At 67.5% G+C, this 51,001-nt stretch carries 45 protein-coding genes (1 of these 45 running past the window's edge); 22 read left to right on the top strand and 23 right to left on the bottom strand.

Translation table 11 applies throughout. The features are described 5' to 3' along the window. Positions 1–284: transposase (locus tag D573_RS0106755; RefSeq protein ID WP_018939182.1), on the top strand; the 284-nt coding region annotated here is incomplete at its 5' end. 248 nt (positions 285–532) lie between these two features. On the opposite strand, the gene D573_RS0106750 is transcribed toward D573_RS0106755, so the two are convergent. Continuing rightward, positions 533–973, bottom strand: coding sequence for a hypothetical protein (locus D573_RS0106750; protein ID WP_018938033.1), 441 nt, complete (start codon positions 971–973; stop codon positions 533–535). A gap of 284 nt (positions 974–1,257) precedes the next feature. Here D573_RS0106750 and D573_RS0106745 point away from each other — a divergent pair, with 284 nt between their 5' ends. The 3 genes from D573_RS0106745 to D573_RS0106735 all read left to right on the top strand — a co-directional run bounded on the left by D573_RS0106745 (position 1,258) and on the right by D573_RS0106735 (position 5,017). Then, positions 1,258–1,626 (top strand): nucleotide pyrophosphohydrolase, encoded by a 369-nt coding sequence (locus tag D573_RS0106745; protein WP_018938032.1) that lies wholly within the window; start codon positions 1,258–1,260, stop codon positions 1,624–1,626. 21 nt (positions 1,627–1,647) lie between these two features. Continuing rightward, on the top strand, positions 1,648–4,056 hold the full coding sequence (locus D573_RS0106740; protein WP_018938031.1) for a DNA/RNA helicase domain-containing protein: 2,409 nt from the start codon (positions 1,648–1,650) through the stop codon (positions 4,054–4,056). 625 nt (positions 4,057–4,681) lie between these two features. Further along, positions 4,682–5,017, top strand: coding sequence for a hypothetical protein (locus D573_RS0106735; RefSeq protein ID WP_018168017.1), 336 nt, complete (start codon positions 4,682–4,684; stop codon positions 5,015–5,017). 365 nt (positions 5,018–5,382) lie between these two features. Here D573_RS0106735 and corA read toward each other — a convergent pair whose 3' ends face one another. Continuing rightward, on the bottom strand, positions 5,383–6,465 hold the full coding sequence (gene corA, locus D573_RS0106730; RefSeq protein WP_018938030.1) for a magnesium/cobalt transporter CorA: 1,083 nt from the start codon (positions 6,463–6,465) through the stop codon (positions 5,383–5,385). Between the two features lie 141 nt (positions 6,466–6,606). Between corA and D573_RS0106725 the strand changes: the two genes are divergently transcribed. Then, positions 6,607–7,092 carry a universal stress protein gene (locus tag D573_RS0106725; RefSeq protein ID WP_018146349.1) on the top strand — a complete coding sequence of 162 codons (486 nt, stop codon included), beginning with the start codon at positions 6,607–6,609 and terminating at the stop codon, positions 7,090–7,092. A gap of 22 nt (positions 7,093–7,114) precedes the next feature. Continuing rightward, positions 7,115–7,369 (top strand): Smr/MutS family protein, encoded by a 255-nt coding sequence (locus D573_RS0106720; RefSeq protein WP_018146348.1) that lies wholly within the window; start codon positions 7,115–7,117, stop codon positions 7,367–7,369. A gap of 644 nt (positions 7,370–8,013) precedes the next feature. Here the strand turns inward: D573_RS0106720 and D573_RS0106710 are convergent. The 3 genes from D573_RS0106710 to D573_RS0106695 all read right to left on the bottom strand — a co-directional run bounded on the left by D573_RS0106710 (position 8,014) and on the right by D573_RS0106695 (position 10,944). Beyond that, positions 8,014–8,955 carry an IS110 family transposase gene (locus tag D573_RS0106710; protein ID WP_018938028.1) on the bottom strand — a complete coding sequence of 314 codons (942 nt, stop codon included), beginning with the start codon at positions 8,953–8,955 and terminating at the stop codon, positions 8,014–8,016. 310 nt (positions 8,956–9,265) lie between these two features. Beyond that, complete coding sequence (locus tag D573_RS0106700; protein ID WP_018938026.1) at positions 9,266–10,225, bottom strand: patatin-like phospholipase family protein; 960 nt, start codon at positions 10,223–10,225, stop codon at positions 9,266–9,268. A 281-nt stretch (positions 10,226–10,506) separates the two neighbouring features. After that, positions 10,507–10,944, bottom strand: a complete 438-nt coding sequence (locus tag D573_RS0106695) for a hypothetical protein (RefSeq protein WP_018938025.1) — start codon at positions 10,942–10,944, stop codon at positions 10,507–10,509. 115 nt (positions 10,945–11,059) lie between these two features. Here D573_RS0106695 and D573_RS0106690 point away from each other — a divergent pair, with 115 nt between their 5' ends. The 3 genes from D573_RS0106690 (at position 11,060) to D573_RS0106675 (ending at position 12,483) form a co-directional block, all read left to right on the top strand. Then, positions 11,060–11,536, top strand: a complete 477-nt coding sequence (locus tag D573_RS0106690; protein ID WP_018168012.1) for a YbhB/YbcL family Raf kinase inhibitor-like protein — start codon at positions 11,060–11,062, stop codon at positions 11,534–11,536. 435 nt (positions 11,537–11,971) lie between these two features. Next, positions 11,972–12,232, top strand: a complete 261-nt coding sequence (locus D573_RS0106680) for a type II toxin-antitoxin system Phd/YefM family antitoxin (RefSeq protein ID WP_018146344.1) — start codon at positions 11,972–11,974, stop codon at positions 12,230–12,232. Continuing rightward, positions 12,229–12,483: a type II toxin-antitoxin system mRNA interferase toxin, RelE/StbE family gene (locus tag D573_RS0106675; protein WP_017940358.1), complete on the top strand. Its 255-nt coding sequence runs from the start codon at positions 12,229–12,231 to the stop codon at positions 12,481–12,483. The genes D573_RS0106680 and D573_RS0106675 overlap by 4 nt, the downstream gene beginning before the upstream one ends. 440 nt (positions 12,484–12,923) lie before the next feature. Here D573_RS0106675 and D573_RS0106670 read toward each other — a convergent pair whose 3' ends face one another. Further along, positions 12,924–13,856, bottom strand: coding sequence for a carbohydrate kinase family protein (locus D573_RS0106670; protein WP_018146342.1), 933 nt, complete (start codon positions 13,854–13,856; stop codon positions 12,924–12,926). Between the two features lie 853 nt (positions 13,857–14,709). Between D573_RS0106670 and D573_RS14675 the strand changes: the two genes are divergently transcribed. The 6 genes from D573_RS14675 (at position 14,710) to D573_RS0106640 (ending at position 22,726) form a co-directional block, all read left to right on the top strand. Then, positions 14,710–14,886: a hypothetical protein gene (locus D573_RS14675; RefSeq protein WP_018938023.1), complete on the top strand. Its 177-nt coding sequence runs from the start codon at positions 14,710–14,712 to the stop codon at positions 14,884–14,886. Then, the gene (locus tag D573_RS0106660; RefSeq protein WP_018938022.1) at positions 14,883–15,632 is read left to right on the top strand and encodes an ABC transporter ATP-binding protein; all 750 of its coding nucleotides are present in this window, start codon (positions 14,883–14,885) and stop codon (positions 15,630–15,632) included. Before D573_RS14675 ends, D573_RS0106660 begins: the two co-directional genes overlap by 4 nt. 18 nt (positions 15,633–15,650) lie before the next feature. Beyond that, complete coding sequence (locus tag D573_RS0106655; protein WP_018938021.1) at positions 15,651–18,011, top strand: FtsX-like permease family protein; 2,361 nt, start codon at positions 15,651–15,653, stop codon at positions 18,009–18,011. Positions 18,012–18,480: 469 nt separating this feature from the next. Continuing rightward, entirely contained in the window at positions 18,481–19,674 is a 1,194-nt protein-coding gene (locus D573_RS0106650; RefSeq protein ID WP_026287930.1) for an efflux RND transporter periplasmic adaptor subunit, read from the top strand. A gap of 7 nt (positions 19,675–19,681) precedes the next feature. Further along, a complete protein-coding gene (gene hrpB, locus D573_RS0106645; protein ID WP_018938019.1) occupies positions 19,682–22,189 on the top strand; it encodes an ATP-dependent helicase HrpB in 2,508 nt (835 codons plus the stop codon). Between the two features lie 315 nt (positions 22,190–22,504). Further along, the gene (locus D573_RS0106640) at positions 22,505–22,726 is read left to right on the top strand and encodes a hypothetical protein (RefSeq protein ID WP_018938018.1); all 222 of its coding nucleotides are present in this window, start codon (positions 22,505–22,507) and stop codon (positions 22,724–22,726) included. A gap of 22 nt (positions 22,727–22,748) precedes the next feature. Here D573_RS0106640 and D573_RS0106635 read toward each other — a convergent pair whose 3' ends face one another. The 5 genes from D573_RS0106635 to glgA form a co-directional block, all read right to left on the bottom strand. After that, positions 22,749–24,146 (bottom strand): sigma-54 dependent transcriptional regulator, encoded by a 1,398-nt coding sequence (locus tag D573_RS0106635; protein WP_018938017.1) that lies wholly within the window; start codon positions 24,144–24,146, stop codon positions 22,749–22,751. After that, the gene (locus D573_RS0106630; protein WP_018938016.1) at positions 24,143–25,780 is read right to left on the bottom strand and encodes a PAS domain-containing sensor histidine kinase; all 1,638 of its coding nucleotides are present in this window, start codon (positions 25,778–25,780) and stop codon (positions 24,143–24,145) included. Before D573_RS0106630 ends, D573_RS0106635 begins: the two co-directional genes overlap by 4 nt. 9 nt (positions 25,781–25,789) lie before the next feature. After that, complete coding sequence (locus D573_RS0106625; RefSeq protein ID WP_018168003.1) at positions 25,790–26,062, bottom strand: PP0621 family protein; 273 nt, start codon at positions 26,060–26,062, stop codon at positions 25,790–25,792. 114 nt (positions 26,063–26,176) lie between these two features. Next, positions 26,177–29,020: a phosphoenolpyruvate carboxylase gene (gene ppc / locus D573_RS0106620; protein WP_018938015.1), complete on the bottom strand. Its 2,844-nt coding sequence runs from the start codon at positions 29,018–29,020 to the stop codon at positions 26,177–26,179. Between the two features lie 82 nt (positions 29,021–29,102). Next, a complete protein-coding gene (gene glgA / locus D573_RS0106615) occupies positions 29,103–30,590 on the bottom strand; it encodes a glycogen synthase GlgA (RefSeq protein WP_018938014.1) in 1,488 nt (495 codons plus the stop codon). 130 nt (positions 30,591–30,720) lie between these two features. Between glgA and pgi the strand changes: the two genes are divergently transcribed. Next, positions 30,721–32,364 carry a glucose-6-phosphate isomerase gene (gene pgi, locus D573_RS0106610; protein WP_018938013.1) on the top strand — a complete coding sequence of 548 codons (1,644 nt, stop codon included), beginning with the start codon at positions 30,721–30,723 and terminating at the stop codon, positions 32,362–32,364. 22 nt (positions 32,365–32,386) lie between these two features. On the opposite strand, the gene D573_RS0106605 is transcribed toward pgi, so the two are convergent. Beyond that, positions 32,387–33,235: a bifunctional nuclease domain-containing protein gene (locus D573_RS0106605; RefSeq protein WP_018938012.1), complete on the bottom strand. Its 849-nt coding sequence runs from the start codon at positions 33,233–33,235 to the stop codon at positions 32,387–32,389. A gap of 95 nt (positions 33,236–33,330) precedes the next feature. Between D573_RS0106605 and D573_RS0106600 the strand changes: the two genes are divergently transcribed. Then, positions 33,331–33,930, top strand: coding sequence for a DUF938 domain-containing protein (locus tag D573_RS0106600; RefSeq protein WP_018938011.1), 600 nt, complete (start codon positions 33,331–33,333; stop codon positions 33,928–33,930). Between the two features lie 126 nt (positions 33,931–34,056). On the opposite strand, the gene D573_RS0106595 is transcribed toward D573_RS0106600, so the two are convergent. Then, positions 34,057–34,482 (bottom strand): DUF3617 family protein, encoded by a 426-nt coding sequence (locus D573_RS0106595; RefSeq protein WP_018938010.1) that lies wholly within the window; start codon positions 34,480–34,482, stop codon positions 34,057–34,059. 123 nt (positions 34,483–34,605) lie between these two features. Between D573_RS0106595 and D573_RS0106590 the strand changes: the two genes are divergently transcribed. Next, positions 34,606–35,562 carry a matrixin family metalloprotease gene (locus tag D573_RS0106590; RefSeq protein WP_018938009.1) on the top strand — a complete coding sequence of 319 codons (957 nt, stop codon included), beginning with the start codon at positions 34,606–34,608 and terminating at the stop codon, positions 35,560–35,562. Positions 35,563–35,601: 39 nt separating this feature from the next. Here D573_RS0106590 and D573_RS0106585 read toward each other — a convergent pair whose 3' ends face one another. The 3 genes from D573_RS0106585 to D573_RS0106575 form a co-directional block, all read right to left on the bottom strand. Next, positions 35,602–36,873: an OmpP1/FadL family transporter gene (locus tag D573_RS0106585; RefSeq protein ID WP_018938008.1), complete on the bottom strand. Its 1,272-nt coding sequence runs from the start codon at positions 36,871–36,873 to the stop codon at positions 35,602–35,604. Positions 36,874–36,988: 115 nt separating this feature from the next. After that, positions 36,989–37,186 (bottom strand): DUF3185 family protein, encoded by a 198-nt coding sequence (locus D573_RS0106580; RefSeq protein WP_018146324.1) that lies wholly within the window; start codon positions 37,184–37,186, stop codon positions 36,989–36,991. Between the two features lie 23 nt (positions 37,187–37,209). Further along, positions 37,210–37,461, bottom strand: coding sequence for a GlsB/YeaQ/YmgE family stress response membrane protein (locus D573_RS0106575; RefSeq protein ID WP_018938007.1), 252 nt, complete (start codon positions 37,459–37,461; stop codon positions 37,210–37,212). Between the two features lie 411 nt (positions 37,462–37,872). Between D573_RS0106575 and mltF the strand changes: the two genes are divergently transcribed. Beyond that, the gene (gene mltF, locus D573_RS0106570) at positions 37,873–39,339 is read left to right on the top strand and encodes a membrane-bound lytic murein transglycosylase MltF (RefSeq protein ID WP_018938006.1); all 1,467 of its coding nucleotides are present in this window, start codon (positions 37,873–37,875) and stop codon (positions 39,337–39,339) included. Here mltF and D573_RS0106565 read toward each other — a convergent pair. From D573_RS0106565 to D573_RS0106550, 4 genes are read right to left on the bottom strand one after another with little or no spacing between them, the layout of a single operon-like run. Next, positions 39,326–40,420 (bottom strand): DUF3524 domain-containing protein, encoded by a 1,095-nt coding sequence (locus D573_RS0106565; RefSeq protein WP_018938005.1) that lies wholly within the window; start codon positions 40,418–40,420, stop codon positions 39,326–39,328. The two genes, mltF and D573_RS0106565, sit on opposite strands and share 14 nt — an antisense overlap. Before the next feature lie 53 nt (positions 40,421–40,473). Then, positions 40,474–40,851 (bottom strand): DsrE family protein, encoded by a 378-nt coding sequence (locus D573_RS0106560; RefSeq protein WP_018176524.1) that lies wholly within the window; start codon positions 40,849–40,851, stop codon positions 40,474–40,476. Between the two features lie 36 nt (positions 40,852–40,887). Beyond that, positions 40,888–41,448, bottom strand: a complete 561-nt coding sequence (locus D573_RS0106555) for a carboxymuconolactone decarboxylase family protein (RefSeq protein ID WP_018938004.1) — start codon at positions 41,446–41,448, stop codon at positions 40,888–40,890. Continuing rightward, positions 41,438–42,079, bottom strand: coding sequence for a TetR/AcrR family transcriptional regulator (locus D573_RS0106550; protein WP_018938003.1), 642 nt, complete (start codon positions 42,077–42,079; stop codon positions 41,438–41,440). The genes D573_RS0106555 and D573_RS0106550 overlap by 11 nt, the downstream gene beginning before the upstream one ends. A 65-nt stretch (positions 42,080–42,144) precedes the next feature. Here D573_RS0106550 and D573_RS0106545 point away from each other — a divergent pair, with 65 nt between their 5' ends. Further along, a complete protein-coding gene (locus D573_RS0106545; RefSeq protein WP_018938002.1) occupies positions 42,145–42,870 on the top strand; it encodes a hypothetical protein in 726 nt (241 codons plus the stop codon). 27 nt (positions 42,871–42,897) lie between these two features. On the opposite strand, the gene D573_RS0106540 is transcribed toward D573_RS0106545, so the two are convergent. Beyond that, positions 42,898–46,128, bottom strand: coding sequence for an EAL domain-containing protein (locus tag D573_RS0106540; RefSeq protein WP_018938001.1), 3,231 nt, complete (start codon positions 46,126–46,128; stop codon positions 42,898–42,900). Positions 46,129–46,365: 237 nt separating this feature from the next. Further along, positions 46,366–46,686: a high-potential iron-sulfur protein gene (locus D573_RS0106535; RefSeq protein ID WP_018938000.1), complete on the bottom strand. Its 321-nt coding sequence runs from the start codon at positions 46,684–46,686 to the stop codon at positions 46,366–46,368. Positions 46,687–46,979: 293 nt separating this feature from the next. Between D573_RS0106535 and D573_RS0106530 the strand changes: the two genes are divergently transcribed. Both D573_RS0106530 and D573_RS0106525 read left to right on the top strand, forming a co-directional pair. Then, on the top strand, positions 46,980–47,522 hold the full coding sequence (locus D573_RS0106530) for a hypothetical protein (RefSeq protein WP_018937999.1): 543 nt from the start codon (positions 46,980–46,982) through the stop codon (positions 47,520–47,522). Between the two features lie 121 nt (positions 47,523–47,643). Next, entirely contained in the window at positions 47,644–50,403 is a 2,760-nt protein-coding gene (locus tag D573_RS0106525; protein WP_018937998.1) for a cation-transporting P-type ATPase, read from the top strand. Positions 50,404–50,448: 45 nt separating this feature from the next. Here D573_RS0106525 and D573_RS0106520 read toward each other — a convergent pair whose 3' ends face one another. Beyond that, positions 50,449–51,001: the final stretch of a bifunctional diguanylate cyclase/phosphodiesterase gene (locus tag D573_RS0106520; RefSeq protein ID WP_018937997.1), read on the bottom strand. It continues 1,523 nt past the right edge of the window; 553 of the gene's 2,076 nt are visible here — the last part of the coding sequence; its start codon lies off the right edge, out of view; it ends in the stop codon at positions 50,449–50,451.

Below are 51,001 nucleotides of genomic sequence, written 5' to 3'. Positions count from 1 at the left end.
AGAGACTGTGGTTCCAGCGCAGCCCCGAGCGGACGCACCAGGCGTGGCGGCAATGGGTGCAGCAAGCGCACGAGAGCGGAATCCAGGCCCTGCAGCGCTTCGCACGCCTGCTGGAGCCCTACCTGCCCGGCATCGTCTCGCGCTGCCGCCACCGGCTGAACACCAGCGTCGTCGAGGGCATTAACAACACGATCAAGGTCATCAAGCGTCGGGCCTATGGCTATCGCGACCAGGAATACTTCTTCCTCAAAATCCGCGCAGCCTTCCCCGGTAATGCTCGATGAACCTAACGTATGCCACCACAGCCTGATGTGGAGTCTCCCGAGGTTGTCCCCAGGTAGGCCGAGGACAACCTTGGGAGACTCCGCAACTAGGACTTCCTTCACGACCTGGCTCACGGCGCTCACCTTCGTGGCTTGAGTACGTTTCTGCAGAAAAAGATTTCCTTCCATCCGGACTTCGGGGTCAGACCTTGCCTCTTGCCCCGGAGCAGGGTCCGGGAAGGTTGCAGAATCGGGAAGGGTCTTCGGCGTCATCGCGGAGTGTCCTCCAGCAGCATCTGGGCCGGTGCCGGTTCGCGGAAGAATTCGCTGCGGAATTCGCGGCGCGCGCGGATGCGCTGGTTCGTGCACTCGACCATCTGGGCTTGGGAGTCCCAGCTGTCGCAGCCGTCCGGCACCTCGTACTGGGCGATGAATGCGCGTTCGAACTCGCGCTCCCGGCGCGCTTGCGCGGCTTGGCGCTGACGGATCGCCTCTTCACGCTGACGGGCCGCGTCTTGACGCCGGTGTTGCTGTTGCAGGCGTTCCTGTTGACTGCGCAGACCGTCGAGCGCCGGTTCGACGAGCTGTTCGGCTGCTTCTGTCTGAACGACTCCCAGCCGCTCCAGCATGTTGTTCACGGCCCGGATCTGCATGTGGTAGTGGAGCAGATAGGCAAGGGCGAGGACGAGCGCCAGGATCAGCACGACCATGAGGAGTTGTTTGGTGCTTCGGTCCAGCGCTGGTTCTTCTGGGGCGGCAGGCTTGCGCCCCCGCTTACGACGGGGTGGCCCGTCGCGGTCGTAATCTCGGTCTGATAGCCCCATCCGTGCAGCCTTTGCGTTGCTTGTCCTGGTAGTGCGTCGGGCACTTCGCGGAAACCATACCAACATTGAGCTAAAGGCGCGTGTGCATGTCCGCGTGGCCGCGATTACTGGAGCAGGGTCGAGTTCGGTACGATGCCGGCAAGCAAAGGCATCGATGCCACGGGGGAAGGATGAACGCAGATTCGGGCAGTGCGCAGGGACTGGAGGAGTTGGCCTCGCGACTGGAGGCGTTCGTCGAGGAACGGGACTGGGCGCAGTTCCATTCGCCGAAGAACCTGTCGATGGCGCTGGCGGGCGAGGTTGGCGAGCTGATCGAGCACTTCCAGTGGCTGACCGAGGAGCAGTCCCGCGAGTTGTCCGGCGAGGCCCGTGAGGCGGTGCGGGAGGAGATCGCGGATGTGCAGATCTACCTGCTGCTCCTGGCGCACAAGCTGGATGTGAACCTGGTGCAGGCGGCGAGCGACAAGCTGGAGGCGAACGCGCGGAAGTATCCGGCGGACAAGGCGCGGGGCAGTGCGCGCAAGTACACCGATCTGTAGGCCGGACCAGGGAGTGTCGCGATGCTGATCTACACGGCCGACAAGCGCCAGTTCGTCGAGCACGTCCAGGGCAACGAGATCGAGGAGCGCATCCTGGCCAGGATGCTAGGGAGTGGGAAGGGCAAGCCCTCGCGGAACGAGATCACGTCCTGGCGCAACTCGATGCAGTACATGGAGAACGTCCTGAGCGCATCCGGCATCCCCGATGATGCCGGCGTGGCGATCGAGTACATGATCCCGCAGACCTCGAAGCGGGTGGATTTCATCCTGACCGGCCGCAACAGCGACGGGCATGACACCGCGGTGATCGTGGAGCTGAAGCAGTGGGAGCACGTGGAGGCGACGGAGAAGGATGCGATCGTGCGTACCTTCGTCGGCGGCCGGGAACGCGAGGTCACGCATCCGTCCTACCAGGCGTGGTCCTACGCGGCGCTGCTGGAGGACTACAACGAGACGGTGCAGACCGACAACATTGGTTTGCACCCCTGTGCCTACCTGCACAACAGCGTGTCGCCGGCGATCGGGGATGCGCGATACAGCGACCACCTCGAGCGCGCCCCGGCCTTCCTGAAGCCGGACGCCGAAAAGCTCGCGCGCTTCCTGAGTCAGCACGTGCGCAAGGGGGATGCGAACGACATCCTCTATCGCGTCGAGCACGGGCGGATTCGCCCGTCGAAGTCGCTGGCGGATCATCTAGCGTCGCTGCTGGAGGGCAATGCCGAGTTCTTGATGATCGACGATCAGAAGCTGGTCTACGAGAGCGCGCTCGATCTCTCCGCGATCGCCGAAGAGCACGGCAAACAAGTGTTCATCGTGCAGGGCGGGCCGGGGACCGGAAAGTCGGTCGTCGCCGTGAACCTGCTCGGGGCGCTGACCCGGCAGGGCAAGGTGGCGCAGTACGTGACGCGCAATGCGGCGCCGAGGGCGGTCTACGAGGCCCGGCTGACCGGTACGATGAAGAAGAGCCGCATCAGCAACCTGTTCCGGGGCTCCGGTTCCTACCACGAGGCGGAGGCGGACACCTTCGATACCCTGATCGTGGACGAGGCCCACCGGCTGAACGAGAAGTCGGGCATGTATCAGAACCTGGGCGAGAACCAGGCCAAGGAGATCATCCACGCGGCGCGCACGGCGGTCTTCTTTCTGGACGAGGAGCAGCGGATCCACTGGAAGGACATCGGCTCGCGCGAGGAGATCGAACGCTGGGCGAAGGCCGCGGGCGCGACCATTCACTACGCCGAGCTGCGCTCGCAGTTTCGCTGTTCCGGTTCCGATGGCTACCTGGCCTGGCTGGATCAGGCCTTGCAGATCCGGGACACCGCGAATGAGAACCTGGACGAGCTGGCCTACTCGGTCGAGGTGGTCGATTCGCCCACCGAACTGCGCGATCGCATCTTTGCGCTGAACGTGCAGGCCAACCGGGCGCGGCTGCTGGCCGGCTACTGCTGGGACTGGGACAGCAAGAAGGACGCGGAGGCGATGGATATCCGCTTCGCGGAGCACAACTTCGCGATGCAATGGAACCTGGACAAGGACGGTTCCACCTGGATGATCCAGCCGGATTCGGTGCACCAGATTGGATGCATCCATACCAGCCAGGGGCTGGAGCTGGATTATGTGGGCGTGATCATCGGGCCCGACCTTGTCGTGCGCGATGGCGAGGTGATCACGGTGCCGGAGGCGCGTTCGAAGAACGACGCCTCGATCAAGGGCTACAAGAAGGCGCTGAAGGAAAACCCGGACCCGGCGCGAAAGAAGGCCGACCAGATCATCAAGAATACCTACCGCACGCTGATGAGCCGCGGGATGAAGGGCTGCCTGATCTGGTCGGCGGATCCGGAGACCAACGAGTACTTCCGCGCGCTCGTGCATCAGCATGGCGGGACGCCGGATGCGGCGGGTGAGCAAGAAGCCCAAGCGGATGTCCTGCCGTTCCCCAAGCTTGCACCGGAGGAGGTCGAGCCGTTCGTGAATGCCCTGCCGGTGGTTTCGTTCAAGGCGGCTGCGGGCGGTTTCAGCGAACTGCAGAACGTGGAGCAGAGTCCGGAGGCCTTCGACTGGGTAGCGCCGCCCGAATTTATCGCGCTGAAGCCCGGTATGTTCATTGCGCAGGTTGTCGGGGCGTCGATGAATCGCCGAATCCCGGATGGGGCGTGGTGTCTGTTCGCCCCGCCCGGCGGCGGTACGCGCGAGGGCAAGATCGTGCTGGTGCAGCACCGCGACATCGACGACCCGGATACCGGCGCCAGTTTCACCATCAAGCGCTACCACAGCGAAAAAACGAGCGATCCGGACACGGAGTGGCGCCACGCACGGATCATCCTCAAGCCGGAATCCAGTCTGCCCGGCTATCAGCCGATCGTGCTGGAGGACGATGCGTTGTCCGAGCTCGTGGTCGTGGGCGAATACGTCGCCCAGCTGGATAGCTGACGGGTATTCCTCCAGGTCGTTGAGACTTGCCAGTCGATCGCCGCGGCCGCGTTGCGGGCTCGCGATGACGGGGTTTGTGGGGTTTAGATGGTGCGGGTGGGGTGGCTTGCGTGGGAGATCCCGGCTCTTCGCTGCGCTGCGGCCGGGATGACAGGGTGGGGCGCCGCGGCCGGGGTTTCGGGTTTGGCGTTGGTGCCTGCCAAATGTGGGGCATCTGTCCCGTCATCGTGAGGCGCGAAGCGCCGTGGCGTCCGGTCCGGTGCCCTGGGCACTCGCCGATCCTGAACCTTCCGGTCTGCGTGTCTTCCTGTGAAAGCATTCTGGTTCTGGCACGAAGCTCGGGCGCGCGGTTCGCCCTGGCGGGCGCATGATCTTGTTTTCCGCGTGGGCGGTGTGGCGTTCTGACCCGGTCGCGATAACTCATGTGTCGTTTTGCATCATTCCGGAGTGGAGTGTTGCGGTGTGAGCCAGCGGAATCGATCACACTTTGTTTCGATGATGAGATCTTCGTCAGCAGGGGTCATGTTTGGCATCCCCCTTGCTCCTTCTCTGGCGCAGTCAATTGAAAGCCTGACTGGCCCGATTCGGTTGGCTGTGACTCGATTCCAACTTGAAGGAGAGAACCATGATGTCGACTTTCCAGAAAACTGCGATCGCGATGGTGCTGGGTTCCATGTTTGCGCTGGGCGGTCTTGGCGCGGCGCACGCTCAGGCGGGCGGCGACGCCGGCGCAGATACCGGTGCCCCGGAGGCCGGTGCCGGTGCTGAAGGAGGCGCTGGCGCTCCCGAAGGCGCTGCCGGTGGCGGCGCGGGTGCTCCGGAAGGGGGTGCTGGTGGCGCCGGTGGCGGCGGCACCATGGGCGGCGGTGGTGCCGAAGGTGGTGCGGCTGGCGGCTCCATGGGTGACCACGACGAAGAAGACGACGACGATGACGATGACGAAGGGGCCCCTGACTGGTAACAAGCCCCAGTCCCCTCAACAAGCCGGGCTCCCCGCCCGGCTTTTTTGATTGTCTCCCATCGCCCCGGTGCTTCCTCCCTGTAGCCCGGACGGGCGAGGCCTCTAACCCGTTATCGCGGTCCGACCCTGCCGTTGTTCCCGGTCGGTCGTTGGCTTTGTTGCTCCGGAAGCCGCGCTTTGTCCCAGTGTCGTCATCCCGGAAACCGCGAAGCGGTTATCCGGGATCTCGGGCGTCGGGGAGGGTCTTGGCGGTGGAGATCCCGGCTCGTGGTGGCGCTGCGGCCGGGATGACGAGGTGGGGCGCAGCGGGCGGGATCATCGCGGGTTTTATATGCAGGAGCCTGCAGTGAGGGGGAGATGGCTGGTTACAGCCAGCCGCGGCGGCGGAAGAGGTAGAGCATGACGGCGACGACGGCGAGCATGATGCCGAGCAGGATGGGGTAGCCGTAGTAGGTGTAGAGCTCGGGCATGGACCAGGGGCTGTCGGGGTTTTCGAAGTTCATGCCGTAGATGCCGACGATGAAGGTGAGCGGGATGAAGATGGTGGCGATGATGGTGAGCACGCGCATGACGTCGTTGGAGCGCTGGTTGATGGCGGACATGTAGGCCTCGATCAGGGTGGCCGCCATCTCGCGGTAGGACTCCAGCAGATCCATGATTTGGATGGTGTGGTCGTAGGCGTCGCGCAGGTACGGGAACAGCTCCGGGGTAAAGGGTTCGAGGTCGTCGCGCATGAGGCGGGCGATCACGTCACGCGTGGGCCAGAGCTGGCGGCGCAGGACGAGGAGCTCGCGCCGCAGGATATGGATCTCGTTGAGGGTGTGGCGGTCGGGCTGTTCGAGGACGGTCTCTTCCAGTGTCTCCAGGCGTTCGCTGATGTGTTCCAGCACCGGGAAGGCCTGGTCGATCACGCTGTCCATCAGGGCGTAGGCGAGGTACGCGGCGCCTAGGCGGTTGAAGTTGCGGTTGGCGTTGCGCATCCGTTCGCGGACCGGCCCGAAGGGATCGGCCGCGCCGCTATGGACGCTGATGACGAGGTGGGTGCCCACCACGAACAGGTTGAGCTGGTCGAGTTCGATGTTGCCGTTGTGATGGCGCGGCTGACGCAGGATGGCGACCATTTGCGCGTCGAAGAAGTCGACCTTGGGACGCTGGCCCTGGTGGCGCACGTCTTCCAGCGCCAGCGGGTGCAGGTCGAAAGCCTCGCCCAGGTCGTGCAATTGGCGCGGGCTGGGGGCCCCCTGCAGGTGCAGCCAGACGAATCCGCCGTCGACGGTCTGCACGCCTTCGCGCAGGGTGCGTTGCGGGTCGAGCTCGACGAGCTGTTCGCGATGGTAGTGCCAGGCGGAGACGGTGGCGTCGGCGGCGTGCGGGTGTTCGGTGGCGTGGGCGCCGTGTCCGGGGGCGGCGCCGGGCTTGAGATAGGTCTTTTCGAACAGGCGGGTCATCGCGGTTCCTGTGCCGATTTTCTGCCCAGTATAGGGTGCTGAAAAGTGCTGCGCGCGGGGGGCAACTCTGGCAGTCTGGGCGGCGACTGAACGGCCGCGGAAGCGGGCGAGTCCCACGGGGTGAGAAACAAGGAGCGCGGTATGGAACTGAAGACCATGTTGGTGCCGGTGGATGGTTCCGCCAACGCCTGGCGGGCGGTGGAAGTGGCCGCGGATCTGGCGTCCAAGTATCACGCCCGGGTAGTGCTGGTCAGCGTTCTGCTGCAAGGCGAGGTGCCGCCGCATATCCGCCAACTCTCGGACCTGCCGGACCCGAACGATCCGCCGCTGGCAGCGGGCGGTGCGGCCGTGGGCGCCGCGGTGCCGCCGAAGGTGCTGCGGGATATCGCGAAGAAGCTGATCGAGCAGGCCCACGGATACTTCACCGATCTGGGCGTGACCGACATCGAGCACCATGTGGAAGACGGCTCTCCGGCCAAGGTGATCCTGCAACAGGCGGAGTATCACGACGTGGACATGGTGGTGATGGGCTCGCGCGGCCTTGGGGGCCTGCAGGGGCTGCTCTCCGGGAGTGTCTCGCACAAGGTGCAGCAGCTGGCGCGCTGTATCGTGGTGACGGTGAACTGAGCCTCTACTCGCGGGGTTCGCGATGTCGCGGTTGTCGATCGATCTGCACGAGTGCTTCCGCAATGGCCGCCGGATCGACGCCGAGTTGAACGGCGCGATCGAGCAGGCCTGTGACAAGCGCATCAAGACGGTGGAGATCATCCACGGCAAGGGCAGCGGGCAGCTGAAGAAACGCGTGCTGCGCTTTCTGCAGCAGCCGGAGGTCAAGGCGCGCTATCACCGCCTGGAGAAGGATTCGAAGAACCACGGGCGGCTGTTCGTGCACTTCAAGCATTGATCCGAGGCCTCCTACAGTTCTTCGGGGTGCTGTCGGCGCGTGCCTGCATCCGACTTTGGCAGGGGCTTCGCGTGCAAGCACGTTCCCACAGTGATGTTCCCACCGGGGGTAACTAAGGCTTCTGGAGTCCCGGAAGAAGCTGTCATCCCGGAAACCGCAAAGCGGTTATCCGGGATCTCGGGCGTTGGGGGTGGGCTGGCGTTGGAGATCCCGGCTCTTCGCTTCGCTGCGGCCGGGATGACGGGGATAGGGGCGATGGCCGTGATGACCTGGTGGGGCGATGGCCGGGAGGATATGGGCTGGGGTTCTGTAGGAGCGTGCTTGCACGCGAAGCCCCTGCCCGCGTCCGACTCTGGCAGGGGCTTCGCGTGCAAGCACGCTCCTACAGTGATGTTCCCACCGGGGGGCAACTAAGGCTTCTGGCGGCCGGGAAGGGGCTGTCATCCCGGAAACCGCAAAGCGGTTATCCGGGATCTCGGGTGTTGGGGTTGGGCTGGCGTTGGAGATCCCGGCTCTTCGCTGCGCTACGGCCGGGATGACGGGGGTGGGGCGATGGCCGGGATGACGGGGTGTGGTGCGGCGGCCGGGATGACCTGGTGGGGGCGATGGCCGGGAGGATATGGGCTGGGGTTCTGTAGGAGATTCTATGTCTCTCCACAAGGGATCTTAGGTTGGTAATCGGTCTGATTTTTCATCAGGGCGAAGGCGACGCGGGCCAGCTTTCGAGCCAAGGCGTTCAGGGCCTGGGTCGTCGCCAGGCCACGGTCCAGGCAGCGCTGGTAGTAGTCGCTCCAGGCGGCTTTCGACTTGGCCTGCATCGCGGCCAGATAGAGCAGCCGTCGCAACTCTGGATCGCCCTGTTTGGTGAGTTTGCGCTGCCCCCGTTTCGTGCCGGAGTCGCGTATGCGGACATCCAACCCCAGGAAGGCAACGAACGCATCACCGCTGCGGAAGGCGCCTCGATGGAACGCCATCGTCAAGCCGGTGGCGGTGAGCGGGCCCACACCCTCGATCTGCTGGCAGCGTCGGGCGTGATCCGACCAGCCGGCGCGACCGACCGTCTCGCGCAGCACACGCTGGAGGACGGCATCCAGCCGACCGATCTCCTGAAGCAGCTGCTTCAGGTTGGACTGCAGTTCGGGTACGCCTCGCAGACTCTGCTCCAGCATGACCCGTGCCCGCACCAGCGTGGCACGCCGGCGCAGCAGCTTTTGCAGGGTCCGGTAGCCCTCGGGCGGCGGTGTCCAGGGGCGCAGTTCGTCCTGTTCGCGTTGCAGATAACGCACCAGAAGCCGAGCATCCCCGGCATCGGTCTTGGCCCGGCCACCGATGCTCTCGCGGTAGCGATTGAGGCGATAGCCATTGATCAGATACACCCGGTGGCCCTGATGATGAGCCTCCAGCGCCAGGGCCAGGTGATAGTCGTTGGTCGCCTCCAGGGCGAAGTCGGCCGGACCCTCCAAGCCACGGACCCACCGGCGGATCGCCGGGAGCTCGTTGGGACACGGCTGTGCGGTTTCACCGTCGATGCTGATCCACAACTCGGCCTTGCCGACATCGACCCCGATCCGATGCGTTGCCATCATTACACCTCCCGAGCTAGCTTGGAGTTGTCTGTCGGGGCCTCACCGAACGCTGGCTTGCCATCTATCGTCGGTCCCGAGCCGATCGATTCCTTATCGGCGTTTAAGGTGAGGGGTGGGACGAACTCTCCTACCGTCTGTGCCACAGGCCAGATGCGGGCCTCGTCCCTCCACCCCGACAGACCCTTTCTAGGCCTGCCGGGGTTAAACATACAAGCGTGCTTGCACGCGAAGCCCCCGCCCGCGTCCGACTCTGGCAGGGGCATTCGCGTGCAAGCACGCTCCTACAGTGATGTTCCCGCCGGGGGGGCAATTAAGGCTTCTGGTGGCCTAGTTTGCGGTCGGCGAGTTCGTAGCCGAGGTCGATCATCTCGGCGGCGCGGTGGAAGTCGAATATGCCGCAGGCGTTGACCGGGACTTCGATCAGGTGCTCCGGGTTGTAGGCGGCGATGCGAAAGCGCGCGATCGTGCCCTGCATGGCCTCGATGGAGTGGGAGACGATGTCGATCATGCCCAGCGCGTGGGCTTCCTGTTCCCGGCTCAGGCCGGGGTCGGTCTCGCCCAGGCCCAGCTTGTCCTGCCAGTCCAGCAGCCAGCTGCCGACGCGATCCGGCAGGGCATCTGTCAGGCGGTGGTTGAGGAACCCGCTGTCGGGTTCTTCCCGGTCCGGGTCGGGCGCCTTGGCGCGCTCGGGACGGATCAGCTCTTCGCCGACGCGGCCGTTCAGGCTGACGGCCAGGGTGATGTCGGTGTCGTCGGTCAGGGTCGGGGCGATCGGGACCGGGTTCAGCAGGCCGCCGTCCACCAGCAGCCGGCCCTTGAGGCGCACCGGGGTGAACACGGTGGGGATGGCGATGGAGGCGCGGATGGCGTCGAACAGCGAGCCGGAGTTCAGCCAGACCTCGCGTTCGCGTTCGATATCGGTGGCCACGGCGGTGAACGAGATCGGCAGGTCCTCGATGTCCATGTCCCCGAGCATGTCGCGCAGCTTCTCGATCAGGCGGTCGCCGCGGATCAGCCCGGCGCCGCGGAAGGAAAAGTCCAGCAGCCGCCAGACGTCCTGGCGCCGCAGGGACTTCACCCACGCCTCGTAGGCGTCCAGTTGCCCGGCGGCGTAGATGCCCCCGACGACCGCGCCCATGGAGGCCCCGGCAATGGAGCGGATGCGGTAGTCCGAGTGCTCCTCCAGCCAGCGGATCACGCCGATCTGTGCCAGACCGCGGGCGCCGCCGCTGCCGAGGACCAGGGAGATGGACTGGGGCTTTCGCGTCATGGTTGCCGGTGTGCCTGGGTGGAGTATTGGGAAATCGACGGGCGTGCGCTGCGGTTTTCCGTAGCGTGTCAATCGATTCGGGGAGCTGCCGGATTCGGTTGGCTTCAAGGATATGTTGGGGGTGTGATCGGGTTTTTCCAGCCTGAAGGCCCGGTTCCAGCGAATGGGTCTCACGGTAGGAGCGTGCTTGCACGCGAATGCCCCTGCCCGCGGCCAACTCTGGCAGGGGCTTCGCGTGCAAGCACGCTCCTACCGGGGCGGATGGTATGCGGCGATGCGTGCTATTCGGGGGAACGGTCCGGGTCGAGCAGGTGGTCGTGCAGGGCCTGGGCGGACTCGCCGGCCGGTTCTTCGACCCGCAGCTGCCAGACGGCGGCGGGGTGATCCGGCGACCATTCGCTGAAGACTACGAGGCCGGCGTACGGGCCGTGCCCGCGGATGGTGCCCAGCGTCAGGCGGCCGTCCGGGTCGCCGTACAAGTGCACTTCGAACTCGGGGGCGGGTGGCGGCAGCTTCCAGTAACCGTCGCGACCGGTCTCGCGGAAGGTGGCGTCGGAAGGCTCGGCGTCGTCGCCGAAGTGGCGGCGCAGCAGCGGCACCGACAGTCGGTGCGGCAGCCCCAGGACGGTCTCGATGCCCGTGCGGCCATGGTCAACGGCCTGGGCGGCGGACGCCAGCGGATCCCGCCGGCCCAGCCATTTCTTCAGTAGCTTGCGCATGCGCCGATCATCCGTGTGCTGTCCGCGGTCTGCAAGCGCCGGGCTTCACGTGCTGGCTTGGAGACCGGCGGTCGGCGGCGTTACCGTGCGGGTAGGTAAAGGAAAGGAGTACGTCATGGGTTTTGCACTGTCCGAGATGCAGCTGTCGAGTTCCGCCTTTGGCCCTGGTCAGCCTATCCCCAAACGCCACAGCGGCGAGGGTGAGGACACCTCCCCGGCATTGCGGTGGCGGGACGTGCCGCAGGGCGCCGGGTCCCTGGCGGTGATCTGCCATGACCCGGATGCGCCGTTGATCCAGCCGGGCACCTACGGCTTCGTGCACTGGGTGCTGTACAACCTGCCGCCGGATCTGGATGGCCTCCCCGAGGCAACCGATCTGGGCGCGACCGGCCAGACGGACTTCGGTCGCACCGGCTACGGCGGGCCGATGCCGCCCGAGGGCCACGGCAAGCACCACTACTTCTTCTGGTTGCTGGCGCTGGACGCCGACCTGCAGCTGCCACCCGGCCTGACCCTGTGGCAGTTCCTGGAGCACGCCGAGCCCCACGTGATCGGCATGAACCGCCTGGTGGGCACCTACCAGCGCGACTGAGGCCTTGGGGGCATGGGGCATTTCCTGTAGGAGCGTGCTTGCACGCGAATGCCCCTGCCCGCGTCCGACGCTGGCAGGGGCTTCGCCGCCAAGGCGGCTCCTACAGTGATGCCCCCACCGGTGGGGGCCAAGGCTTGTGGCGGCCTGGAAGAGGGCGTCATCCCGGAAACTGCAAAGCGGTTATCCGGGATCTCGGGTGCTGGGGGTGGGCCTGGCGTTGGAGATCCCGGCTCTTCGCTTCGCTACGGCCGGGATGACGGGGTATGGCGTTGCGGGCGGGATGACGGGGGCAGCGGTCGGTGCTGGCAGGGGCTTCGCGTGCAAGCACGCTCCTACAGGGGCCCCCTTTCCCCGCTTCGGGCCGTTTGGTCTTGACCGGGTTGTGCGGTGGGCGCACGATATGTACCACTTTATGTACGTTTCGGGTGACTGGCGATGACGACGCTGACGGCTACCGAGGCCCGCAAGGGTCTGTTCGATCTGATCAAGGGCGTGAACGAACAGCACGCGATCTACCATATCCGGCATCGCAACGGCGATGCGGTGCTGATGTCGGAAGACGAGTACGCCAGTCTGATCGAGACCCTGGAGCTGCTCTCCGAGCCCGGCTTCCGGCAGGAATTCGAGCAGGGCCGCCGCGAGGCGGATGAAGGCGATACGCTGGGATTCGAGGAGGTGTTCGGGGAGAAGCAGTGACCTGGACCATTCGGTTCACCCGTCAAGCCGAGAAGGACTTGCGGCGTCTGACGCCGAAGCTGCGTGACAAGGTGAAGCAGATCCTGCGCAACCGGGTGGCGGTTGACCCGTACTGCGGCAAGGCGCTGGTTGGTGATCTGCGCGGGTACTACTCCCTGCGGATCAGCTACAAGGACCGTCTGCTGTACACGATTCGGGACGAGCAGTTGCTGGTGATTGTGATCCGGGCGCGTACGCACTACGGCGAATAGCCTTGCAGGAATGTCTTGTGGGAGCCGGCTTGCCGGCGAAGCCCCTGCCAGAGTCGGACGCGGGCAGGGGCATTCGCGTGCAAGCACGCTCCCACAGTGATGCCCCCACCGGCGGGGGCCAAGGCTGGCGGCGGTCTGGAAGACGGCGTCATCCTGGAAACCGCAAAGCGGTTATCCGGGATCTCGGGCGTTGGGGGTGGGCCTGGCGTTGAAGATCCCGGCTCTTCGCTTCGCTACGGCCGGGATGACGGGGTATGGCGCTATGGCCGGGGTGACGGGGTATGGCGTTGCGGGCGGGATGATGGGGGGTGCGGTTGGTGCGGGCAGGGGGCGGCGGTGTTGTTGGCGCCATCCAGTCACAAAAAAGGCCCGGGCCGAGCGAACTCGGTCCGGGCCTTTTGCGTTCCCGGGCGGGTGCCCGGGGCGGCGGGGTCGCTTACTTAGTAGCGGTAGCCGAAGGCCTTTTCGAACTTGTCGGCGAACTCCTCGGCGGTGAAGTGGTGGTTCTGGGTGCCGGAGTGCGCGATCTTGATCGAGCCGATCAGCGAGGCGATACGGCCGGTGGTCTCCCAATCAAAGCCCTTTTCCAGGCCGAACAGGATGCCGGCGCGGTAGGAGTCGCCACAGCCGGTCGGGTCCTTGATCGCGGCCGGTTCGACCGACGGGATGGTGATCTTCTTGCCGCCGGTGTAGATGTCGGAGCCCTCGCCACCGCGCGTGACGATCATGGCGTCGACCATCTCGGCCAGCTGTTCCAGGCTCAGGCCAGTGCGGTCGGCGGTCAGCTGCGCTTCGTAGTCGTTGAACGCGGCGTAGGTGGCGTTCTCCATGAAGCGCTTCAGGTCGTCGCCGTCGAACATCGGCAGGCCCTGGCCCGGGTCGAACATGAACGGGATGCCGGCGTCGGCGAACTGCTGGGCGTGCTCGATCATGCCGTCACGGCCGTCCGGGGAGACGATGCCGACCTTGATGCCGTCGGCGTCGGTGACCTTCTGCTGGTGCGAGAAGCCCATCGCGCCCGGGTGGAAGGCGGTGATCTGGTTGTCGTCCTGGTCGGTGGTGATGAAGGCCTGACCGGTGTAGGTGTCCTTCAGCTCCTTGACGAACGTGCGCGAGATGGCGTGCTTGTCCATCCAGTCGGCGTACGGGGTGAAGTCGCCGCCCACGGTGGCCATGATGGTCGGGTCCGCGCCCAGCAGCTTCATGTTGTAGGCGATGTTGCCGGCGCAGCCGCCGAACTCGCGGCGCATGTCCGGGACCAGGAAGGACACATTCAGCATGTGCACCTTGTCCGGGAGGATGTGGTTCTTGAAGCGATCGGGGAACACCATGATGGTGTCGTAGGCCATGGACCCACAGATCAGTGCGGACATTGTTGCTCCTTAGCGTTGGCTGAAATCGTTGTCGTGCGCGCCTTTGAAGGCGGCACAGGACGTCCCGTGGCGCGCGCTGGAAGCCATGATTGCGCGCCGATGGCGGGTCGTGCGATGTGCATAGGGTAAGTATTTGGGCGCAAAACAACAAATCGGGGGGCGATGGAAGCAGGGGTCGCGCTGGTATTTCACCCCCTGTCATCCCGGCCGAAGCGAAGCGCAGAGCCGGGATCTGCGACGTCAGCGGTGCCACCGTGGGAGATCCCGGATCACCGCTGCGCGGTGTCCGGGATGACGGGGATGGGGCGCACCACATGACGCAGATCCCGGCTCTGCGCTTCGTTTCGGCCGGGATGACAGGAGGTTGGGGCGGGGTGTCCGGAAGCGCCTCGTTGCGGGGCGCCGCAGGTCGCCCCGAAGGGCGAGCGCAGCGAGTAACCTTCTGAAGCTGACACCGAAGGCGGATCTTGGAGGCACTGCCAGCGTTCGGAGGTTGCTTCGTCGCTGTGCTCCTCGCAATGACGGGGACAAAAGCACCGTCATTGCGAGGAGCCGCAGGCGACGTGGCAATCAGGTGAAGCTGGCGGTGCGGCGGGATTGGTTGGTTCTGGGTGGAGATCGCCACGGCGCTACGCGCCTCGCGATGACAGTGATTGATGCCCCGTCATCGCGAGGCGCCGAAGGCGACGTGGCGATCATCCGGAAGGAACCCCGACGTTTGCCCGGTTGGCGCCGGGACGGCCCCGAAGGTTGCGGCGGCGCTGCACGCCCCGCCATCACGCTGCGTGCGGTGCCGTTGTGCCGGGGGCTTTGTGGCAGCATGGGGTCATTCCCGCGAGCGAGGGCGTGACTGATGAATCCGCGCGTACTGATCCCGATCCTGATCATCCTGCTGTTGTTGCTGAGCCTGTGGTCCATGAGCCTGGACGGTGACGGGGGCATCCTGCCCGGCGTGCCCGATACGGGTGCGGCACCGGCGGCCGAGCGCTTGGCCGCTGGATCAGGATCGGTTGCGCCCCGGGCGGCATGAATACAGCCACGGCGCCCGCCCCGGATGCGCCGCACGCCGGGCGCGAAGTGATCTTCCGCGCGGCCGGGGTGACCAAGGTCTACCGCATGGGCGAGGTCACGATCCACGCCCTGCGCGGGGTGGACCTGGAGCTCTATACCGGCGAGCTGGTGGTGATGCTGGGGGCCTCGGGCTCCGGCAAGTCGACGCTGCTGAACATCATGGGCGGGCTGGATACCGCGTCCGAGGGCGAGGTGCGCTACCGCGACCAGGATCTGGCGCAGGCCTCAGAGCGCACGCTGACGGCCTTTCGCCGTGACCATGTCGGCTTCGTGTTCCAGTTCTACAACCTGATCGCCAGCCTGACCGCGCGCGAGAACGTGGCCATTGTCACCGAGATCTCGCGCGACCCGATGCCACCGGAGGAGGCGCTGGCGCTGGTCGGGCTGGAGGACCGCATGGACCACTTTCCCTCGCAGCTCTCCGGCGGCGAGCAGCAGCGGGTGGCCATCGCCCGCGCGATCGCCAAGCAGCCGGCGGTGCTGCTGTGCGACGAGCCGACCGGTGCGCTGGACTCGAAGACCGGCATCCGCGTGCTGGAGGTGCTGCAGCACATCAATGAGCGCCTGGATACGACGGTGGCGATCATTACCCACAATGCGGTGATCGGCGAGATGGCCGATCGCGTGATCCACCTGAGCGACGGCCGCGTGAGCGAGATCCACGAGAATGCCAGCCGGCAGTCTCCTTCCTCGTTGCACTGGTAGCGGCGCCGGTCCCGTCTCGTGCGCGCCCTGAACCGCAAGATCCTGCGCGATCTCGGCCACCTGAAGGGCCAGGCGGCGGCCATCGCGCTGGTGATCGCCAGCGGGGTGATGACGCTGGTGATCGCGGTGACCAGCCTCGACGCCCTGACCATCACCAAGGAGCGCTTCTACTCCGAATATCAGTTCGCCGACGTGTTCGCGGAGATCACGCGCGCGCCGGAGAGCGCGGTGGAGCGCTTCCGCGATGCGCCGGGCATCAACCAGATCGAGACCCGGGTGCAGGCCCCGGTGCGCCTGGAGGTCGCCGGCTTCGACGACCCGATCCGGGGCACCATGCTCTCCCTGCCGGACGGGGGCGAGCCGCTGCTGAACCGGCTCTACCTGCGCGAGGGCCGGCTGCCCGAGCCGGGCCGCGAGCGCGAGGTGGTGCTCAGCGAGGCCTTCGCCGAGGCGCACGGACTGGGCAGCGGGGATGCCCTGCGCGCGATCATCGACGGGCGCCTGACCGACCTGCAGATCAGCGGCATCGCGCTGTCGCCGGAGTTCGTCTACCAGATCAGCCCCACCGACCTGCTGCCGGATTACGAGCGCTACGGCATCCTGTGGATGAACCGCCGCGCGCTGGCGGCCGCCTACGGGATGGAAGGGGCGTTCAATTCCGTCGCCGTGAGTTTGCAAGCGGGCGCCGACCCGGAGCCCGTGATCGAGGCCATGGACCGCGCGCTGGCCCGCTACGGCGGCCTGGGCGCCTACGGGCGCGAGGACCAGTTCTCGCACCGCTTCCTGTCCGAGGAACTGACCCAGCTGCGCGCCCAGGCGGCGATCCTGCCGACCATCTTCCTGGCGGTGGCGGCGTTTCTGCTGAACGTCGTGGTCGGACGCATCATCCGCTCGCAGCGCGAGCCGATCGCGGTGCTCAAGGCCTTTGGTTACGGCAATGGTGCGATTGCCGCGCACTACGCTCTGCTGACCGGCGGCATCGTGCTGGTGGGCTGTGGGCTGGGGCTCGCGTTCGGGGCCTGGGCCGCGCAGGGCCTGGCCGGCATCTACGCCGAGTACTTCCGTTTCCCGGAGATGAGCTTTCGCCTGCAGCCCTGGGTGATGGTGCTGGCGGTGGCTGTGGCGATGGGCGCGGCCATGCTCGGCACCTTCCGCGCGGTGTGGCAGGCGGTGCGCATGGCCCCGGCCGAGGCCATGCGCCCACCGGCACCGGAACTCTTTCACCGCGGCTGGATGGAGCGCACGGCGGCGTGGCGCGGGCTGGACCAACCGACCCGCATCATCCTGCGCAACCTCGCGCGCCACCGGCTCAAGTCCGTGCTGTCGGTGATCGGCATCGGTCTGTCCGGTGGACTGCTGCTGATGGGTGCCTACCAGCTGAACGCGGTGGATCAGATGCTGGATACCCAGTACGGGCAGGTGCTGCAGATGGACATCGATCTGCAGTTCACCGATCCGGTGCCGGCGCGCGTGGCCGGGGAGCTGCGCCACGAGCCGGGCGTGCTGGCGGTGGAGACCTTCCGCGCGGTGCCGGTGCGCCTGGTCGGGGTGAACCGCGAGGAGCGCGTACGCCTGCTGGGTCTGGACGCGGAACCGCGTCTGCGCCAGTTGCCGATGGCGGGCGGTCGCGGCCGCCTGCCGGACGAAGGCATGCTGCTGACCGACTACCTGGCGGAGCAGCTGGGGCTGCGCGTCGGCGATCCGGTGGAGCTGGAGATCCTGGAGGGACGCCGGCGCACGGTCTCGGTGCCGCTGGCCGGGGTGGTAGAGGAGCCGATCGGCGTTGGCGCCTACATGTACCGCCCGGCGCTGAATCGCCTGATCGGCGAGGGGCCGGCCGTCTCCGGGGCCTGGCTGCTGACCGACCGCGCGCAGGAGGGCGCCCTGTTCGCGCGGTTGTCGGATCGTCCGCGCGTGGCCAGTGTCGGTCTGATCGCGGAGGCGGAGCGCAACATCCGCGAATACATCGGCGAGACCATTATCGTGTTCGCCCTGGTGTTCGTGGCGCTGGCGGTGTCCATCGCCTTCGCCGTGACCTACAACAACGCGCGCATCACCTATGCCGAACGCGCCCGCGACCTGGCCACGCTGGAGGTGCTCGGCTACTCGCGCGGCCAGGTCAGCTGGATCCTGCTGGGCGAGATCGCCGTGCTGACGCTGGCGGCGATCCCGGTCGCCTGGCTCACCGGCACCGGTTTCGCCTGGCTGCTGAACCAGGCCTTCGCGATGGACCTGTTGCGCGTGCCGTTCGTGATCACGCCCCAGGCCTACGGCTTCGCCGCGCTCGGCATCCTGGTCGCGGCCAGCCTGACCGCGTTCCTCGCCTGGCGCCGCCTGCAGAGCCTCGACCGCGTACAGGCCCTGAAGGCCGCGGAATGACATTCCGGAGGACCGCCCAACATTCGAGCAGGCCGGCCGTCATTGCGAGGAGCCGAAGGCGACGCGGCAATCTCCATCCGGAACCACCACAGCCGGATCTTGAACGCATTCCCAGCTTTCGGAGATTACTCGCTGCGCTCGCCTTTCAGGTCGGCCTGCGGCCGTTCAACGCGCTGCGCGCTTTTGTGCTTCGTCGCTGCGCTCCTCGCAATGACGGGTACGGATTTGGGTGGGTGCGGCGCGGGGCAGCGACGTAGGATGTGACGAGCGGAGCGAATCGCATCATCTGGAAGCCACGGGAATCCACCGATGCAGAAAGGTGGCGAAACCGTGGATACCGGCCATTCGCGCGGCTTCCCGGCGCCGTCTTGATGCGATTCGCTTCGCTCGTCGCATCCTACGTGTGGGGGGGCGTGTTGCTCGGGGGTGGCCCTGGGCGCGTCGAGGCGGGATTTGCGAGACTGATGGCATGTTGATGAAAAAGCGGATCACGATCGGGCTGGTGGTGTTGGCGGGGGTGGCCGCACTGGTGTGGGCGCTGCGGCCGCAGCCGGTGCCGGTGTCGCTCAGCGAGGTGCACAAGGGCTCCTTCGAGGAGACCGTGCGCGAGGAGGGGCGTACCCGGTTGCGCGACACCTACACGGTGTCGGCGCCGATTGCCGGCTATCTGCATCGGGTGGCGCTGGAGGAGGGCGACGCGGTGGCGCTGGGCGATACGTTGTTCCGCCTGGAGCCGTTGCCGACGCCGGCGCTGGATGCGCGCTCGCGCGAGCAGGCGCGCGAGAACCTGGCTGCTGCGCGTTCGCGGCTGCAAAGCGCGGAGGCGAACCTGGAGAACCTGCGGGCCGAGGCGCGTTTCGCCGAGTCCGAGTATCGCCGGCATCAGGAGTTGTTCGACCGCGGGGCGGTGTCCGCGACCGAGATGGAGCGCATGGAGACGATGCGCGACCGGGCGCGTTCCGCCGTGCGCGCGGGCGAATCCGCCGTGGAGGTCGCCCGCAGCGAGATCGAGAGTGCCCGGGTGGTGCTGGATATCGCCAGCGGCCAGATGCCGGAATCCGAGGCGGATACCCTGTCCGTGCGCTCGCCCGCCGAGGGCGTGGTGCTGGAGCGCTACCGCTGCTGCGAGGGCACCATCGGCGCCGGCGAGCCGGTACTGGTCGTCGGCGATCTGGACGACCTGGAGGTGCAGGTGGACCTGCTGTCGATGGATGCGGTGCGCGTGGTACCGGGAATGCGCGTGCGCCTGACCGACTGGGGTCGTGATGCGAAGCTGGACGCCACGGTGCGTCGGGTGCAGCCCTTCGGCTTCACCAAGATCTCCGCGCTGGGCGTGGATGAACAGCGTGTGCCGGTGATCCTCGATCTGGATGCGGTGGAGGCGCGCCTGGCCGGGCTGGCCGTTGGCTATCGCGTGGAGGCCGAGTTCCTGCTGTGGGAGGGTGACGACGTGCTGCAGGTGCCGACCAGTGCGTTGTTCCGCGACCGTGGCGACTGGTCGGTGTTCGTGGTCGAGGACGGCCGTGCTGAACCGCGCCGGGTAGAGGTGGGTCGCCGTTCCGGATTCACCACCCAGATCCTGGAGGGGCTGGAGGGGGGCGAGCGCGTAGTCACCCGCCCGGGCGACCGCGTGCAGGCCGGTACCCGCGTCGTCGAAAACTGACCTGCCGATGGTCGAAACCCCGAATGCCTCGCCCGAGGCGCTGGATGACCTGCTGAGTCCGCTGGATGCCGCGCTCGCCACGTGCGGTGCGGCCGTGCTGGTCGCCGAGCCGGGGGCGGGCAAGACCACGCGGGTGCCGCTGCACCTGGCGGATTCCGTATCCGGGGGGCGGGTCATCGTGCTTCAGCCACGCCGCCTGGCCGCGCGCATGGCGGCCACGTTCATGGCCGCGCAGCGCGGCGAGCCGGTCGGGCAGACGGTGGGTTACCGCGTGCGCGACGAACAGAAGGTCTCGGCGCAGACCCGCGTCGAGCTGGTCACCGATGGCCTGTTCCTGCGCCGCATCCAGGCCGACCCGCTGCTGGAGGATGTCGGCGCGGTCGTGTTCGACGAATTCCACCTGCGCCGGCCCGAGGCCGAACTGGCGCTGGCCTTCGCGCTGCAGGTGCGCCGGTTACTGCGCCCGGAGCTGCGGATCGTGGTGATGTCCGCCACCCTCGACGACGAGGCCGTGGCGCGACTGCTTGCGGGGCCGGAGGCGGACCCCGTGCCCGTATTGCGGGCTCGCGGACGACAGTTCCCCGTGGAGGTGCGCTACGCGCCGCCGAAGAAGGACGCCCCGCTGGCCGACGCCGTGGCGCAGGCGGTGCGTGAGGCACTGGAGGCCGAGCCAGGTTCCGCCCTGGTTTTTCTGCCCGGCGAGCGCGAGATCCGCGAGGTCGCTGCGCGCCTGGGGGAGACCCTGGAGACGCCGGTCGGCCCCGCGCGGGTGGCACCGTTGTTCGGGCGGCTGTCGGCGGAGGAGCAGAACCGCGCGGTGCGCCCGGCCCCGCAGGGCGAGCGCAAGGTGGTGCTGGCCACCGACATTGCCGAGACCAGCCTGACCATCGAGGGTGTGCGCGTGGTGGTCGACGCGGGGCTGTCGCGCGAGCCGCGCTTTGATGCCGCGACCGGGCTGTCGCGACTGGTGACGGTCGCCGCCTCGAAGGCTGCGGCGGAACAGCGCGCCGGCCGTGCCGGGCGCATCGAACCCGGCGTCGCGATCCGGCTGTGGGCGCGCGCCGAGGAGGTGCAGCGCCCGGACTACGCGACACCCGGACTGCAACAGGTCGATCTGCTGCCGCTGGCCCTGGAGTTGGCGGGCTGGGGCGAGGCGGTGGCCGAGCTCGACTGGCTGGAGCCGCCGCCGGCGCACGGCATGGCCGCCGCGCAGGCGATCCTCGCGGAGCTGGGCGCGGTGGACGCCGAAGGGCGGATCACCGCTCACGGCCGCGCCCTGCTGCGGTTGCCGACGCAACCGCGCCTGGCGCACATGCTGCTGCGGGCGCGCGAGCGGGGACTTACGCGCCTGGCCTGCGAGCTGGCGGTGGTGGTCGAGGAGCCGGGGATGGCCGGGCCGGGTGCAGCGCTGGAACTGGGGGAGCGCCTGGTGCAGGCACGGCGTGCGGGTGGCCGTGCCTGGAAGTCCGGGCTGCGGCGGCTTGAGCAGGCCCTGGCGCGGCTGGACGACAGCGCCGGCGCAGCAGAATCCGTACTGGACGAGGGTGTGGCGCTGGGGGTGCTGGCCGCGCTGGCCTGGCCCGAACGCATCGCGCGGCCACGCGGCGGGCAGGCCGGGCGCTTCGTGATGGGCAATGGCCGCGGGGCGTTGCTGCCGGAGCGCGAGCGCCTGGCGCATGCCGAGTACCTGGTGGCAGTGGACTGCACCGACGCCGAACGCGAGGCACGTATCCGCTGCGCGGTGGCGCTGGACCTCGCCGCGCTGGAGCGCGAGGCCCCGGAACTTTTCCACCGCGAGACGCGTTGCGATTGGGTGGACGACGGGGCGCGGCTGGAGAACGCGCGCATCCGCCGCATTGGCACGTTGGTGGTCGAGCGGCAGATGGTCGCGCTGGACGACCCCGCGTCCACGATCCCGCGCTGGTGCGAACGGATGCGCCGCGAAGGGCTGGCGCTGCTGCCGTGGGATGACGCGGCGACCCAGCTGCGCGCACGCATCCAGCTGCTGCATCAGGCGATGCCGGAGGCGGGCTTTCCCGACATGGATGACGCCGCGTTACTGGCCGGTCTCGAGGACTGGCTGGGGCCGTACCTGGCCGGGATGACGCGGCTGCGCGATCTGGACCGGCTGGACCTGGTGGCGATCCTGCGCGCGCGGCTGGACTGGGGGCATCAGCAGCAACTGGAGCGCGAGGCGCCGGCCCGTATCGCGGTGCCCTCCGGTTCCGCCCACCGGGTGGACTACACGCAGGATCCGCCGGTGCTGGCGGTGAAGCTGCAGGAGCTCTTCGGCCTGGCGGAAACGCCCGCTGTGGCCGGAGGCCGTGTGGCGCTGGTGCTGCACCTGCTGTCGCCGGCGCGGCGCCCGGTGCAGGTCACCCAGGATCTGAAGAGTTTCTGGGAGAACGGCTACCCGGAGGTGCGGCGCGAGCTGAAGGGGCGTTACCCGAAACACCCGTGGCCGGAGGATCCGTGGAATGCGCCGGCCACGCGGCATGCGAAGCGGCGTGGGTAGGCGGATCAAGTTTGGCGGGGGCTTCGCCTGCAAGCAGGCTCCCACAGGGGTCAGGGCAATACGGGACGCCGGGCGTTCTTCCCTCTGTCGTCATCCCGGAAACCGCGGAGCGGTTATCCGGGATCTCGGGCGTCGGGGTGGCCATGGCCGCGGAGATCCCGGCTCTTCGCCGCGCTGTGGCCGGGATGACGCCGGGGTGATGGGCGCCAGGCAGCACTTGTGGCGCCGGGTGGTGGGGACGATGCGGCGGCGGACGTTCTCCGGTAGTGTCGCGTTCAGCTCTGTTGTGAGTCCCGTGCGAGGAAGCGAACCCCGATGCTGAAGTTTCTGACCGTGATCCTGATCCTGCTGTTCGTCTGGTGGCGGGTGTCGCGCTGGATGGATGTACGCCGCCGCCGTGCGCGGGGGGAGGATGTGTCCTATCAGGTGGACGTCAAGGGGTTTCGCCCGATCACGGTGCTCAGTGTCATCTTCCTGCTACTGTACGGCGGCTACGTGATCTGGTTTGCCCTGACCGAATGGGTGGATCTGCTGTAGCTTCGGGCCGACCGGAGGCCGGTTACTCGATCCCGAGTTTCTTCAGGCGGTAGCGCAACTGGCGAAAGCTGAGGCCGAGCAGGCGTGCGGCGGCCGTGCGGTTGCCGCCAGTCTGTTGCAGGGCGGTGGCAATGGCCTGGCGTTCCTGCGCGGCGAGCTGGTCGTCCAGCGCCCGGTCCTTCTCGTCCCGGGTGGTGGCCGCGGGGCTGTCGGAGCCGGCGTCGGTGGCGGGTTCGGTGCCGAGACCGTTGGCCGGGAGGTCGACGTTGTCGGCGTGGATCAGGGGTCCCTCGCACAGCGTGGCGGCGCGTTCCAGGACGTTCTCCAGTTCGCGGACGTTGCCGGGGAAGCTGTGTCCCTCCAGGGCCGCGAGGGCATCGGGCGCCAGCTCCAGGTCGCCGGTTTGCCACTGCTCGCTGATGCGTCTCAGGATGCGCGTGGCCAGGCGCGCGATATCGCCGCGGCGGCTGCGCAGCGGCGGCACCTTCAGTTCGATCACGTTCAGGCGGTAGTAGAGGTCCTGGCGGAAGCGACCCTCGCGCACGGCCTTCTCCAGGTCGTGGTGAGTGGCGCTGAGGATGCGCACGTCCACCGGGATCTCGCGGGTGCCGCCGACCGGCTTGATGGCGCGTTCCTGGATGGCGCGCAGCAGCTTAACCTGCATCGGCAGCGGCAGGTCGGCGACCTCGTCGAGGAACAGCGTGCCGCCATCGGCGGACTGGAACAGACCGGTGTGGTCCTGGGTGGCGCCGGTGAAGGCGCCCTTGCGGTGCCCGAAGAATTCGCTTTCCATCAGCTCGCCGGGGATGGCGCCGCAGTTGACCGGCACGAACGCTCGCTCGGCGCGCGGGCCGAGGCGATGGATCTCGCGGGCGACCAGCTCTTTGCCGGAACCGGACTCGCCGGAGATGAACACCGGTGCCTGGCTGCGCGCCAGTTTGTGAATGGTGGCGCGCAGCCGCTGCATGGGTTCGGACTGGCCCAGCAGGGGGCTGTCGTCGGGGGTGGCCGGGGCCGCGTCGTCATCGGACGCGTCCCGGCCCGGGCTTCCAGTCTCCAGGCGCAGGGCCGCGTCGATCAGTTCGCGCAGCTGCTTGAGATCGACCGGTTTGCTGACGAAGTCGAAGGCCCCCAGCTTCAGGGCCTGCACCGCCGTATCCACGCTGCCGTGGGCCGTGATCACGGCCACCGGGAGTTCCGGACGCTCACACTGGATATGGCGGACGAGATCCAGCCCGTCGCCGTCGGGCAGACGCATGTCGGTCAGGCACAGGTCGAAGTCACGCTCGGCGATCAGGGCCCGCGCCGGCTCCAGCCGGGTCGCCGTGGTGGCCTCCAGCCCCATGCGGGCCAGGGTGATCTCGAGCAGTTCGCAGATATCGGGCTCGTCGTCCACGACCAGCACGTGGCGGATACTCATGCGCCTTGTTCCTTTGGCGAATTGGCTTCCAGGGGAGCGAACAGGATCCGGAAACAGCCGCCGGTGGGTGTCCGGACGTACTCCAGCGAGGCCCCGTTGTTTTCGCACAGCATGCGCGAGATGTACAGGCCGAGACCGGTGCCCCCCGTGCGCCCGGAGACGAACGGCTCGAACAGGTCCTTTTCCTGCTCGGTGGAGATCCCGGGTCCGGCGTCGATCACGTCCAGGCTGACGACACGTGCGACCTGGCCGGCACCGCCGCGCAGCACGATGGGCGGACTGTCCGGCGTGTCGTGGCCGCCGTGGATGCGTGCGTTGGTGCACAGGTTCCACAGGATCTGGTTGAGCTGGGAGCGGTCGAACTGGATCTCGGAATCTCCCGGTTCCACCCGGGCGTGCAGGGTCTCCCGGGGGAGTTGCAGCGCGCCGCAGAACTCCTCGGCGAAGCGGTCCAGGGACTCCTGCAGGTTCAGCCTCTCGCGCTCGCCGGTCTCGCGGCGCGACAGGCTGAGGACATTGGAGATCAGTTCGTTCACCCGCTTGCTCTGGTTGTTGATGATGTCGAGCAGGCGCTGGTCGTGGGGCTTGAGATCCGGCGATTCGCCCAGCAGCTGGGCACTGTGGCTGATGGCGCCCAGTGGATTACGGATCTCGTGGGCAATGCTGGCGGTCAGGCGGCCGAGGGCCTGCAGCTTGCCGGCCTGGGCCTGACGCTGGAGTTCGGCGGCGTCCTCCAGGATCAGCAGACTGCCCTGGTCGCCGCGGTCACCCAGCGGGGCCAGACGGATCCGCAGGGCCGGCTGGTCGCGGTCGCCCGGCAGCTGCTGGCTGGTCGTGGGCATGCCGTTGCGCTGCCAGTCGCGGATCACGCGTGCCACCGAGGGCGACAGGGACGACAGGTGGCGTCCCGGCCGCGGGGGGAGCAGACGGCGCGCGGCCTCGTTGATGGAGCGGATGTACCCGTCCGGGTCGACCGCGATGACACCGGCGCTCATGCGCGCGATGATCTGCGCGTTCAGTTCGGCCAGGTTGGCCAGGTCCGCCTCCTGGCGTTCCACCTGGGCGCGGGTCTCGCCGGCCCGGCGGGCGAACTGGCGGGCCAGCAGGCCGGCCGCAAACAGGGTGGCGCCCAGCAGCCCCGCCTGGGTGATGGCGGTATCGGCGGGGTGCAGGAATAGTGCGCTCACGCCCTCGGCCAGCAACAGGGCCAGGGTGGCGATCGCGGCCAGGGTCAGGGCGAAGCGTGCGCTGGAGAGCAGCACGGCCGCCACCAGGGCCGGGACCAGCAGCAGGCCAATGCCGGTGCCAACCCCTCCGGAGACGATCAGCAACGCGATCAGGCCGATACCGTCGCCGGCGCCGCCGATCAACGCGATACGGGTGAGGCTGGTGGTGTCCGGATTGTGGGTGCAGCGCCAGGCGAAGGCGGCGGCGACGAGCGCAAAGGCGAGATAGGCGGTGGCGATGACCGCGTAGAACTGGGGGGTGACGAGATGCAGCCCCAGCGGGGTATCCGGGAACAGCCCGAGCAGTAGCAGGACCGCCGCGACAAAGACCCGGTAGAGCGCGAAAAGCCAGGCGGAACGCCGGGTGTCGGCGTCGATCGGCGTGTTCCCCCCGGACTGGTTATCCATGGACGAGGGTCAGTCGTCTTCGGTGCGGGAGTCGGCGTCCGAGCGGTTGCGGTCGACCTCGGCGTGCTGCGGTGAGCAGTAGAGGCGGTCGCCGTCGCGGTAGGCCTCGGCCTCCGGCACGTGCACGCCGCAGAAGGCGCAGCGGATCACCGCGCCGCCCTCTTTCAGGCGTTCGGGCCGTTCATCCTGGCGGACCTGCTTGCGGTTGCTGGTGGAGCGCACGAGGGTGCGCACCGCAAGGAACACGGCGACGATGGCGACGATCAGTAGCAGCAGGCGCATGGCGTGATTCTAGGGAGACGCTGATGAATTTGCACGTCCGCGTAGACGCCCCGTTGTACCGGCAGGATGACGATCGCGGACCCCCGTCGTGGGAGGCCCGCGAGCCCGTTGGCTTTAGCCGGTGTTGCGCATGCCTGCGGCGATCGCGTTGATCGAGCGCAGCAGGGGCGACAGCCACGGGTTTTCGTCGGTGTCGTCGTCGGCCTCGGCGTCGAACTGGCGAGACTCGCGCAGCAGGTGAATCTGGATGCTGTTGAGCGGGTCCAGGTACGGGTTGCGCCGTTGCAGCGAACGCGCCAGCAGGGGCGTTTCGTCCATCAGTCGGTCCAGTTGTGCCACGCGCAGCACCTCGGTGACGGTGCGGCTGTGTTCCTCGCGCACCAGGACGTAGATACGCTCGGCCAGTTCCGGGTCGCTGCACAGGCGGGCGTACTCCGCGGCGGTGCGCATGTCGGCCTTGGTCAGGGCCATCTGGCAGTTGGACAGCAACGAGCGGAAGAACGGCCACTCCTGGTACATGCGCTGCAACTGGGCCAGGCGTTCGGGGTCGTCGCCGCGCCACTGTGCCAGCGCGGTGCCGATGCCGTACCAGGCGGGCAGGGTGTGGCGCGCCTGGGCCCAGCCGAAGACCCAGGGGATCGCGCGGATCGAGCTCTTGGAGCGGTCGGTCTTGCGCCGGTGCGATGGCCGCGAGCCGATATTCAGGAAGCCGATCTCCTGTACCGGGGTGATCTCGTAGAAGTAATCGAGCACGCGTTCGGTGCGGTCGATAAGTTCGCGGTAGGCATCCTCGCCAGCCTGCGCGAGCTCGTGCATGGTGGCGCGGTAGTCGTCGCGGTCCTTGCGCGGCGGCCGGATCAGGCTGCGCGAGGCCAGCATGACGCCGGTCGCACCCATGCCCAGTTCGTACACCGCGGTCTCCACGTTGGAGTACTTGTACGACAGGACCTCGCCCTGTTCGGTGAACTTGATCCGGCCCTGCACCGTGGCCGGGGGCTGGGCGAGGATGGACTCGTGGGTCGGGCCGCCGCCGCGCCCGACGGTGCCGCCGCGGCCGTGGAACAGCTGGCAGCGCACACCGAAGCGATCGGTAATGCCGACGATCTTCTTTTGTGCCTCGTAGAGGTTCCAGCTGGAGGCGAGGATGCCGCCGTCCTTGCAGGAATCGGAGTAGCCGAGCATGACGTCCTGGATGTTCCCGGAGGCGGCCAGCAGTCGTGCATACACCGGGTTGGACAGCAGGCCCTCGAGGACGTCCTCGACATGCAGCAGGTCCTCGATGGTCTCGAACAGCGGCGAGATGCGCAGATGGCAGAACGGGTTGCCTTCTTCGTCGTTGCCCGCGAGACCTGCCAGACGGCCCAGCAGCAGGACCTCCAGCACATGCGAGGCGGCGTGGGTCATGGAGATCACGTAGGTGCCGATGCCGTCCGGACCGACCTCGCGGCGCATGCTCTGGATCACCTCGAACACGCGCAGGGTCTCGCGGGTGCTCTCGCCCAGGGCCTTGCGGTCCACCTCGGGCAGGTTCTCCAAGGCGATCAGTTCGCTCAGCGCCTGCTGGCGGCCGGTCTCGTCCAGCGCGGCGTAGTCGGTGTCCGGTGCCAACTGGCGCAGCAGTTCCGCGATCGCGTCGGAGTGGACGGTGGACTCCTGGCGCACGTCCAGGTGGTGAAGGTGAAAGCCGAAGGTCTCGACCAGGCGGATCAGGTCGGTCAGCGCGCCGCTGGCGATGTTGCGATCACCATGGCTGACCAGCGAGTCGCGGATCAGCTTGAGATCGTTCAGGAAGGCCTGGGCGTCGGCATAGGCGCTGTTGGTCGGCAGCACGGCGGCCTCGCCGCGGACCCGGCGCACCACGGTGTCCAGGGTCTCGCGCAGACGGTAGCGCATGATGTAGAGCTTGCGCCGGTAGGGCTCGCTCTCGAAGCGGTCGGAGGCGCCCTGGAACACCGCGTTGGCGATATTGGAGTCGGCGTCCAGGCTGTCGAGGAATGCCTGCGACGGCTGGCACATGAAGGACGAGTGAGTCAGCACGTTGCGCAGGTGGTTGACCCGCTTGAGGTACTCGCGCAGGACCTGTTCCATTGCCAGGCGGCAGGACAGCTCGGTGACCTCGGGAGTCACGTTCGGGTTGCCGTCGCGGTCGCCGCCGATCCAGGAGCCAAAGTGCAGGAAGGCCGGGATGCGTACCGGCAGGCTGCCGTCCGGGTTGACGCCGTAGATCCGGCGGATGGCCTTCTCGAGGAAGCGGTAGGACTGCGGGATGGCCTCGAACAGGCTCTCCTCGAAATAGAACAGGCCGTACTTGATCTCGTCCTGAACCTGCGGCTTTTTCACCCGCACCTCGTTGGTGCGCCAGAGGATCTGGATCTGGGTCTCCAGTTCCTCGGTGATCAGGCGGCGTTCCTCCTCGCCCAGCCCCGGCTGGTTCAGCCGGTCGGCGGTCTCGAACACGCGGCGCTGGTTCTCCATCGTGGTCCGGCGGCGGGCCTCGGTGGGGTGGGCGGTGAACACCGGCTGGTAGTGCAGCTCGTTGAGCAGGCGTTCCAGCTCCTCGGCGGTGACGCCTTCGCCATGCAGCTCGCGCAGGGTCTGGTCGAAGGAGCCGGTCCATAGCGGCTCGCCGCTGGAGACCTGGGCTCGGCGCCAGCGGTAGAACAGGTCTTCCTCGGCGATGTTGACCAGGCTGAAGTAGATGCTGAAGGCCCGGATCACGCGCTCGGTCAGCGAGGCGTCGAAGTGCGTGATGTCGGCCATCAGCTGGCGGCGCAGGTCCGGATCCTCGTCCTTGCGCAGGCTGACGAAGCCGCGGCGCAGCTTCTCCACCGCGTCGAACACGGCCTGGCCTTCCAGGTCGTGAATCACGTTGCCCAGGAGTTCCCCGAACAGGCGCACGCGGGCGCGCAGTTCCTTGTCCTTGGGGAGGAATCGGTCGTGTTGATCGCTTCGAGTCATATCGGGCCTGTGCGCGCAGGACGACGATCGCCGCTGCCTGGGCTTGCCGGTTGGGGTTCGGGAGGTCGCGAAAAGGACGCGATTATAGCGCAGATGCCGCCTTCGCACGCCGGCTGCGGCGCGGAAGCTGTTCGCGGTACAGGGCGAGATAGGCATCGGCGCTGGCGGTCCAGCCGAAGTCGCGTGCCATGCCGTTGTGCATCAGCTGTTCCCAGTGGCCGTCGCCGCGGGCGGTATACAGCGCCAGGGCGCGCTCCAGGGCGGCGCCGAGGGCGGCGACGCTGTCCGGGGTGAAGCTGAAACCGGTGGCGGTGCCCGCCTCCAGGTTCTCCGGCGTGGCATCCACCACGGTGTCGGCCAGACCGCCGGTGGCGTGGACCACCGGCGGGGTGCCGTAGCGCAGGCTGTAGAGCTGGTTGAGCCCGCAGGGCTCGAAGCGCGACGGCATCAGGAACAGGTCGGATCCGGCCTCGATCTGGTGGGCCAGTGGTTCGTCGTAGCCGATGTGCACGCCGACCTGGCCGGGGTAAGCGCGGGCGAGGGCGCCGGTGGCGTGTTCCAGGTCCTTCTGGCCGGAGCCGACCAGCGCCAGCTGGATGCGCCCGGCCTCCAGCAGTGGCATGCAGGCCGCATGCAGCAGATCGACACCCTTTTGGTCGACCATGCGGCCGACATGGCCCAGCAGCGGGATGTCCGGGTTGGCCTCCAGGCCCATGCGGGTCTGCAGAGCAGCCTTGTTGGCGGCCTTGCCCGCGAGGTCCTCGGCGCTGTAGCGCGCGGCGATGTGGCGGTCGCGCGCCGGATCCCAGTCGCTGTAGTCGACCCCGTTGAGGATGCCGTGCAGGTCGGCGCTGCGGGCGCGCAATACGCCGTCCAGCCCCATGCCGTGGACCGGTTCCTGGATCTCGCGGGCGTAGGTGGGCGAGACGGTGGTGATCGCGTCGGCGAAGATCAGGGCCGCCTTCATGAACGAAAGCTGGTCGTGAAACTCGAGGGCCTCCGGGTGCCACAGGTCCGCGGGCAGGTTCAGATCCTGCACGGTGCTCGCCGGGAACAGGCCCTGGTAGGCCAGATTGTGGATGGTGAACACCGTCCGCGGGCGTTCGACGCCGGTGCGCTCCGGGTCCAGCAGCAGAGGCACGAGACCGGTCTGCCAGTCGTTCAGGTGAATCAGTTCCGGCGCCCAGTCCAGCCCGGCCTCGTCCCGCGCCAGCGCCACGATGGCGCGGGCGAAACCGGCAAAGCGCTGGGCGTTGTCCGGCCAGTCCATGCCGTTGCTGGCGCTGTAGGGGTTGCCGGCGCGCTGGAAGTATTCTGGCCAGTCGATCAGGTAGACCGGGAGCCGGGTCCCGGGCAGCCGGCCCTCGATGATCTGCCAGGGGGCGCCGTCCGGACCCGGGCGCGGGGTGGCATCCACCAGGTTGCGACAGGCCTCGGGGTAGCCGGGTAGCACCAGGCGGGCATCCTGGCGCCGCCGGCGCAGGGCGGCGGGCAGGCTGGCGCTGACATCGGCGAGTCCCCCGGTCTTGACCAGACCGTAGGCCTCGCTGCTGGCGAACAGGATGCGCATGCAAAAAATCCCCAAGTGCGGAACCGGCGGCGCCGGATGACTTTCTGTTAATTGTAACGCAGGGGCCGGGGCGGCACTCTGGGCTTGGGACAATCGAGGAAACAGGATGACGGCAGGAGTGGTTGCGGTGATGGAGAGTGCCTTGCGGGTCGAGGCCCGACGGTTGGCGGACGAGCCCCTGCGCGAGCTGTTCGCGCGCGATCCGGATCGCGTGCAACGCGACGTGCAGGAGATCGCCGGGTTGCGCCTGGACTGGACGCGCCAGCGCCTGGACGGTGCGGCCTGGGATGCCCTGTACGAGCGCGCTGCGGCCTGTGAGGTATCGGAGGCGCTGCGCGCGTTGTTTGCCGGCGAGCGGGTCAATACCACCGAGGGGCGGGCGGCCCTGCACACGGCCCTGCGCCTGCCGCGCGAAGCCCACTGTGAAGTGGATGGCGCGGACGTGGTTCCGCAGGTGCATGCGCAGCTCGACCGGGTCGAGACGTTCGTGCGGCGGATCCACGACGGGGTCCATCGTGGCTACAGCGGGCGTCCGATCCGTCGCGTGGTGAACATCGGCATTGGCGGCTCCGACCTCGGGCCATGCATGGTCTGCCGGGCACTTGCGCCGCATGCACAGGCGACGGCCGACGGCGTGCCGCTGACCGTGCAGTTTGTCTCCAACGTGGATGGCGCGGCGCTCTCCGCCGTGCTGCGCGAGGCCGATCCGGAAACCACGCTGTTCATCGTCGCATCGAAGACCTTCGGCACCCAGGAGACCCTGACCAACGCCCGTGCGGCCCGCGCCTGGCTGCTGCGGCATGCGCCGGACGACACGGCCGTCGCGCGCCACTTCGTGGCGGTCTCCACCGCACGCGACCGGGTAACGGAGTTCGGCATCGACCCGGACAACATGTTCGGCTTCTGGGACTGGGTCGGCGGGCGCTATTCCGTGTGGTCCACCATCGGGTTGCCGGTGGCGCTGCTCCTCGGCATGGACGGCTTCCGTGCGTTTCTCGGCGGGGCCCATGCCATGGACGAGCACGTGCTCCAGACGCCGGTCTCCAGCAATGCCGCAGTGCGCATGGCGTTGGTGGATTTGTGGAACCAGAACCTGCTGGGGGCGCAGTCGCGCGCGGTACTGCCCTACGACGAACGCCTGTCGCTGCTGCCGCCGTACCTGCAGCAGGCGGAGATGGAGAGCCTGGGCAAGCGCGTGGGGCTGGACGGGCAGGTCGTGACGGACGCAACCGGCGCGGTGGTCTGGGGTGCGGTGGGCACCGATGGTCAGCACGCCTTCTTCCAGTTGCTCCACCAGGGCACGCGCTTCATCCCGGCCGAGTTCATCGGCGTGGCCCGCCCCGAGCACGACCTGCCGGCGCAGCACCCGTTGCTGTTGGCCAACCTGGTGGCGCAGGCCGAGGCGCTGGCGATGGGCAAGGACGAGGCCGCGGTGCGCGCCGAGATGGCGGCGGCCGGGCAGTCGCCGGAGGCGATTGATGCGCTGGCGCCGCACCGGACCTTCCCCGGCAATCGGCCGAGCACGCTGATTCTGCTGGAACGCCTGGATCCGGCCACGCTGGGCGCGTTGATCGCGCTGTTCGAGCACAAGATCTACGTGCTGGCCACGCTGTGGGGGATCAACGCCTTCGATCAGTGGGGGGTGGAGCTGGGCAAGCAGCTGGCCGGTCAGGTACTTGAGGACCTGGCGCCCGGCGCGACCGCCGGCGAGCACGATCTTGCAACCACCGCCACGCTCGACTGGCTGCGCCCGCGGCTTCCGCCGCGGGACTGACCCGCGTCCGTTCCGGCTCTGCTCAGACGGTCAGGGCGTCGTCGGACTCCTCGATCTCGGGGACGTCCGTGGGCAGCGTGATACTGCGGGTCTCGCCATCCAGCCAGTAGCGGATTTCGGCGGGCTCGCCCTCCGGTGTGGCGGAGATCGCCTCGAGGAAGTCCATCGGGGTGGTGGGCGTGCGCCCGTTCACTTTCAGAATCAGGGCGCCGTGGGTCAGGCCCGCGGCGGCGGCGCGGCCCGCGGCACGGCTGACCAGCACGCCGGATTCGTCCGGCAGTTGCAGGGCTTCGCGCAGGTCGTTGCGGGCCTCCACAACGGTGATGCCGAGGGCGGTGACGACCTCGTCCTCGCCCGGCGGGGTGTAGTCGAAGGCGACATCGGCCTCCAGGATTTCCGGCGCGACATGGATGGCGGCCCCGCTGCGTACCGCCAGGGCGAGCCCGTCGCTGGGGCGGGTGTCGATCAACCGGGGTTCGGCCTCGCCGGCGATCCGTACCTCCAGCCAGCCGAGATAGGTACCGTTCTCCAGGCCGTCAATGATCACCCGTTCCAGGCGCGCATCCATCTGCTCCAGCAGGTCGATCATCAGGTCGTGGGTCTGCGGGCGCGACAGTGTTATGTCGTGCATGGCCAGCAGGATCGCGCGGGCCTGGTCGGTCCCGATCACGATGGGGACCACCTCGCCGGACGCCGGGTGTCGCAACAGCGCGATGGGCGTGCCGGAGCCGGCATCCACCCCGACGGTGGCCAGTTCAACCGGCAGCAGGCGCTCCGGGTCGGTCGCCATGTCGCGGGCCAGCGCCTCGCCGCCGATGACCAGCAACAGGACGAGCAGGGCGGGCAGGAACAACCGGAAGCGGGGTGTCATCAGGGCAGCCTGGAAATAGGGTGTATCCCGATCATGGCAGTGCGGTTGCGGGGCGTCCAGAATACCGCCTTGTCCCCCGTGAACGGATCGCTGCGATGACCTCCGACAAGCCCTATGCCCCGGCCGCGGATCAAAACCGCGCGCCGATCCTGGCCCAGCTGCGCGAGCAGTTCCTTGCGCATGGACGGGTGCTGGAGATCGGCGCCGGCACCGGGCAGCACGCGGCGCATTTCGCCGCGGCTTTGCCGCATCTCGACTGGTATCCCAGTGACGTGGCAGAGAACCTGCCGGGCGTGGAGGCCTGGCGACGCGACGCGGCCCTGCCCAATCTGCGGCCCCCGCTGAAACTGGACGTGCTACGGGATGCCTGGCCGAAGGGGCCGTTCGAGTATGTCTACAGCGCGAATACCGTGCATATCATGCACTGGCCGGCGGTGGAGGCGCTGTTTGCCGGCGTGGCCCGGGTGCTGGCGCCGGGTGGGCTGTTCGCGCTGTACGGCCCGTTTGCCCACGACGGTTCGCATACCGCCGAGTCCAACGCCCGGTTCGACCAGATGCTGCGGGCGCAAGATCCGGGCATGGGCGTGCGCGACCGCGCCGACCTGGATGCCCTCGCCACGGCCGCCGGCCTCGAGCCCGCGGCGGTCATCGACCTGCCGGCCAACAATCAGATCCTCCTCTGGCGCAGGGCTTGACGACCACGAAGGCACGAAGAAAAGTCCGGGGGCTGAAGCGACGCAAGTCGCGCCCCGTACTTGTGCCTCGTTCCAGATCGTTCTTCTTTTCCGGCCCTCTGTGACTTCCGTGGTGAATACGGGGGGTCAGCAGTCGCCGATGCGCTGGCCGCGCATTTCCATGCGCACGTTCATCGGGCCCATGGGGGTGTCCATCTCGCTGGTCATTTCGCCCTCGGCGCGGTCACCCATGAAGCGCATGCTGCCGTCCATCTGCATGCGTCCGCCCTGCGGGCCGGGGCAGCTCATGGTGTAGTCCATGCGGTCGGCGCTCATGTCGACGTGGTCCAGGGTGCAGCCTTCCGGCGCCTCGATGATGTTCTCGCCGCGGTCGATGTCTTCCTGGGTGACGCACTCGGTGCTGGTCTCGGTCTGGTCCGGCATGCCGCCCATGCCTTCCATGATCATGGTGGTCTGGTTTTCCCAGAGACCGGGCTGGATGTTCGGGGTCTCGGCCTGGACGACGAGCGGCAGGGCAACGAGCGGCAGGGCGGCAAGAAGGGTGCGCAGCATGGCAGTCTCCTGAATCGGGGGTATCGAATGGGTTCAATGGTGCCTGGCGCGTCATGACGGGGCAAACGCGGGTGGCGGCGCCCGTTGGCTGGTACCTTGGGTGTGTGCGAAGGAGGAACTGTAATGGCAATACCGTTATGGCTGGTCGGCGGTGTTGGGGCGCTCGCGCTGGGCGGTGTCCTGTGGCAGGAGGGGCACTTGTCGGGCGGCTCCGCGGGGCATGCGCACTTGGCCGCGCCGCGCTGCGAGGTGCCCATCACCCTGCATCTGGAGGCCGTGGACCGGCGCTTCCGGTTGGAGCGTGACGCGGTGCAGGCGGCCCTGGATGCGGCCGTGAGCATGTGGGACGGGCCGACGCCGGAAACACTTTTCCGTCAGCGCGAGGGGGAGGGCATGCCGGTGCGGCTGGTGTTCGACGAGCGGCAGGCGGGTGCCGAGAGTCGCGACCGGGCGCGCGCGGAGCTGGACCGGCTCAAGCGGGGGATCGCCGAGCGCGAGGAGCGTCTGGATCACCGGCACTCGGCGCTCGCAGCGGATGCCGCGGGCTACCAGGGGCGCCTGGAGGACCTTCAGGCGCGCCAGCGCGAGTACGAAGAGGCGGTGGCCGCCTGGAATGCCGGACGCATGGCGCACAGCGCGGGGAACCGCGAGCGGCTGGAACGGCAGCGCCGGACGCTGGATGCGGCGCGGGACGACCTGGAGCAGGGCCGCCGCACGCTGGAGCGTCGGCGCGACGAGCTCAACCGCGAGATCCGCGACCTCGAGGGCGAGATCGATGGGTTCAACGAACGGGTCGCGGAACTGAACCGCGAGATCGGCGCGACCGGTGCCTTCGACATGGCGGTCTACGAGCAGCAGGGCGCGCGGCGCTCCATCACCGTGTTCAAGGCCAGTGACGCGGACGAGCTGCGCCTGACGCTGGCGCACGAGCTGGGGCACGCCCTGGGGATCGAGCACGTGGACGACCCGGCGGCGGTGATGCACGCGATCCTGGGCGAGGCCAACGCCGGACGGCGCGACCTGAGCGACGCCGACCGACGCGCCCTGGCGGCGGCCTGCGGAGTGGAGCTGGAGTGGTGATGAACGGGGCGGGGCGCATGCCCAGCCCCGGATTCGGCGCTAGAAGTGGTAGCGCATGGCGGCCGACAGGACGTGCACGTGACCCTTGGTCGTCCCCTGCATTCTCACGCCGTTACGCGTGATGTCCAGCTCCTCGCTGGCGATGTGGATGTAGCTGTAGCCCAGGTCGAAGGTGAAGCGCTCGCTGCTGGCGTAGCTGGCACCGAAGGAGAACCAGGTACGGTCGCCATCCGGGGTGCGCGTGCTGCGCCCGTCGGTCTGCGTCGGGGTCTGGTCGTACTGGATGCCGCCACGCAGGGTCCAGCGCGAGTTCATCGCGTATTCGGCCCCCACCGCCAGGGCGTAGCTGTTGCGGTAGTTCTGTTCCAGCACCTGCTCGTTGCCCTGGGGCAACTGGATCCGGATCTCGTCGAAGTTCGACCAGTTGAACCAAGTGTACTGGGCCAGGCCGGTCCAGCGGTCATTGAAGCGATGACGAATGCCAATCGAGGCGATATCGGGCAGCTTCAGGTCGGCCTGGCCACCTTGAACGATGGTGTCGCCTACTTGGGCGCGTAGGGGGTCGTTTGTCGATAGCGTTGCGGTGGCTGTGCCCTGGAGGGTATGCGTGACGCCTTCACGGTAATGGATGCCCAGGCGGGTCGCATCGCTCAGGTCGAACAGCATCCCGATGTTGAAGCCGACATCCCAGTTGTCGCCCTCGAGTTCGAATGTCCCGTCGGTGTCCGGATTGAGACCGGCCGGGTCTGGTGTCGCGCTGCGCAGGGTGGCATCGGCGTACTGCAGGTCGAGGCCGCCGCCGATGGAGATCCGGTCGGTCAGCTCGAACGCGATGCTCGGTTGCAGATTGAGCACGCGCAGGTCGGATTCCAGTGAGTCGTAGCGGGCGAAGAAGTCGTCGTTGTACTCATTCTTCAGGCCGAACGGGGCGCTGAGGCCGAAGCCCAGCCAGACTCGGTCGGAGTACTGCTGTGCCCAGTACAGGTTGGGCACCGGGGTCGGATCGTAGGGGTTGCTGCTGTCGCGCCCGGGGATCTGGGTGCTGCGCTGATTGACCTCGGAGTTGGGCATCAGCAGATGCACACCGGCCTGGAGTTCGTTGCCCTTCAGGCGGGTCATGCCGGCCGGGTTGAAGTAGATGGTGGAGGCATTTGAGGCGACGGCGACATCCCCCGCATGGGCCCGGCCGAGGCCGGACGCGCCCTGCGTCTGGATGTAGAAGCCGGCGGCCATCAGGGTTGCGGGGGCGGCAAACAGGGCGGAGCTAACGGCGATCGAGAGCGCCAGGCGGCGAGACGGTGTCAGAGTCATGCGGTCTCCCCTCGTTTTTTGTTCCAAGGGGGGCCGCAGCGATGCCGCGTCCGGTGTCGGTCGCAGGCTCCCCCGAGGCGGACCCTACCGCCTCGGGAAGATCACGCCAACCGCATCACATTTTCGAGGTCATCAGGATCAGGCCGATCAGCGCGGCCACGCCGCCACCGATAAGCAGCGCGAGGGTGCGCCGGGTGAAGCGGCCAAGGAACAGCCGCGCCGCGCGCTCGCGCATGCCGAAGGCGTCCTGAACACCGACCAGGGCGGCGATCAGGCCGCCAACCAGCAGGATGATGCCGAGGATCTGGATCATGAGAACTCCTTGGATCGGGTGGATCAGGCCTTTCGGATCAAGCCAAGCAGACCGAGCAGCAGCACGGCGCCCACGGTGGCGGCGGCAAGGCTGCCGATCAGTCCGGCTGCCTGCACCCCGAGCTGGGTGAACAGCCAGCCGCCGAGGAAGGCGCCGATCACGCCAACCACGATATTCAGCAGGATGCCCTGCCCGGACCCGTGTACCAGCAGGCCTGCGAGCCAGCCGGCAATGCCGCCGATGAGCAGGAGGAGAAGAAGGGATTCCACGGGCATGTTGTCGCGCTCCTGGCAAGTGACGGGCGATTGGATCGCGCGGATGTCGAGGTGTTCCCCCTGGGCGTCACCGATCGATGCGCATGCCCGCGCTCGAGTTGTTGATCGGTGTCGCCCTGGGCCTCAAGGATGCCCGCTGGGTTGGGCGGAGCCTTGGGCCTTGTTCCTGGCCGCGGTCGTTCGCTCGGCGATGGGCCGGACTTCGACTGTACAGGGCGTGTCGCCCTTGTGCCCACCGGCACGGGTGAGCCGAACATCCGTGAACGGATGCTTGGTGATTCTGCAACCCCGCGAGTGTGGGTATTTTTGAGAACCATTCCGCAAAACCCTAGTCTCTGTATCGGACATTCATGGATCCGTCATGGAATCGGTTGGCGTTTGACGCCGGCTGCCGACGGGAAGGAAACCGGTATGACCGAAGAATCGAAGCGCACGGGACGGGTCACTCGCTCCGCGCGCTGTGGGCGAGCCTTCCGGGCATTGATCCCGGCGGCCCTGCTGGCGTTACTGGTCGGGTGTGGTTCGGAGAACGGGCAATCCGGAACGATGGTTTCCAACGCGGCTGCGGGCGATCGCCTGGCCTCCGTGGATGAGACCGGAACGCTGCGCGTGGTGACCCGCAACGCACCCACCACCTGGTACTTTGACCAGCATCTGGAGACGTCCGGCACCGAGCACGACCTGGTCGAAGGCTTTGCCCTGGCGCATGGCTGGAAGGTGGAATGGGTCATGGCCGACTCGGTTTCCGGTGTCCTCGATGCGCTCGAATCCGGCGCGGCGCACATGGCGGCAGCGGGTCTGACCCATCTGCCGTCGCGTGACGAGCGCTTTCGCCGCGGTCCGCACTACATGGAGGTGAGCGAGCAGGTCGTCTGCCATCGCGACTTGTCCGGCTTGCCGGGTTCGACGGACGAGCTGGAGGGCGTCGATCTGGTCGTCTCGGCCGGCAGCAGCTACGTCGAAACCCTGGAGGAGGCACTGCCGGAATCGGTCGAGTTCGAGGTGCGCGAGATTGGAACCGAGCGCCTGATGGCGCAGGTCGCCCGGCAGGAGATCGGCTGCACCGTGGCTGATTCGCACATCGTGCGTTACAACCGCCGCTCCTTCCCGCATCTCGACATCGCCTTCGATCTGTCCGCGCCGCGCGCGCTGGGGTGGTATGTCGATCCGGAGCATGCCGAGCTCGCCGAGCTGGCCGCCACCTGGATGCAGGGCGCCGGTGGCCGCGAGCTGCGCGACCTCGTGGACGAGCGCTATTACGCCTACATCAACCAGTTCGACTTCGTCGACCTGCGCGCGCTGAACCGGCGCATAGAGGATCGCCTGCCCCAGTACCATCCCCACTTCGAGGAGGCGGCCGAGCGCACGGATCTGCCCGCGGATCTGCTGGCTGCACTGGCCTATCAGGAGTCGCACTGGGATCCGGAGGCGCGCAGCCCGACGGGCGTGCGCGGGCTGATGATGCTGACCCGTCGCACCGCCGAGTCGCTGGGCGTGGATCGCCTGGACCCGGTGGAGAGCATCGACGGCGGGGCCCGCTACCTGCAGCGTCAGCACGGGTTGCTGCCGGATGACATCGTCGAGCCGGATCGTACCTACCTGGCGCTGGCGGCCTACAACATCGGCCGGGGTCACTTGCTGGATGCGCGCCGCCTGGCGCGCGAGCTGGGACGGGACCCGGATCGCTGGGCCGACATGCGCGAGATCCTGCCGCTACTGACCGAGGAGCGTTACTACAAGGATCTGCGTTACGGCTATGCGCGCGGGTATCAGCCGGTGTACTACGTGCAGCGCATCCGCAATTACCGCGACGTGATCCGCCCGGTGTTCGTGGCCGAGGACGAGATGTCGGATCGGGTCGTCGTCAGCCGCGATTGACCCGTGACCCCTTGCGCTCGCCCATAACGAGGTCGTCCAGCATCCCTTTCCAGTCCGGCTCCAATCGGCCCGGCGTCCACGCGCGGACGTCGGGTGCGGGCGGGGCGCCTTGTTGCAGCCATGCCTGCAGGCGCTGCGTCAGCGTGTCGACATCGCCTTGCGGGTAGCGACAGGCATCGGGGTATTGTTCGCGGTAGGCCAGGGCATCCGGGACCAGCGGTGTGGCACCAGCGGCGCTGGCCTCCAGCACTGCCAGGCCCTGGAACTCGTGCCGGGCGGTACTGACGACGATGCCTGCGCGGCCCAGTAACGCGTCGTATTCGCTGCGGGGCAGCTTGCCATCGGCGATGATCCGGTTCCCCAGGGCCTCGCGCAGCTTTTGCAGGGGTTCGGGGGCGTTCGCCGGCCGCGGCCCCAGCAGGGCAAGACGGAAATCCACGCCCGACCCGGCCAGCGTCAGCATGGCCTCGGCAAAGACCTCCGGGGCCTTGTCGTATTCCCAGCGGTGATTCCAGAGGATCAGGCCCGGATCGCGAGTGCCGCCGGCCACGGCCGTTGGCTGGATCGGCACCGGGAGGATCGCGCTGCGCTGCGTCAGTCGGTCCCGTATCCCGGGAGGTACCGCATCCGGCATGCGTCCGAGCAGGGTCGCCATCCCTTCCAGGAACGAGTCGCGGTTGAACGCCGAGTTGAAGGCGATGCGGTCCGCGGCCAGCGCCGCATAGATCTGCACCATCTGCGGGTCCACCGAATCCACCTGTTGCGGGCCCAGCGGATAGGCAAACTGGTTCTCGTGCACGTAGTAGAGCGTCGGCAGGGCGGCGAGATGCGGATGGAGTCCGCGCAGGGTGGCGAGATCCACCATCGAGGTGGCGATGACTGCGTCGGCTTCCGTGGTCGCCAGTTCGTCCAGCCAGGAGATCGGGTTGCCGCGGATGCGCCAACGGAAGTGGCGCCCCGGCAGTTCCAGTAGCCGCCAGTCGAACGCATCGAAGGTGCTGGTTAACCAGTCCGCCCAGGCCGCGTGGCTGTCGGCGCGATAGGCGGACAGCAGGAGGATGCGCTTGCGATGGTCCGGCACGCCCCTGTACGCCTCCGGTCGGAGAGGGGCCACCGGTGCGGCCCCTCGGGTGATTACCAGGTCAGGACTTTGCCGGCCGACCCCAGCGAAGGCAAGGCCTGCGAGGGCGTAAGCAAGGGGAGGTCCGGGTAGGCCAGATCCGATTCATCCATTCCGTTCAGCTCAAGCGATTGCCGGCAGCCCATCATCTGGACGCCGTTGTCCATGGCGTTCTTCATGAAGTCGGCGATGCTCTTGCCGCCCTCCATGGGATGGATGTTCTCGGCGACGCCGGTTTTCAGCAGTTCCGTGGCCGGCCCGGTGAAGTACATGATGACGTTCTGTTCGCTTGCGGCGGCGGTGGCCGCCAGAAAGAAGGCCGACGGCAGACGGCGCTTGTTCTCCGGCCCGGTGATCATGATGACAACAAGATCGGCGGTTTCTTCGCTCATGTTGGTTTCTCCTTCGGGGACATTGGGACGGCGCGGTTATGCGCCCGGTGCCGTCCAGCGCTCGCCGGCCATGGGCTCGTCGACCGGGGTGCCGGCGATGTGGTTGGTGTAGTTGGACAGGGTCTTCAGGCCGATCGCCAGGATCACCTCCAGCATCTGCGGGTGCGTGTAGCCGGCGTCCAGGAAGGCCTGCTGGGTGGCCTCGTTGACCCAGCCACGCTGTTCGATCATGGCGCGGGTGAACTGGCGCAGCGCCTCCAGCTTCGGGTCGTCGATCGGTCGGTCCTCGCGCAGCGCATCGACCACGCCGTCCGGAACGCCGGTCATGCGGCCGGTCATGCTGTGCGCGGCCATGCAGTAGTCGCATTCGTGATAGCGGCTGACCGTCAGCAGCAGGGTGCACTGCTCGGTCGGGCTCATGGAGGTCTGCTGCAGCAGGGTATTGAGGGACAGATAGGCCTCCGCCAGGGCTGGCGCGCTGGCCATCTTGCGGATCAGGTTGGGGACCATGCCGAAGGTCTGCTCGGCCTGCTCGAAGGCCGGCTTCGCGTCGGGGGCGCTGGCGGCGTCATGCAGGGGGAAGTGTTCATCGCTCATGGTGGACCTCCGGGGTCGGGTTGAGCAGGAGCGCCCCGAGCGCGGGGCCCAGGCGCAGGATCGTGGTCGGATCCTGATCGGCCTTGGCCATCACCAGGATCCCTTCCATCAGCGCCAGCCACTGTTCGGCGGCGGCCGCGGTGTCGGTTTCGGGCGGAAGCTCGCCGTTCTGTACGGCCGCGTCCAGCACGGCGCGAAAATGTGCGGTGACCGCATCCAGGTGCTTCCGGATCGCCTGGCGCAGGGCCGGGTTGTGGGTACCCATCTCCACCGCCAGGTTGCCGAAGGGGCAGCCGGGCAGCTGTCCGGATTCCGTCTGCATCCGCGCCTCGAAGGCATGGATCGCGTGGACGAACGCGTCGATGCGAGCGCGGAGCCCGTTGGCGCCCGACAGCCCGGGGATCAGCACGTCGCGCTCGAAGTCCGCGTAGAGCGCGTCCAGCATCGCCAGGGTGAGCGCCTCCTTCCCGGGGAAGAAGTGGTACAGACTGCCCTTGCGCACGCCCGCCTGCGCACAGATCTCGGCAATGCCGACGGAGGCGTAGCTGCGCGTGACAATGAGGTCGCGGGCGGCCTGCAGCAGGGCTTCGCGGCTTGCACCGCGGGTGTCGTTGGGTGTGATGGCTTCCATGTCTTTGCACACTAGTTGACCGGTCGGTAAAGTGCAAGAACGACACCTTGTACGGAGACGAGCCAATGACGCGCGAACGGGGTATACAGGATGGGGACGAGGGTGGCGTGGCCATCCCGGCGCACTACGCCGAATCCTGGGCGGATGGCTTTGGGGTGCGTGGCTGGAAGCTGGATCTGCCAGGACGCGGCGCGGACGTGATCGCGGCGACGCCCTTTGCCGGCGAGCGCATCCCGACGTCGGTGTTCGTGCACGACATCGTGGATCATCACTTGTGCGGGTTTGCCCTGTCCGGTTATCGCGACGAGGCCGGGGCATTGATCCAGCTGGCGCAGCGCACGGGTTCCGATCCGGTCCCGGACTTCGTTCAGATTATCGACGAGGATTTGATGCCGGGCGCTTTCGAGAGCGATGACTGGCGCGAGCTGTTGCCCGCATCGCTGGTCGCGACGGTGGAGGCCGCCGCGGATACGCGTTCCGGGATGGCGCAGTTGCGCCAGCAGTGGGGTGACGGGGTGCTGCGCGCGCTGTGGATTGCCGGGTTCGTCGAGACCGGCTGGAGACTGGCGGATGCGGCCCGTGCCGGATGGGAGTGCCACGGCCTGGAATACGCGGCCCGGGGTGCCACTGCGTTGGCGCTGCAGCGGCTGTTCGAGCGGGTCGACGCGAGCGTCCTGGAACAGGGCTGGATACAGGCGGAAGGCGAGTTCCGGGTCGCGACGGATGCCGTCGGCTTTCGTTTCGAGGGGGGTGGGGCGGAGCTCGTTGAGCGTGTCGAAGTGATGGACTGAGCCGCTTTCCGGAAAGGAACGCCGGTTCTATTCCGTGTCGCTCCGTTCGCGGGGGATCTCCAGGGATGGCCGGTGCAGGTGATAGCCCTGCGCCATGTCCACGCCCAGTTCGGCCAGCATCGTGAGGGTCGGGCCGTCTTCCACGCACTCGGCGACGGTGCGTTTGTCGAGACCGCGGGCGACATCGACCATCGCGCGGATGAAGGCCTGGTTGTCGCGGTTGTTGGGCAGATCGCGCACGAACATGCCGTCGATCTTGAGGATCTGCACGCCCAGGTACTTGAGATAGGCGAAGGTGGAGAAGCCGGAGCCGAAGTCGTCCAGGCAGACGGTGCAGCCGGTGTGCTGCAGCGCCTCGATGAAGCGCTGGGCGTCCTGCATCTCGGACACCGCGGCGGTCTCGGTCAGCTCGATGATCAGCCGGCGGGGTTCGACCGCATGCTGTTCCAGCTGCTGGGCGATGTACTGCGGAAGGCTGGGTTCGTCGAAGCTGCGCCCGGAGATGTTGATCGCGATGCCGGCGATCGTCGGGTCGCCGGCCAGGCGGGCGATGCTCTCGCGGATCACCCAGCGGTCGATATCCAGGATCTGGCCGGTCTTCTCCGCGATCGGGATGAACTGGCCGGGCATGGCGATCTCGTCGGGTTTGGTCGGGTCGCGCATGCGCACCAGGGCCTCCAGGTGGTGCAGGTGGCCGTCATTGATGGCGTAGATCCCCTGGTAGTGCAGCTCCAGGTGGCCCAGCTCCAGGGCCGTAGCGATGCGCTGGCTCCAGGACATCCGCTCCAGCATGTGCTCGGCGGTGTTGCGGCTGCGGTCGAATACCGCCCAGGTGTTCTTGCCCAGGTCCTTGGCCTGGTACATCGCGGTGTCCGCGTGGGCCACCAGATCTTCGACGTTGTCACCGTGCTCGGGGTAATGGGCGATGCCGATGCTGGCGGTGAGCCGGTAGTTCTGGCCGCGGAAGCGGAACGGGATCGAGGCGATCGCGCGGCCGACGCGTTCGGCCAGCTCGATCGGTTCCTGATCCGATTCGCGGTCGACCAGGATCGCGAACTCGTCGCCGCCCAGGCGGGCGAAGATGTCCTGGCTGCGCACCAGTGCCGCGATCTCGCCGGCGGCGCGTACCAGCACGGTGTCTCCGGCGCGGTGGCCGAAGGTGTCATTGATGGTCTTGAATTCGTCGAGATCGAAATACAGCAGGGCAAAGCGGCCGCTGCGGCGGCGTTCGCTGTGGATCATGTGTTCCAGGTGCTTCTGGAAGTGATGGCGGTTGTAGAGCCCGGTCAGGGCATCATGCTCGGCCAGATAGACCAGCTGCTGGGCGGTCTGGCGCTCGTGGGTCACGTCCTCGTACAGCCACAGGCGGCCGATCGTGCGCTCGTCGGTATCGTGCACCGGGTAGGAGACCTGGGTGAGGATGCGCCCGTCGTACAGGTCGACCTCGAAGCGTTCGCTGATCTCGTGGGTATCCAGCACGTGCAGCACATGGCGCGAGGCGTGGTCCGGCCGGGCGAAGCGGTGGGTGGAGTGCTCCAGCACCTCGCGTGAGGCCCGTCCCACCAATTCCAGTTGGTTGTCGATGGCCCACATCCGGCGGAAGGCCGGGTTCACGTATTCCACGCGGCCGTCGCGGTCCTCGAACAGGATGCCGATGCTCATCGCGGAGAGCAGAGCGGCCATGCGCCCCTGTTCGCGCTGGGTCAGTTCCAGCAGGCGGGATTGTTCGTCGCGCGAGGTCTCCAGCTCGGCCAGGGCCTGCAGCAGCGCCTCTTCGTTGCGCTTGCGCTGGGTGATGTCGTGCGAGATCGCCACATACCGGGCCGTCTCGCCGCGGGGCGCCACCATCTGCAGGGAGATTTCGACCGGCACATCGAAGCCGTCGCGATGCCGGTGGCTGGTATCGAAGCGGAGCTGGTCGCGTACGCCCCGGCGCAGCGGCTCGATCAGCTGACGAAAGCGGCCTTCCGGGAAGTCCGGCTTGATATCAAAGGGGTGCAGGGTCAGCAGTTCCTCGCGCGGGATGCCGGTCTGGTCCACTGCTCCCTGGTTCACGTAGATGAAGCGCAGGGTCTCGACGTCGAACAGGAAGACCGCGTCCAGGGTCAGATCGAGGGTGGAGCGAAAGGCCTCCAGTTCGTCGGTCTTGGCGCGCAGGCTCTCGCTGGTGGTGACCAGTTCGTCGGCATCGATCACGTGGCCCTGGATGTACCGAAGCCGGCCCCGGTCGTCGTAGGTGCCGGCCCCGCGTTCGAATACCCAGCATACCCCCCCATCCTGCCGCATCATGCGCCACTGGATCTGAAACTGACCGGAGCGCTGAAGGCCTTCCGAGACCTCGCGCCATACCCGTTCGCGATCATCCGGATGGACCAGATCGCCGAACGTCATGCGGCCCTCGACAAAATCCCCGCGCGGGTACCCGGTGAGTTCCTCGAGCGCGCCCTCGGCATTGATCACGTCCCAGCTCGGGTTGTTGCGGCAGCGATAGACGAAGCCGTTGATGGTGTCGAGGATGCGCAGCAGGTCGTCGCCCTGCTGGGTGCCCAGGGTACGGGTCAGGCTCATCAGTGCGATGCCGGCGAGGAGGGCCGTGAACATGCGCAACAGCTGTACCGGCAGCCCGGTCGCCTCGAGGAAGTCGCCATAGGTTGGCAGCCAGCCGGGCAGCCCCGGATCGACGGTCCCCGGGAACGGGGTCAGCAGGGCATAGCCGAGGAAGGCCAGTGCCAGGGTGGCTACGGCCGGATAGTGGCGGCCATGATCGCCGGGTTGCGGGGCGCGCAGGGCGGGGCGCCGCAGCAGGAACCAGAAGGCCAGGCCGACGAGCAGCGCGCCGGGGAAGCCGACCAGGTAGCGCCCGCCATTGGCGAGGCCGCGGCCCGGATCCTCCGCCATCCCGATGACGAGCAGCAGTCCGGCGACGATGACTGGGTACAGCCACAGGGCATCCAGGCGGATGCGCGCATGGCTGGCGATCAGGGCGCGCCGTCCGAATTCCAGCAGCGGCACATAGGAGAGCAGTTGCCAGGTGGCGTTGAGCCACAGGTCCCGGGCGGGCGGATAGTGCAGGCCTGCGGCCTGCAGGAACTCGTAGGTGCCATGGACCAGGCCGAACAGGGCCAGGAGCCAGAAATGCCGGGCAAACGGCAGCGTGCCATCGCCCCGCGGCAGGACCAGGGCGATCACGCCCAGCGAGAAAAACGCCAGGCCGTAGACCAAGTAGAGGATGGTGAAAGCGGCGGGCGAGAGATCCATCAGCGGCCGACTCGCGAGTCGGGGCGTGGGTCGCCGGAGGCGATGCGGCGAGACGGCCGGGATGAGTGGTCAGGCACGCACATTCCTTTCGGCCACGTTCGGCAAGGGTGAGGCCGGTTTACGGAATTGAGGGTCTAGCTTGCGGGGAGGTGCGGCGGGGATGCAAGTCGCAGCGGGGGAGCGCTGCGGGAGGCCAGTGTCCGGCCCGGACACCCGGACCGGACGGAGGTGTCAGGATCAGGCCCCGACGTACTCGTCACACCAGCCAGCGGCGTTCACCTGAACGCCCTGGAAGTCAGCGTGGAAGCACTGGCCCCATTCGGCGTCACCGCTGCCCCAGAAGGCGCAGTTCTTGCACTTCTCGCCTTCCGAGTAGTCCTCGTGACCGGCAGCGTCTGCTGCATTGTTCACGTAGTCGTGGCGATGGCCGTCCTCGGCCTTGGGGTTGTCGGCCTTGGCCGTGGACATCCCAGCCATGCTGATCACCGGGATGGCCGCCACGGCCGCGGATGCCTGACGCAGGAACTTTCGACGATTTGCATTCGGTTGGTCGGACATGAGGTCCTCCGTTTGCTTCTGAGTGGATGGTTCTTCTTGTTGCTTGGAAGAGCGAACTTCGCCTTTTCGGGTTGGGCGGGTTCACCCCCTTTGAGGCCTTCGGCCGCCGAGGGTTCCCCTGAATTTTTCAGGGATCAGGAAAACCCGTCCGGGGTCGAGCTTCGGCTGAGAGATGCAACTGCGGGGAGGAAAATTCCATTCCGGGCCACGCGTTCCGTGAGCGCGTGATGAAGATCACGCCATGCTGGTCTACCATTAGCGTCTGCTTATTCATGTTGATCAGGAGGTGTGCGATGCAGCACAAGAAGACGATGTCGATGTTGGCCCTGGGTGCATTCGTGCTGGTGCCGTTCGCGCAGGCCAGCGCGGTCGAGCGCGGCATGGAGCCCAGTGTGGCCCTGCTGGGCGGGGTGGTTGCGCCGGATCTCTCCGATGCCAGTTCGGATGCGGCCTATGGGGTCGAGATCGGTGCCAACTGCCAGTTGTTTCAGCCGGCCACCGGGGTGCTGCGTCATCACTTCAGCGTGAGCCGCTACAGCGACGACCCACTGAAGATGACCAGCGCCGAGATCAACAGCCACTGGATGTTCGAACCGAACGAACGTCTGTCGCTGGGCTTCGGTCCGGGCATCGGTTACGTGCGGGCCGAACTGGACGACGAGACGAACGGCCTGTGGGCGGCCCAGGTGGGCGGCAGCCTGAAGTACCAGCTGGATCGCCAGTGGTTCCTGGGGCTGGAGGCGCGCTACCAGTTCACCGAGAACGACCGTTTCGACGGCCGCCGCGCGGATGCCGACAACATGCGCGTGATGGGCAAGGTCGGGATGCAGTTCTGATCCTTTCGCCGATGCGGCAGGCAGGCATCCAGGGATACACCGATCAGGGTTTCCCTGGGGCTTGCCGTTCCCCGGGTGCCGGGGGACGATAGGGCAGCGCTGACATGCGAATGGGTTGCCCATGGCCGAACTTTCCGACCCCCAGTCCCCCCGCGCGGATCGCGATGTCCCGGCATGGCACAGCCAGAACGCGGATGCCGCGTTCGAACACTGGGGGACCTCGCGCGAGGGGCTGACGGCAGAACAGGCCGAGGAGCGCCTGGCGCACTACGGCCCCAATCAGTTGCGTCCGCCCGAACGGGCGGGTGTTCTCCGGCGCTTCCTGCGCCATTTCCACAATGTCCTGATCTACATCCTGCTGGTAGCCGCGCTGGGGACCGCGCTGCTGGGTCACTGGGTGGATACCGGCGTGATCCTGGCCGTGGTCCTGATCAACACGCTGATTGGGTTCGTCCAGGAGGGCAAGGCGGAGAAGGCCCTGGATGCCATCCGCCGCATGCTCTCCCCGCGCGCGCTGGTGGCGCGCGGCGGTGAGCGGCGCGAGATCCCCGCGGAGCAGCTGGTCCCCGGGGACGTCGTGTACCTGCAGGCCGGGGACCGGGTGCCCGCGGACCTGCGCCTGTTCGAGACCAAGAATCTGCGCCTCGAGGAGGCCGTGCTGACGGGCGAGTCAGTGGCGGTGGAGAAGGACACCGCCGCGGTAGAGCCGGAGGCGGACCTGGGGGATCGCCGCGGGATGGCCTTCTCCGGCACGCTGGTCGCCTTTGGCCGCGGTATGGGCGTAGTGGTGGCGTCCGGCGAGCACACCGAGATCGGGCGTATCTCCACCATGCTCGGCGAGGTCGAGGGGCTGGAGACGCCGCTGGTGCGCCAGATGGAGCAGTTCGGCCATTGGCTGGCCGCGGTGATCGTGGTGATCTCGATGGCCACGTTTGCCTTCGGCTACTGGGTGCGCAGCTATCCGCTGGACGAGATGTTTCTGGCTGCGGCCAGCCTGGCGGTGTCCACCATCCCCGAGGGATTGCCGGCGATCATGACCATTGCCCTGGCCATCGGGGTGCAGAAGATGGCGCGGCGCAATGCCATTATCCGCCGCCTGCCGGCGGTGGAGACCCTGGGTTCGGTCTCGGCGATCTGTTCCGACAAGACCGGCACGCTCACGCGCAACGAGATGACCGCCCAGACGCTGCGTATGGCCACCCGCGAGATCCTCGTCAGTGGCGTGGGTTACGCGCCGCAGGGTCAGTTCTCCGAGGACGAGCGGGACATCGACCCGGACGACGACGCGCTGTTGAGCGAGGTGCTGCGCGCGGGTCTGTTGTGCAACGACGCCCGGCTTTACGAGAAGGACGGCGACTGGGTGATGGAGGGTGACCCGACCGAGGGCGCGCTGATTACCCTGGCGCGCAAGGCCGGGCTCGACCTGCACCTGGAGAGCAAACGCCACCCGCGCATCGATGTGATCCCCTTCGAGTCGGATCACCGCTACATGGCTACGCTGCACCACGACCACGAGGGGCACGCGCGGATCTTCCTGAAGGGCGCGCCCGAGCGTGTGCTGGAGCTTTGCGACCAGCAGCAGGTGGATGGCGAGACCCGCGAGGCGCTGGATCCGGAACACTGGCACGCGGCGATGGAGGCGGTGGCGGCCCGTGGCCAGCGCTTGCTGGCGGTCGCGGTGCGCGAGGCCGAAGCGGACGGTGGCGAGCTGCGTTTTGACGATCTCGAGGCCGGTGGCTTCACCCTGCTGGCGCTGGTGGGCATCATCGACCCGCCGCGCGAGGAGGCCATCCGCGCGGTGGCTGACTGTCGCGCGGCGGGGATCGACGTGAAGATGATCACCGGGGACCACCTGGCCACTGCGCGGGCGATCGGTGAGCAGCTGGGGCTGGGGCGGGATGCCGAGGCGCGTGCCGGCCACGAGCTGGATGCGCTGGACGATGCCGCGCTGGCGGAGATCGCGGAGCGCACGGATGTCTTTGCGCGGACCTCGCCGGAGCACAAGCTGCGGCTGGTGAAGGCGCTGCAGACGGGCGGACGGATCGTCGCCATGACCGGCGATGGGGTGAACGACGCCCCGGCGTTGAAGCGCGCGGATGTGGGCGTGGCCATGGGCGGGAAGGGTACCGAAGCGGCCAAGGAGGCCTCGGAGATGGTGCTGGCGGACGACAACTTCGCGTCCATCGCCCATGCGGTCGAGGAGGGCCGCACGGTCTACGACAACATCCGCAAGGCGATCCTGCACATGCTGCCGACCAACGCCGGGCAGTCGCTGACCATCATGATGGCCATCCTGATGGGCCTGGCGCTGCCACTGACCCCGGTGCAGGTGCTGTGGGTCAACATGGTGACCTCGGTCACGCTGGCGATGGCGCTGGCCTTCGAGCGCGCCGAGCCGGGGGTGATGCAGCGCCCGCCCCGCGCGCCGAATGCCCCGTTGCTGTCCGGCTTCCTGCTGTGGCGCATCCCGTTCGTTGCCTTGCTGCTGTGGGCCGGCACCTTCGGGCACTTCGTCTACATGGAGAGTCTTGCCGGGGTCGCCGACGAGGTCGCGCGCACGGTGGCGATCAACACCCTGGTGGCCGGACAGGCGTTCTACCTGCTGAATCTGCGGCTGATTCACCAGCCGGTGCTACCGGGCGGGGAGCTGTTCCGCTCGCGCGCGATGTGGCTGGCGATCGGGGTGCTGGTGGTGCTGCAGCTGGCGTTCACCTATGTCCCGCTGATGCACACGCTGTTCGGGACTACCGCCATCGGTGCGGACGACTGGGCGCGCATCCTGGCTTTCGGGCTGGCGGTGTTCGTGATCGTGGAGCTGGAAAAGCTGGTGGTGCGTCAAGTGATCGCGCGCCGGCGCGGGGTGGCACCGCAGGCCGTGTGACACGCACCCCCATGCTTTTCCGAGTTCATGCAGCCGTCGGTCGTTCTACCGACAGCCCACCAGGACATCGCCGGAAAGCAGGGCCGTGGCGCTGGCGGCGTCCACCGGTGGGGAATAGTAGTAACCCTGGGCCAGGGTGCAGCCGAGGGCGCGCAGCGTCGCGGCGTGGGTATGGCTTTCGACGCCCTCGGCCACGGCCTCCAGACCCAGGTTGCGGGCCATGTGGATTACGGTCTGAACTAGGCGCTGGCTGTATTCGTCGTGGTCCAGCCCGGAGACGAAGCTGCGATCGATCTTGAGAATGTCCAGCGGTAGCCGGTGCAGGTAGCTGAGTGACGAGTAGCCGGTGCCGAAGTCGTCCATTGCCAGGCTGATGCCCAGGGCCTTGAGCTGGTGCAGGGTCTCGATCAGCTCGTCGAGATTGCCGAGCGTCGCGGTCTCGGTGATCTCCAGGCGCACCTGGGAGGCCGGCACCCCGGTGCCGGCAAGAATCGTCTGCACCTCGTCGACCAGTCCCGGGCGCGTGAGCTGCCGGGCGGATAGGTTGGTGCTGATGGTCAGCGGCATCTCGGGGTGGTCGATCCCCCATTGCACCAGC

The sequence above is a fragment of the Thioalkalivibrio sp. AKL9 genome, assembly GCF_000377825.1.
Taxonomy (GTDB): Bacteria; Pseudomonadota; Gammaproteobacteria; order Ectothiorhodospirales; family Ectothiorhodospiraceae; genus Thioalkalivibrio; species Thioalkalivibrio versutus.
Note: the sequence above shows the minus strand (reverse complement) of the source record. Positions and strands in the feature narration are given on the sequence as shown.

Coding starts and splice junctions, on each gene's coding strand:
- D573_RS0106740 (WP_018938031.1), top strand. CDS start 1,648: ATGCTGATCTACACGGCCGACAAGCGCCAGTTCGTCGAGCACGTCCAG.
- D573_RS0106725 (WP_018146349.1), top strand. CDS start 6,607: ATGGAACTGAAGACCATGTTGGTGCCGGTGGATGGTTCCGCCAACGCC.
- D573_RS0106650 (WP_026287930.1), top strand. CDS start 18,481: ATGTTGATGAAAAAGCGGATCACGATCGGGCTGGTGGTGTTGGCGGGG.
- D573_RS0106540 (WP_018938001.1), bottom strand. CDS start 46,128: ATGGATCTCTCGCCCGCCGCTTTCACCATCCTCTACTTGGTCTACGGC.
- D573_RS0106695 (WP_018938025.1), bottom strand. CDS start 10,944: ATGCGCAAGCTACTGAAGAAATGGCTGGGCCGGCGGGATCCGCTGGCG.
- D573_RS0106575 (WP_018938007.1), bottom strand. CDS start 37,461: ATGCCCGTGGAATCCCTTCTTCTCCTCCTGCTCATCGGCGGCATTGCC.
- D573_RS0106630 (WP_018938016.1), bottom strand. CDS start 25,780: ATGGATAACCAGTCCGGGGGGAACACGCCGATCGACGCCGACACCCGG.
- D573_RS0106545 (WP_018938002.1), top strand. CDS start 42,145: ATGACGCGCGAACGGGGTATACAGGATGGGGACGAGGGTGGCGTGGCC.
- D573_RS0106530 (WP_018937999.1), top strand. CDS start 46,980: ATGCAGCACAAGAAGACGATGTCGATGTTGGCCCTGGGTGCATTCGTG.
- D573_RS0106700 (WP_018938026.1), bottom strand. CDS start 10,225: ATGACGCGAAAGCCCCAGTCCATCTCCCTGGTCCTCGGCAGCGGCGGC.
- D573_RS0106660 (WP_018938022.1), top strand. CDS start 14,883: ATGAATACAGCCACGGCGCCCGCCCCGGATGCGCCGCACGCCGGGCGC.
- D573_RS0106670 (WP_018146342.1), bottom strand. CDS start 13,856: ATGTCCGCACTGATCTGTGGGTCCATGGCCTACGACACCATCATGGTG.
- D573_RS0106680 (WP_018146344.1), top strand. CDS start 11,972: ATGACGACGCTGACGGCTACCGAGGCCCGCAAGGGTCTGTTCGATCTG.
- ppc (WP_018938015.1), bottom strand. CDS start 29,020: ATGACTCGAAGCGATCAACACGACCGATTCCTCCCCAAGGACAAGGAA.
- glgA (WP_018938014.1), bottom strand. CDS start 30,590: ATGCGCATCCTGTTCGCCAGCAGCGAGGCCTACGGTCTGGTCAAGACC.
- D573_RS0106595 (WP_018938010.1), bottom strand. CDS start 34,482: ATGCTGCGCACCCTTCTTGCCGCCCTGCCGCTCGTTGCCCTGCCGCTC.
- D573_RS0106600 (WP_018938011.1), top strand. CDS start 33,331: ATGACCTCCGACAAGCCCTATGCCCCGGCCGCGGATCAAAACCGCGCG.
- D573_RS0106735 (WP_018168017.1), top strand. CDS start 4,682: ATGATGTCGACTTTCCAGAAAACTGCGATCGCGATGGTGCTGGGTTCC.
- D573_RS0106525 (WP_018937998.1), top strand. CDS start 47,644: ATGGCCGAACTTTCCGACCCCCAGTCCCCCCGCGCGGATCGCGATGTC.
- D573_RS0106585 (WP_018938008.1), bottom strand. CDS start 36,873: ATGACTCTGACACCGTCTCGCCGCCTGGCGCTCTCGATCGCCGTTAGC.
- D573_RS0106625 (WP_018168003.1), bottom strand. CDS start 26,062: ATGCGCCTGCTGCTACTGATCGTCGCCATCGTCGCCGTGTTCCTTGCG.
- D573_RS0106640 (WP_018938018.1), top strand. CDS start 22,505: ATGCTGAAGTTTCTGACCGTGATCCTGATCCTGCTGTTCGTCTGGTGG.
- D573_RS14675 (WP_018938023.1), top strand. CDS start 14,710: ATGAATCCGCGCGTACTGATCCCGATCCTGATCATCCTGCTGTTGTTG.
- D573_RS0106590 (WP_018938009.1), top strand. CDS start 34,606: ATGGCAATACCGTTATGGCTGGTCGGCGGTGTTGGGGCGCTCGCGCTG.
- D573_RS0106720 (WP_018146348.1), top strand. CDS start 7,115: ATGTCGCGGTTGTCGATCGATCTGCACGAGTGCTTCCGCAATGGCCGC.
- D573_RS0106635 (WP_018938017.1), bottom strand. CDS start 24,146: ATGAGTATCCGCCACGTGCTGGTCGTGGACGACGAGCCCGATATCTGC.
- D573_RS0106710 (WP_018938028.1), bottom strand. CDS start 8,955: ATGATGGCAACGCATCGGATCGGGGTCGATGTCGGCAAGGCCGAGTTG.
- mltF (WP_018938006.1), top strand. CDS start 37,873: ATGACCGAAGAATCGAAGCGCACGGGACGGGTCACTCGCTCCGCGCGC.
- D573_RS0106560 (WP_018176524.1), bottom strand. CDS start 40,851: ATGAGCGAAGAAACCGCCGATCTTGTTGTCATCATGATCACCGGGCCG.
- pgi (WP_018938013.1), top strand. CDS start 30,721: ATGGAGAGTGCCTTGCGGGTCGAGGCCCGACGGTTGGCGGACGAGCCC.
- D573_RS0106690 (WP_018168012.1), top strand. CDS start 11,060: ATGGGTTTTGCACTGTCCGAGATGCAGCTGTCGAGTTCCGCCTTTGGC.
- D573_RS0106550 (WP_018938003.1), bottom strand. CDS start 42,079: ATGGAAGCCATCACACCCAACGACACCCGCGGTGCAAGCCGCGAAGCC.
- D573_RS0106750 (WP_018938033.1), bottom strand. CDS start 973: ATGGTCGTGCTGATCCTGGCGCTCGTCCTCGCCCTTGCCTATCTGCTC.
- corA (WP_018938030.1), bottom strand. CDS start 6,465: ATGACCCGCCTGTTCGAAAAGACCTATCTCAAGCCCGGCGCCGCCCCC.
- D573_RS0106555 (WP_018938004.1), bottom strand. CDS start 41,448: ATGAGCGATGAACACTTCCCCCTGCATGACGCCGCCAGCGCCCCCGAC.
- D573_RS0106535 (WP_018938000.1), bottom strand. CDS start 46,686: ATGTCCGACCAACCGAATGCAAATCGTCGAAAGTTCCTGCGTCAGGCA.
- D573_RS0106605 (WP_018938012.1), bottom strand. CDS start 33,235: ATGACACCCCGCTTCCGGTTGTTCCTGCCCGCCCTGCTCGTCCTGTTG.
- D573_RS0106745 (WP_018938032.1), top strand. CDS start 1,258: ATGAACGCAGATTCGGGCAGTGCGCAGGGACTGGAGGAGTTGGCCTCG.
- hrpB (WP_018938019.1), top strand. CDS start 19,682: ATGGTCGAAACCCCGAATGCCTCGCCCGAGGCGCTGGATGACCTGCTG.
- D573_RS0106580 (WP_018146324.1), bottom strand. CDS start 37,186: ATGATCCAGATCCTCGGCATCATCCTGCTGGTTGGCGGCCTGATCGCC.